55 protein-coding genes, 2 pseudogenes and 1 riboswitch (2 of these 58 running past the window's edge) are annotated in these 55809 nt (G+C 68.4%); of the genes and pseudogenes, 20 read left to right on the top strand and 37 right to left on the bottom strand.

The window, feature by feature from the left end; translation table 11 throughout:
* The 12 genes from ACZ5U5_RS17180 to ACZ5U5_RS17125 form a co-directional block, all read right to left on the bottom strand.
* On the bottom strand, window positions 1-642 hold the 5' portion of the coding sequence (locus ACZ5U5_RS17180; RefSeq protein WP_469022039.1) for an ATP-grasp domain-containing protein. The gene continues 702 nt to the left of window position 1, outside the view; 642 of the gene's 1344 nt are visible here — the first part of the coding sequence; its start codon is at window positions 640-642; its stop codon lies beyond the left edge, outside the window.
* Between the two features lie 3 nt (window positions 643-645).
* Window positions 646-2154: a PqqD family protein gene (locus tag ACZ5U5_RS17175; RefSeq protein ID WP_469022035.1), complete on the bottom strand. Its 1509-nt coding sequence runs from the start codon at window positions 2152-2154 to the stop codon at window positions 646-648.
* Window positions 2155-2199: 45 nt separating this feature from the next.
* Window positions 2200-4758 (bottom strand): lantibiotic dehydratase, encoded by a 2559-nt coding sequence (locus ACZ5U5_RS17170; RefSeq protein WP_469022034.1) that lies wholly within the window; start codon window positions 4756-4758, stop codon window positions 2200-2202.
* 39 nt (window positions 4759-4797) lie between these two features.
* Window positions 4798-6030 carry an MFS transporter gene (locus ACZ5U5_RS17165; protein WP_469022031.1) on the bottom strand — a complete coding sequence of 411 codons (1233 nt, stop codon included), beginning with the start codon at window positions 6028-6030 and terminating at the stop codon, window positions 4798-4800.
* 29 nt (window positions 6031-6059) lie between these two features.
* Window positions 6060-7292 (bottom strand): hypothetical protein, encoded by a 1233-nt coding sequence (locus ACZ5U5_RS17160; protein ID WP_469022028.1) that lies wholly within the window; start codon window positions 7290-7292, stop codon window positions 6060-6062.
* Window positions 7293-7416: 124 nt separating this feature from the next.
* Window positions 7417-8244: a class I SAM-dependent methyltransferase gene (locus tag ACZ5U5_RS17155; protein ID WP_469022025.1), complete on the bottom strand. Its 828-nt coding sequence runs from the start codon at window positions 8242-8244 to the stop codon at window positions 7417-7419.
* Window positions 8241-9362 (bottom strand): hypothetical protein, encoded by a 1122-nt coding sequence (locus ACZ5U5_RS17150; RefSeq protein WP_469022023.1) that lies wholly within the window; start codon window positions 9360-9362, stop codon window positions 8241-8243. The genes ACZ5U5_RS17155 and ACZ5U5_RS17150 overlap by 4 nt, the downstream gene beginning before the upstream one ends.
* Window positions 9359-10573, bottom strand: a complete 1215-nt coding sequence (locus ACZ5U5_RS17145) for a hypothetical protein (RefSeq protein WP_469022020.1) — start codon at window positions 10571-10573, stop codon at window positions 9359-9361. The genes ACZ5U5_RS17150 and ACZ5U5_RS17145 overlap by 4 nt, the downstream gene beginning before the upstream one ends.
* Window positions 10574-10605: 32 nt before the next feature.
* Window positions 10606-11979, bottom strand: a complete 1374-nt coding sequence (locus ACZ5U5_RS17140; protein WP_469022017.1) for a DUF6002 family protein — start codon at window positions 11977-11979, stop codon at window positions 10606-10608.
* A complete protein-coding gene (gene panD / locus ACZ5U5_RS17135; RefSeq protein WP_469022015.1) occupies window positions 11976-12398 on the bottom strand; it encodes an aspartate 1-decarboxylase in 423 nt (140 codons plus the stop codon). The genes ACZ5U5_RS17140 and panD overlap by 4 nt, the downstream gene beginning before the upstream one ends.
* A gap of 17 nt (window positions 12399-12415) precedes the next feature.
* Window positions 12416-13156: a TauD/TfdA dioxygenase family protein gene (locus tag ACZ5U5_RS17130; protein ID WP_469022013.1), complete on the bottom strand. Its 741-nt coding sequence runs from the start codon at window positions 13154-13156 to the stop codon at window positions 12416-12418.
* A gap of 1514 nt (window positions 13157-14670) precedes the next feature.
* On the bottom strand, window positions 14671-15915 hold the full coding sequence (locus tag ACZ5U5_RS17125) for an aspartate aminotransferase family protein (protein ID WP_469022010.1): 1245 nt from the start codon (window positions 15913-15915) through the stop codon (window positions 14671-14673).
* A 255-nt stretch (window positions 15916-16170) separates the two neighbouring features.
* On the opposite strand from ACZ5U5_RS17125, the gene ACZ5U5_RS17120 reads away from it, so the two are divergent.
* Window positions 16171-17418, top strand: coding sequence for an MFS transporter (locus ACZ5U5_RS17120; protein WP_469022008.1), 1248 nt, complete (start codon window positions 16171-16173; stop codon window positions 17416-17418).
* A 365-nt stretch (window positions 17419-17783) separates the two neighbouring features.
* Here the strand turns inward: ACZ5U5_RS17120 and ACZ5U5_RS17115 are convergent, their stop codons facing one another.
* Window positions 17784-18314 (bottom strand): hypothetical protein, encoded by a 531-nt coding sequence (locus tag ACZ5U5_RS17115; protein WP_469022006.1) that lies wholly within the window; start codon window positions 18312-18314, stop codon window positions 17784-17786.
* Window positions 18315-18751: 437 nt separating this feature from the next.
* Window positions 18752-19129, bottom strand: a complete 378-nt coding sequence (locus ACZ5U5_RS17110) for an ArsR/SmtB family transcription factor (protein ID WP_469022003.1) — start codon at window positions 19127-19129, stop codon at window positions 18752-18754.
* A 112-nt stretch (window positions 19130-19241) separates the two neighbouring features.
* On the opposite strand from ACZ5U5_RS17110, the gene ACZ5U5_RS17105 reads away from it, so the two are divergent.
* Together ACZ5U5_RS17105 and ACZ5U5_RS17100 are read left to right on the top strand one after the other, a co-directional pair.
* Window positions 19242-20504: an MFS transporter gene (locus ACZ5U5_RS17105; RefSeq protein ID WP_469022000.1), complete on the top strand. Its 1263-nt coding sequence runs from the start codon at window positions 19242-19244 to the stop codon at window positions 20502-20504.
* A gap of 54 nt (window positions 20505-20558) precedes the next feature.
* Window positions 20559-20990: pseudogene (locus tag ACZ5U5_RS17100) on the top strand (alkene reductase); the annotation flags it as partial.
* 195 nt (window positions 20991-21185) lie between these two features.
* On the opposite strand, the gene ACZ5U5_RS17095 reads toward ACZ5U5_RS17100, so the two are convergent.
* Entirely contained in the window at window positions 21186-21761 is a 576-nt protein-coding gene (locus ACZ5U5_RS17095) for a TetR/AcrR family transcriptional regulator (RefSeq protein WP_469021997.1), read from the bottom strand.
* A 66-nt stretch (window positions 21762-21827) separates the two neighbouring features.
* Between ACZ5U5_RS17095 and ACZ5U5_RS17090 the strand changes: the two genes are divergently transcribed.
* On the top strand, window positions 21828-22415 hold the full coding sequence (locus ACZ5U5_RS17090) for a dihydrofolate reductase family protein (protein WP_469021994.1): 588 nt from the start codon (window positions 21828-21830) through the stop codon (window positions 22413-22415).
* 133 nt (window positions 22416-22548) lie between these two features.
* On the opposite strand, the gene ACZ5U5_RS17085 is transcribed toward ACZ5U5_RS17090, so the two are convergent.
* Entirely contained in the window at window positions 22549-22995 is a 447-nt protein-coding gene (locus ACZ5U5_RS17085) for a hypothetical protein (RefSeq protein ID WP_469021991.1), read from the bottom strand.
* Between the two features lie 298 nt (window positions 22996-23293).
* Here ACZ5U5_RS17085 and ACZ5U5_RS17080 point away from each other — a divergent pair, with 298 nt between their 5' ends.
* Window positions 23294-23482: a hypothetical protein gene (locus ACZ5U5_RS17080; RefSeq protein ID WP_469021989.1), complete on the top strand. Its 189-nt coding sequence runs from the start codon at window positions 23294-23296 to the stop codon at window positions 23480-23482.
* A 437-nt stretch (window positions 23483-23919) separates the two neighbouring features.
* On the opposite strand, the gene ACZ5U5_RS17075 is transcribed toward ACZ5U5_RS17080, so the two are convergent.
* The 4 genes from ACZ5U5_RS17075 to ACZ5U5_RS17060 all read right to left on the bottom strand — a co-directional run bounded on the left by ACZ5U5_RS17075 (window position 23920) and on the right by ACZ5U5_RS17060 (window position 26911).
* Window positions 23920-24198, bottom strand: coding sequence for a hypothetical protein (locus ACZ5U5_RS17075; RefSeq protein ID WP_469021986.1), 279 nt, complete (start codon window positions 24196-24198; stop codon window positions 23920-23922).
* Between the two features lie 391 nt (window positions 24199-24589).
* Window positions 24590-24916, bottom strand: coding sequence for a hypothetical protein (locus ACZ5U5_RS17070; RefSeq protein ID WP_469021984.1), 327 nt, complete (start codon window positions 24914-24916; stop codon window positions 24590-24592).
* Window positions 24917-25267: 351 nt separating this feature from the next.
* A complete protein-coding gene (locus ACZ5U5_RS17065) occupies window positions 25268-26428 on the bottom strand; it encodes an alkaline phosphatase PhoX (RefSeq protein WP_469021982.1) in 1161 nt (386 codons plus the stop codon).
* A gap of 288 nt (window positions 26429-26716) precedes the next feature.
* Window positions 26717-26911: a hypothetical protein gene (locus ACZ5U5_RS17060; RefSeq protein ID WP_469021980.1), complete on the bottom strand. Its 195-nt coding sequence runs from the start codon at window positions 26909-26911 to the stop codon at window positions 26717-26719.
* 161 nt (window positions 26912-27072) lie between these two features.
* On the opposite strand from ACZ5U5_RS17060, the gene ACZ5U5_RS17055 reads away from it, so the two are divergent.
* On the top strand, window positions 27073-27912 hold the full coding sequence (locus ACZ5U5_RS17055; RefSeq protein ID WP_469022467.1) for a glycoside hydrolase family 19 protein: 840 nt from the start codon (window positions 27073-27075) through the stop codon (window positions 27910-27912).
* 603 nt (window positions 27913-28515) lie between these two features.
* Complete coding sequence (locus ACZ5U5_RS17050; protein ID WP_469021978.1) at window positions 28516-29373, top strand: choice-of-anchor K domain-containing protein; 858 nt, start codon at window positions 28516-28518, stop codon at window positions 29371-29373.
* Between the two features lie 253 nt (window positions 29374-29626).
* Here ACZ5U5_RS17050 and ACZ5U5_RS17045 read toward each other — a convergent pair whose 3' ends face one another.
* The 6 genes from ACZ5U5_RS17045 to ACZ5U5_RS17020 all read right to left on the bottom strand — a co-directional run bounded on the left by ACZ5U5_RS17045 (window position 29627) and on the right by ACZ5U5_RS17020 (window position 33141).
* Window positions 29627-30226, bottom strand: a complete 600-nt coding sequence (locus ACZ5U5_RS17045) for a GOLPH3/VPS74 family protein (RefSeq protein ID WP_469021975.1) — start codon at window positions 30224-30226, stop codon at window positions 29627-29629.
* 413 nt (window positions 30227-30639) lie between these two features.
* Window positions 30640-31179 (bottom strand): GNAT family N-acetyltransferase, encoded by a 540-nt coding sequence (locus tag ACZ5U5_RS17040; RefSeq protein ID WP_469021973.1) that lies wholly within the window; start codon window positions 31177-31179, stop codon window positions 30640-30642.
* Between the two features lie 20 nt (window positions 31180-31199).
* Entirely contained in the window at window positions 31200-31625 is a 426-nt protein-coding gene (locus tag ACZ5U5_RS17035) for a transposase (protein ID WP_469021970.1), read from the bottom strand.
* 15 nt (window positions 31626-31640) lie between these two features.
* The gene (locus ACZ5U5_RS17030) at window positions 31641-31925 is read right to left on the bottom strand and encodes a hypothetical protein (protein WP_469021968.1); all 285 of its coding nucleotides are present in this window, start codon (window positions 31923-31925) and stop codon (window positions 31641-31643) included.
* Window positions 31926-32033: 108 nt separating this feature from the next.
* Complete coding sequence (locus ACZ5U5_RS17025) at window positions 32034-32297, bottom strand: helix-turn-helix domain-containing protein (RefSeq protein WP_469021966.1); 264 nt, start codon at window positions 32295-32297, stop codon at window positions 32034-32036.
* Window positions 32298-32547: 250 nt separating this feature from the next.
* Complete coding sequence (locus ACZ5U5_RS17020; protein ID WP_469021964.1) at window positions 32548-33141, bottom strand: dihydrofolate reductase family protein; 594 nt, start codon at window positions 33139-33141, stop codon at window positions 32548-32550.
* A 312-nt stretch (window positions 33142-33453) separates the two neighbouring features.
* Here ACZ5U5_RS17020 and ACZ5U5_RS17015 point away from each other — a divergent pair, with 312 nt between their 5' ends.
* A complete protein-coding gene (locus tag ACZ5U5_RS17015) occupies window positions 33454-34050 on the top strand; it encodes a TetR/AcrR family transcriptional regulator (RefSeq protein WP_469021961.1) in 597 nt (198 codons plus the stop codon).
* 185 nt (window positions 34051-34235) lie between these two features.
* On the opposite strand, the gene corA is transcribed toward ACZ5U5_RS17015, so the two are convergent.
* From corA to ACZ5U5_RS16995, 4 genes are all read right to left on the bottom strand, one after another.
* Window positions 34236-35213: a magnesium/cobalt transporter CorA gene (gene corA, locus ACZ5U5_RS17010; protein ID WP_469021959.1), complete on the bottom strand. Its 978-nt coding sequence runs from the start codon at window positions 35211-35213 to the stop codon at window positions 34236-34238.
* A gap of 417 nt (window positions 35214-35630) precedes the next feature.
* Window positions 35631-36041 (bottom strand): VOC family protein, encoded by a 411-nt coding sequence (locus tag ACZ5U5_RS17005; RefSeq protein ID WP_469021956.1) that lies wholly within the window; start codon window positions 36039-36041, stop codon window positions 35631-35633.
* Window positions 36042-36771: 730 nt separating this feature from the next.
* Window positions 36772-37890, bottom strand: coding sequence for a fatty acid desaturase family protein (locus ACZ5U5_RS17000; protein ID WP_469021954.1), 1119 nt, complete (start codon window positions 37888-37890; stop codon window positions 36772-36774).
* 7 nt (window positions 37891-37897) lie between these two features.
* Complete coding sequence (locus tag ACZ5U5_RS16995; protein ID WP_469021951.1) at window positions 37898-38953, bottom strand: ferredoxin reductase; 1056 nt, start codon at window positions 38951-38953, stop codon at window positions 37898-37900.
* Between the two features lie 86 nt (window positions 38954-39039).
* On the opposite strand from ACZ5U5_RS16995, the gene ACZ5U5_RS16990 reads away from it, so the two are divergent.
* The 4 genes from ACZ5U5_RS16990 to ACZ5U5_RS16975 all read left to right on the top strand — a co-directional run bounded on the left by ACZ5U5_RS16990 (window position 39040) and on the right by ACZ5U5_RS16975 (window position 43013).
* On the top strand, window positions 39040-40179 hold the full coding sequence (locus tag ACZ5U5_RS16990) for a PucR family transcriptional regulator (protein ID WP_469021948.1): 1140 nt from the start codon (window positions 39040-39042) through the stop codon (window positions 40177-40179).
* A 288-nt stretch (window positions 40180-40467) separates the two neighbouring features.
* A complete protein-coding gene (locus ACZ5U5_RS16985) occupies window positions 40468-40806 on the top strand; it encodes a thioredoxin family protein (protein WP_469021946.1) in 339 nt (112 codons plus the stop codon).
* Between the two features lie 386 nt (window positions 40807-41192).
* Window positions 41193-41801 carry a hypothetical protein gene (locus tag ACZ5U5_RS16980; protein WP_469021944.1) on the top strand — a complete coding sequence of 203 codons (609 nt, stop codon included), beginning with the start codon at window positions 41193-41195 and terminating at the stop codon, window positions 41799-41801.
* Window positions 41802-42098: 297 nt separating this feature from the next.
* Entirely contained in the window at window positions 42099-43013 is a 915-nt protein-coding gene (locus ACZ5U5_RS16975; RefSeq protein ID WP_469022464.1) for an SDR family NAD(P)-dependent oxidoreductase, read from the top strand.
* 138 nt (window positions 43014-43151) lie between these two features.
* On the opposite strand, the gene ACZ5U5_RS16970 is transcribed toward ACZ5U5_RS16975, so the two are convergent.
* From ACZ5U5_RS16970 to ACZ5U5_RS16955, 4 genes are all read right to left on the bottom strand, one after another.
* The gene (locus tag ACZ5U5_RS16970) at window positions 43152-43799 is read right to left on the bottom strand and encodes a hypothetical protein (RefSeq protein WP_469021941.1); all 648 of its coding nucleotides are present in this window, start codon (window positions 43797-43799) and stop codon (window positions 43152-43154) included.
* 237 nt (window positions 43800-44036) lie between these two features.
* Window positions 44037-44813, bottom strand: a complete 777-nt coding sequence (locus tag ACZ5U5_RS16965) for an SDR family NAD(P)-dependent oxidoreductase (protein ID WP_469021939.1) — start codon at window positions 44811-44813, stop codon at window positions 44037-44039.
* 154 nt (window positions 44814-44967) lie between these two features.
* Complete coding sequence (locus ACZ5U5_RS16960; protein ID WP_469021936.1) at window positions 44968-45726, bottom strand: SDR family NAD(P)-dependent oxidoreductase; 759 nt, start codon at window positions 45724-45726, stop codon at window positions 44968-44970.
* Window positions 45727-45841: 115 nt separating this feature from the next.
* The gene (locus tag ACZ5U5_RS16955; protein ID WP_469021934.1) at window positions 45842-46108 is read right to left on the bottom strand and encodes an Atu4866 domain-containing protein; all 267 of its coding nucleotides are present in this window, start codon (window positions 46106-46108) and stop codon (window positions 45842-45844) included.
* Between the two features lie 138 nt (window positions 46109-46246).
* Between ACZ5U5_RS16955 and ACZ5U5_RS16950 the strand changes: the two genes are divergently transcribed.
* Window positions 46247-47095 (top strand): helix-turn-helix transcriptional regulator, encoded by an 849-nt coding sequence (locus tag ACZ5U5_RS16950; RefSeq protein ID WP_469021932.1) that lies wholly within the window; start codon window positions 46247-46249, stop codon window positions 47093-47095.
* 516 nt (window positions 47096-47611) lie between these two features.
* Here ACZ5U5_RS16950 and ACZ5U5_RS16945 read toward each other — a convergent pair.
* The gene (locus ACZ5U5_RS16945; RefSeq protein ID WP_469021930.1) at window positions 47612-48574 is read right to left on the bottom strand and encodes an alpha/beta hydrolase; all 963 of its coding nucleotides are present in this window, start codon (window positions 48572-48574) and stop codon (window positions 47612-47614) included.
* A 129-nt stretch (window positions 48575-48703) separates the two neighbouring features.
* Here ACZ5U5_RS16945 and ACZ5U5_RS16940 point away from each other — a divergent pair, with 129 nt between their 5' ends.
* A complete protein-coding gene (locus ACZ5U5_RS16940) occupies window positions 48704-49357 on the top strand; it encodes a TetR/AcrR family transcriptional regulator (protein ID WP_469021927.1) in 654 nt (217 codons plus the stop codon).
* 504 nt (window positions 49358-49861) lie between these two features.
* Here the strand turns inward: ACZ5U5_RS16940 and ACZ5U5_RS16935 are convergent.
* Window positions 49862-50494, bottom strand: a complete 633-nt coding sequence (locus tag ACZ5U5_RS16935) for an FMN-dependent NADH-azoreductase (protein WP_469021924.1) — start codon at window positions 50492-50494, stop codon at window positions 49862-49864.
* 158 nt (window positions 50495-50652) lie between these two features.
* Window positions 50653-51240 (bottom strand): ABC transporter permease, encoded by a 588-nt coding sequence (locus tag ACZ5U5_RS16930; RefSeq protein WP_469021921.1) that lies wholly within the window; start codon window positions 51238-51240, stop codon window positions 50653-50655.
* Between ACZ5U5_RS16930 and ACZ5U5_RS16925 the strand changes: the two are divergent.
* The 6 genes and pseudogenes from ACZ5U5_RS16925 to tenA form a co-directional block, all read left to right on the top strand.
* A pseudogene (locus ACZ5U5_RS16925) lies at window positions 51212-51403 on the top strand (hypothetical protein); the annotation flags it as partial. The gene ACZ5U5_RS16930 and the pseudogene ACZ5U5_RS16925 sit on opposite strands and share 29 nt — an antisense overlap.
* Before the next feature lie 184 nt (window positions 51404-51587).
* Window positions 51588-52112, top strand: coding sequence for a TetR/AcrR family transcriptional regulator C-terminal domain-containing protein (locus tag ACZ5U5_RS16920; RefSeq protein ID WP_469021919.1), 525 nt, complete (start codon window positions 51588-51590; stop codon window positions 52110-52112).
* Window positions 52113-52534: 422 nt separating this feature from the next.
* Window positions 52535-52660, top strand: a riboswitch (TPP riboswitch).
* Between the two features lie 47 nt (window positions 52661-52707).
* A complete protein-coding gene (thiM, locus tag ACZ5U5_RS16915; RefSeq protein WP_469021917.1) occupies window positions 52708-53487 on the top strand; it encodes a hydroxyethylthiazole kinase in 780 nt (259 codons plus the stop codon).
* A 232-nt stretch (window positions 53488-53719) separates the two neighbouring features.
* Window positions 53720-54358, top strand: coding sequence for a thiamine phosphate synthase (thiE, locus tag ACZ5U5_RS16910; protein ID WP_469021914.1), 639 nt, complete (start codon window positions 53720-53722; stop codon window positions 54356-54358).
* Window positions 54355-55197, top strand: a complete 843-nt coding sequence (thiD, locus tag ACZ5U5_RS16905; protein ID WP_469021913.1) for a bifunctional hydroxymethylpyrimidine kinase/phosphomethylpyrimidine kinase — start codon at window positions 54355-54357, stop codon at window positions 55195-55197. The genes thiE and thiD overlap by 4 nt, the downstream gene beginning before the upstream one ends.
* Before the next feature lie 5 nt (window positions 55198-55202).
* Window positions 55203-55809 carry the 5' portion of a thiaminase II gene (gene tenA, locus ACZ5U5_RS16900; RefSeq protein ID WP_469021911.1) on the top strand. Its footprint extends 83 nt past the window's final position, so only the first 607 of its 690 coding nucleotides appear in the window; it begins with the start codon at window positions 55203-55205; its stop codon lies off the right edge, out of view.

Here is a 55809-nt window from a genome sequence, read left to right as displayed (position 1 = left end):
GCCGCGTCGAGCGACGCCCTGCAGCGAAAATTCCGTGCCGGCCACATACTCCTCGATCAGCGTGCCGGTGAAGGCGCCGCCGCCGTAGTTGTCGGTCCGCGCCAGGACGCGCCGGGCGCGGCGCTCCTCTTCGGCGTCCTGGACGAGGAAGACGCCGAGTCCGCCTCCGCCGTCCACGGGCTTCACCACCCGCGGGTAGGGGATGGCGGGCTCCGCGTGCTCCTGTCCCGCGAGTGTGTGGCGCGGCTGGCGGACCTGCGGCGCGGATCGCGCCAGCGCCATGCGTTGACGGCCCTTGTCCGGGGCGTGGAAGGCCGGCCGGTGTGCGGAGGCGGGGGGCACGGACAGGGCTGCTGCGGCGTCGAAGGCGGCCGCCGCATAGCGTTCGAAGCCCGCAAGAAGGACCGCGGGGCGCACGCCAGCGGCGTGCAGGGCAGTCAGGAGCCGGCCGGGGTCATGCGGACGTTCGACGGCGATTTCCTTGTCGAAGGGGGCGCGTCCCAGCCTCCTGCGCCAGGCGAGGTAGCCGGGGGTCTCCACGAGCACAGCGGTCATGCCACGGGCGGCGGCGCTGGCCCGGTAGGGGTCCAGGCCGTCCCGGGTGGCGCCTACCTGGACGAGGATCGGTGCGGGGGCGTCCATGTCTCACCGCCCTGACATGAGTTCGTGCACGATCGGCCCGTTCGCGCTGTGCCGGGTGCGTATCTGCTCCTTGTGCGGGTCGTCCTGCAGGACGCGGTCCAGCAGTTCACCGGCGCGCGGCCGGTCGCTGGCGTACAGCTGCCGCATCTGAGGGACCGACAGGCCGCTGATGTCTCGCAGGATGTGGCCCAGTTCGTCTGCGGCTGCGGTGGCCGGCGGGCTCGTGGTGGACAGCAGGGCTCGGATCTCTGCCTCCCGGCCCGCCAGTTCGGGGTGTTCGCGGCGGAGGAAGGCGCTCAGAGTCTGACCGCGGGCCGTGAAGGGAGCATGGACGAGGCAGACCAGATGCGTGGCCGTGAGGCCGTACGCCTGATGGGCGAACCGTTCCACCGCCTGCCGTACGGCGGCCCTGCCCGCTGTGCTCGCGTAGCGTTCGGCCATGTGGTCGATGAGCCGCTGCGGGAAGTCCTTGTGCCGCATCAGGCGCAGAGCGAAGGCCACGTACTCGTCCATGCCGTCGTCATAGGTGCGGCCATAGACGTGCTCACATGTCAGTCCGCGCAGATGGGCCATGAGCGCGGGGTTGGCGCAGTCGGACTCGGTGAAGCTGAAGGCGAGGTCGTCGAACCGGAAGCCGAGGAAGTCGGTGAGCAGCTCCCAGTGGCTGCCGGAGTCGTAGCTGGTGTCGTCGAAGATGGAGAAGAAGGACAGGCTGGCGGGTACGTCGGCGTGCACACCCCGGTCGTCGGTGGGCGTGTCCTCGCCGTGGACGGTGCGGGCGTAGGTGCGGCCGACGGCGTCCAGCGCGCCCAGGACGCGGGGGAAACCCGACCGCTGCTGGTCGCGCGGGTTGTGGCCCACCTGGCGGGCCAGTCGGTTGATCCACACCGCGTAGTCGCGCTGTTCCTCTCGCGAATCACCGGTGACGATGAGGTCGGCTCCACGGCCGTGGGCGGCGGCCAGGCCGAAGGAGTTCACCATGGACAGGTTGCATGCGTTGCAGAAGGTGGGGCGGGCCTGGGCGGCGGTGCGGTGTCCCGTCATCAGGATGTCGGCTCGGTTGCGGGCCGCCACCGCGGGGTCCGGCGGCAGGTCGGGGCGGAAGGGGTGGATGTGGGCGCCGTCGAGCAGGAGCAGTTCGCAGGAGGGGTCGTCGTACATGCCCAGCGCGCGGTAGACGCGGTCGATGTTCTCCATGACGGCGCCTGGCATGCCTGCGTGCCGGTTGGTCGCGCTGCGCAGAGTGAACAGGATTTGGTCCTGTTCGGCCAGGACGAGCTGGACGGCGCGCATGAAGGCGAGCGTGTAACTGCTGTCCTTGCCGCCGCCGTAGCCCACCAGGACGGTGCTGTCGGTCGCCGGGCCGTGCTGTTCCAGCACTGCGCGCAGGCGGTCCGCGGTGGTCTTCGTCGCGGCGCGGTCCTGGTCGGACAGGTGGTCAAGGAGGCGGGCGAGGACGGCTGAGCGGGCGGTTGCTGCAGGGTCGGGCGTGGTCAGGGTGTCGTGGGACATGAGGCCTCGTTCGGGTCGGATTCAGGGATTGCGCCGGAGGATGCGTCACTGGGCGGTGGTGTCCGCGGTACTGGTGAATACGGCGTAGCGCACTTCGCAGGTGCGGCGGCCGGACTCGTCGCCGAACCACAGTTGGTCCGGACCGGGGAGCATTTCGCTGATCTCCAGCAGTTCGTCCGCGGGAACGCCGGCCGCCATCCGGGCGAGTTGCCCCGCGAGCAGCGGACTGTCCAAGTCGCAGTAGACGGGCTTGGGTTCGCCGGGGCAGCGGACGTAGATGTGGCGTGGCAAGCCGAGCCGCTCCCGCTGCGCCTGCAGGCGGACGAAGGCATCGGGCTCCTCGGCTGCGGTGGCCGCGGCCGCGGTGGCCGGGTCCAGGCGCCACAGTTCGCGCTGGAGCACGACGTCGCCGACCTGGATGCGCGGCACGTGCGCACGACCGGAGCCGTGGACGGCGCTGGCGTCGGTGGTGGTGGGAAAACCGAACGGTGCAAAGGGGTTGTGCCGCAGCATCGGCCAGGCCAGCGGCGGGAGCAGGAGACGCAGCCGGGTGCCGTCCGGAGCGATCAGCCGTAGACGGCCGTCGGTCAGCTCCACCGACAGCTCTGCCAGCCGTAGCCGGTTCGGCCGTGCGGCGCCGGATCGATCGTGTGCCTCGATGTCCAGGCCGAGCGGAGTGATGCGGGGGAAGGTCTTGTTCAGATGGCACTGCGTCACGTCGGCGATCACCTCGCCCGGTTCCAGCAGAGCTGCGTAGCGCTGCGCCATCTCGTGGCGGTACTCGGGGAAGGCCTCGTCCACGAAGGGGGCGATGGAGCCGTGGCTCAGGTGGTCATCCATCGCATGCAGGTCGCCGATGACGAGCATGGCCTCTCCGCGGGCCAGGTGCTCCGGGCTCGCCGCGGCGATCATCAGGTCGGGGTTGCACACGGCTGGCTCGTCGAGTCCGTACCGATCGAGCAGGGCTGCGACGCGTGCCCGGTCGACCCGGTGCCCGGGGGCTGTGGAATCGGCAGGAGGCAGCAGGGCATCCTCCAACTCCTCGGCGACAGCGCGCACGTGTGCCTCGCAGTCGCGGTAGTCCTCTTCCAGCGCATCGAGGTCGCAGACGAAGGCGGTGAGGTAGTCGTTGGCCGGCACCCGGGCCCCCGGGCCGAAACGCCGCTCGAACCACCGCGTCAGCAGTGCGCGCTCCAGGCTCAGGCGCCGGCGCGGCCGCAGCAGGAAGAGGTCATAGAGCAGGGACAGGTCGCCGCTCATGCGGCCGACCAGTGGCTGTCCCAGGACCAAGTCGCCTGCGACACCCACGCAGTGCTCGTGGAACACGCTGTTGTCGCTGTAGAAGCCGTGCCGGGGTCGGTGCGGCGCCTCCCCCGTGATCTCGGTGAACAGCTGCTTGAGGGCATCCAGCGCCTGCGGCCGTGCGTCGGTGCCGGCCGCCTGCAGGCCGGTGACGGCCAGGGCGAGGCGGGCGCACTGCCGCGCGGCGGGATGTTCGTCTCCCAACAGCGAGAGCCGCACACGCAGCGCCCTCAGGGCGTCCTCTACTCCGTAGGGCAGGTCCGGCCCCCGGACCAGGGCACCCGCCTCCTGCAAGGCGGTGATGTCCCGTTCGACATCGCGGCCCGGTCGCCGCGTCAGGGCGGCGAGTTGACCGATACTCCGACCCCCGTCACACAGGGCCAGCAGCCGGGCCTGCTCGGGCTGGAGCGCGATCGGCGCCATGGGGCGGACGGCATCGCGCACCGCAGTGCTCATACGCCGCTGGTCGAGGCTCACCAGGTGCACGGTGTCCCCCGTGCTCCGGGCTCCGGGAGCCAGGCGGGGCTGCGCGAGCAGCCGCACGTCCTCGTGCGTCCGGTCGAGGGCCTCGGCGACAGCCTCCACCGCCCAGCGGGACAGCTCCGTGTGGCGCTGCAGCGGCAACGGCTTCCACTGCACCCCCTCCCGGCCGGCGTCCAGGCGGGCCGGAGCCAGGGGCCCGAAGTGGCTTGTGGTGTCGTTCTTGGCGCACACGCGCTGCAGGTAGCGCACCAGGGTCGTCAGGTTGTTGCGGTCATGTTTGCGCCAGGTCGCGGAGCCCGGGTCGGCCCGCCGCAGCCAGCGCACCAGGCGGGAGTGGGCCGCCTCGTTGGAGACCAGGAGCATGTCCTGCAGGGACGGGGTGTCACGGAACAGGTCAAGGACGTGCCTGGCGCCGTCCACGGTCGCGTGGCCATGGGCTTCCCGGTAGGCGCGCTCGGCGTCGTCACGGCGGCGTAGTGCCTGCGCGTAGCGGTGGTGCGCCTCGGCGAACGGCGGGGACAACGGCTCCTCCCGCGGCGGGTAGGGGCGGCCCCGGCGCAGTGCGCGCAGCAAAGAGCGGTCCGCGGCGCTCTCCGCCCGCCGGTGCAGTTCTTGCGCCTCGCGGGCGAAGGCGTCCACCTCGCTCTGTGCGGCAAGGAAGTGACGTGCGAGGTCCACGCAGACCGAGCCGTCCAGCGCGTGCAGCCACGAGAAGGGATAGCCCGCCATCCGCAGGACGGCCACGGTCGCCGGTTGCCAGGCCAGGGCGGAAGGGTCGGTCACGGACCGCACCGTGATGTCGGGAAAGCTGGCAGTCATGGGTCTCCTCACGTGCCGCTGGTGGTTGCGGTACCGGCGTCAGGCCACGGATTTGTGCTCGCCCTCCTGTTCCGCCCACGCGACGCGCCGGGGGTCGCGCCGGGCCCGCCGGGACAGAGGGCCGACCGGTAGCGCGCTGAGCAGGAACAGCACCCCCAGCAGCACCCATCCGGTTTCCCGCAGTCCGCTGACCAGGGAGGTGACCAGAGCGGGCCCCAGGGCGGTGGCGCCGGACTCGGTGGCGGCCGTCAAACCCTGGTACTGCCCCTCTGCTTCCTTGACCATGAGGCCCAGGGACAGCCCCCACCGTGAGGAGACGAAGTACAGCTCGCCGACGACGTGCGCTCCCATGCCCGCCAGGATGATCAAGGTCGCGAGCAGTGGGTGGTGCGCCCAGGCCGCCGCGGCGAACAACAGGCAGCAACCGGCCAGGGCCAGGGCGGAAATGCGGCTGGCGCGCACGGAGCGCGGGATGTTCACCGCCTGCCGGGTGACGCGCACCTGGAACAGGGCGATGGCCAGCGAACTCACCGCAACAGCCAGGCCGGCCGTCCAGAGCGGGGCACTGGTCCCCTCCATGATCCACAGCGGGAGTCCGCTGGACAGCAGTGCCCAGCACAGGGCCAGCAGTGCGGTGGTGCTCATCAGCGCGAGGTAGGGCAGGTCACGCAGCACCTCGGTACCCGAGCGCTGCCGTTCGGCGGGGGCGGGCGCCACCGACGGCAGCGTCAGCGTCACTACGGCGGTGATGAGGAACGTGGCGACGTTGACCAGGATCGACGCAACGAACACCCAGTAGCGGCCGTCCGCCAGTACCAGCATGGCGACGCCGGCGCCTGCGGCGTAGGCGATGTGCTGCACGACGCGCCCCTGTGCGAGCACCCGCAGCCTGTCTTCCTTGTCCAGGAGTTGGTAGATGAGGCTCACCCTCACTCCGACGCCGGAGCTCTGGACCGCGGAGTAGCAGCACGACACGGCGAGCAGCGACCAGAAGTCGCCCGCGAAGATGTAGGCGACCGAGGCCAGCGCGCGCAGCACGATGACGACGACGAGCACTTCGCGCGGGCCGTACCGGTCGGCTGCGGTGCCCACGGGCACGGCCGCGAGGAAGCCCGCCACACCGCCGATACCGATGGCCAGGCCCATGCTCTCGGCGGGGATGTCCTGCACCCGGATGAAGAAGATCGCCCAGATGCTGAACCACAGGCCGTCACCAAAACCGTTGACGCCCTGTCCGGCCAGCAGCCGCAATACGATGCTGCGCTTTTGCATCGGCACTCCCAGTCCCTCGTTCCGGCCCTTCACGCCGCCACGGCGACGTTCTGCGCTGCGCCGTGCCGTTCCACGCTGATCACGCCGTCCTGGCCGTCGTCGAAGTAGCGCGCCAGGCAGCCGGCCGGCGCGTCACCGATGACGAACGGTCCCAGCACGGGCGCTACCCGGGAGGTGTAGACCTCGCCGTTTCGGGCCAGGGTGCTCACCGGGTACCGCAGGGACTCCACCCGCTGCTGCGCGATGCTGTCCTGGCGAAGGACAGCCTCGGCCACGGCCTGCGCCCAAGCGGCGGCGTCGCTGTCGCGGCCCATGATCACTTGCTCCCCCTTCATGCCGGTGGCGCCCTTGAGCAGGAACTCCTCGGGCCGGGCGAGCAGCAGGTCCGCCAGCAGCCAGGTCCGGCCTTCGTAGACCACGTCGCGGTCACCGGTGACGCGAGTCCAGGGAACGTAGTTGTCCATGAGCCGGCGTTCCTCGGCCGTCATGGCGGGGTGGCCCTCGGAGGCAACTCCCATGAGCTTCTTGTTGAACAGCAGGGACGACGTCTCGGAGGCGACCAACTGGCATCCGGCCTTGATGACTTCACCCACCGGCGAGAAGTCCACACCGAGTTCGGTCCACTCCTGCACGGTGAAGTGGCGCAGGCCCACCGGGTAGCGCAGCCGCCCGCCGGGCCCGATCACGCCCTCCACCAGGTCTTCGGGCTCGAAGAACGCCGCCTCGAAACCCCGCTTGCGCAAGTAGTCCACCTCGACGTCGAAGTAGCGGGTATTACTGACCCCGCGCACCAGGTCGGCCACGCTGCCCTGCAGGACGACCGCGCGCGGTACGTCCTCGGCACGGCACATGGCGTCGAACATGTCGGCGCGCGCCGTGAAGGGCCGGTAGGCGAACAGACGCTGGTCGTGGTAGATCGTGTCCACCCACGTGTCGGCCAGCAGCTGGGTCTGCACCGCGGCGCCCACCCCGCCGCCGGCGTTGTACTCGATGAACTTCACGCCATCAGCGGTGACGAAGGCGTCCGGCCGGGCGATGCACGCCGCGTAGCGCCACTCCCACGCCTCGTCGGAGGTGAACAGGGGGCACTCGGCGGGATCCACTCCCAGAGCTGCGAGCCGTTCGGCGCGGTCGCCGCCCAGGTGGTACGCCACTTTGGTCAGGACCCGCAGTACCCGGGCGGCCGCCGTGTGCAGCTCCTCGTAGACCGGCCGGGGCAGCAGCACAGGTTGTAGGGGCACGGCCCGGGGCGGGAAGGGCACGTCGCGCATTCCGTGCAGCAACTGTTCACGGACCCGCTCCGCAGAGGAGGCTACGAGGTGGGTTCCGGCCGGCCGCAACGATGTTTCGGGCATAGGGGTACGTCTTTCTCCTGGGCGCAGGTGGTCAGGCGGCGTTGTTCTGCGGGCGACGGCCCCAGGCCTGGAAGAGCAGCGGATGGACGACCACGGTGCCGGGTTCCGCCAGGTGGCACCGCAATTCGGTGATACAGCGGTCGAGCTCGCCGGATGAGATCAGTCCGCGGTCCACGAGGGAGCTCCGGCACAGCTCGGCCCGATCCACCAACAGCGTCTGGTAGGGGTGGTCGGGTTGGAACACCCGGGCGGAGGCGTCCACCTGTACGTCGACGAGTCCGGCGTCGCGCAGCAGTCGTGGCAGGCGGCGGCCCAGCCGCACGTCCATGCCGTTGAGCCGCCACAGTTCGGAGAGGGCCTCGACCAGTTGGTGCCACGCGGGGTGCGGCGGATCGCATAGGCGGGTGACCCAGTCGACGTCCTGCACGGCGACGATCCCTCCGGGACGTGTCAGCGTGATCATCTCGTTCAGGACGGCGTCGGAGTGGGGCACGTTCATCAGCACCAGCCGGGTGTGCACGAAATCGAAAGCGGCCGGCTGCTCCCCGCTCTTCGCGGCGTCGCCGTGTACCAGCCGGACGTTGCCCAGGCCACGGTCGGCGATCTCCCGCCGGGCACGGTCCACCATCTCCGCCTGCACGTCGAGCCCGACCACCTCGCCGTCTGTTCCGACGCGTTCGGCGAGCAGATCGACGATGCCCAGCGGTCCGCAGCCCACGTCCAGGGCGCGGGCGCCTGGGCCGGGGCCGCATCTCTCCAGCAGTTGCTCGGCCTCCCGGCGGAACAGCTCGCCCTGGAACAGCATGCGGTCCAGCTCGCTGGTGGCGGCACCCATGAGGTACCTGTCTGCCACGGTCACGGGTGGGCTCCTTGAAGTGGGGGGGTGGGGGGCGGCCCGGCCGGCTCGCGAGCGGGCAGCGAACGCAGCTGGTCCCGCAGCTGCAGCAGGCAGGTGCGCAGCCGGGTCAGGTCGTTCGCGGGCCACTGGCTGGGGGCGTCCGGCCAGTGGCGGCGCAGTGCGGCCAGCGCGGGCTCCTCCAGCCGGACGGCACCATCGGAGCCGACGGCTGTGCCGTCGAGCCGGCCGCGTTCGGTATTCCAGGCGATCGCCTGGCTGCGTGACACACCGGGCGGCAGCCGCAGTTCGACGTGCTGGTGGCTCACGGTCACCGGGTAGCCGCCGGGCAGTCCCGCGGGCCCCGGCAGATGGCCGTGGTGGGTGGGCCCGGCGCCCACCAGAGCGACCAGCGGTGCGGCGGCCGCGGCGGCGCCGACCTCGTTGAGGTGAGCGCGGTCGCGTCGCCGGAGCGATGTGAGCGCTCCGGAGAGGTCGGTGGCCTCGTCGTTGAGCCAGGCCCGCACGTCGTCGTCTGGGGACGCCGGCGCGTGCAGGTGGGCGTGATGGGCCAGCAGGTGCAGGGGGCGCTGGCTGGCGAGGTCCAGTCGGGCCGCGAGCGCTGCGGCGAGGGTCGCCACGTTGCCCAGCCCGCAGGCCACCGGGGTGCCAAGGGCGGTGAGCACAGGATTGACGGCGTCCGGGAAACACGCGTTGACCAGCATGGTGTCCGGCGTGACGCGTTGGCAGGCCTGTCCGTAGCGCAGTGCGTGCGTGGCCTGCAGCGGCAGCGTCAGGCCAAACCCGGCCTCCGCCAGGAGGGCGGTCCAGGCGGACGGGGCCCTCGTCCGCTCCGTCGGGCTGTGTTCGGAGGTGGAGACGACCAGGGCGTCGGGCCGTAGCCGGCCCAAGAGCCGTTCGGGCTCGTCAAGATGGCCCACGTCCACCCGGTGAGCCGTACAGGTGGTGGGCGAGCCGACCAGCGCCGCGTGGTCGCGGCCCAGTTCGGCGAGGTCCTCGGCGCGTCGCCCATCCGAGCTCAGGACGTGCACGGCCAGCGGTTCACGCTGCCGCGCCAGCGCCCGCACCAGTGCGCCGGCGAACGCCCCGGTGCCCGCGACGGCTATGCCCGGCCGGCTCACGCCCGCCCCCGGCCCAGGACGTCGAGGTCCACAAGGCGCGGTTCAGGCAGTCCGGGGCAGCGTGCGCTGAGGTCGAGGCGCGGCGGTCGCTGAGCGTCCGTGAAGTACGTGGGCACCAGCTGCCGTCCGCCCGGACCTTTGTCCCAGCACAGCAGCGGATTGGCCACCAGCAGGTCCCGCACCTGGGGTGTGTCGCGGCGGATGTACATGCGGATCTGCTTGTCCGCGAAGTGGTTGGGGGGCAGCACCACGCGGGGGGAGAACTTGCGCTTCCACTGGAAGATGCCCTTGCTGATGAACGCCTCGGTTCCGAAGAAGTCCACCTGAGGGACCCTGCGTTCGCGGGCCCACCGCAGCAGCAGGTGGTAGACGGCCTTGAACGCTCCGTCCGTGTAGTGCCGTTCGTCGCCGTTCAGGACACCGAGCAGCCGGGTGGTCAACGTGCGGCGGTCCGCGGACCAGTGGCACAGCACACCGGCCACCCGTTGCCCGTTGGGGGCGGTGACAAAGAGCAGGGTGCCGTTCGGGAGGATGGCGTGCCGCGCTGCTGCGGCGCTCTCGCTGCGGCTCCGATCGCCGTGCCGCCGTGCCATGGTCGGCCGGTGCATCCGCCAGTAGAAGAAGGCGAGGGCTTGCGGTGACGGGTCCTCCTCCAGATACCACTCGCGCGCACGCTGGTTGCGGTTGAACTCCCAGCGTTCCCGCTTGGAAATCTGCCGCTGCAGCTCTTCGGCGTCGTGGGGAACATCGACGACCAGGTGGACGCGGAAGGGGGCGGTGACTGCCGCAGCACCCGGCAGGCGATGCATGCGACTGCTGTCGGCGCCGACGACGACGAGGTCGGCCTGCGGCCAGCTGCCGGCCGCCAGCCGCTGCCAGGTGACGCGCTCTTGTCTGCGCTCCGGGTCCGGCCCTTCGACAGGTGCGAGCCGCGCCCGCTGGTGCTCCAGGAGTTGCAGGATGTTGGCCTCTCCCTGCGGAAGGCCGAGGTAGGCAATGACCGGTCCCCCCGACGGCCCGTGGGAGATGGTCGCAGTGACCGTTCGACCGGTGGTGTCGGCCAGTCGGCGCGCGGTGCGCCAGCCGGTGTGCGGACTGTTGTTCCAGGTGTACGCCAGCCGCGAGCGGAGCACCGCGAAAGGGCGGGCCTGTTCGTCGGGGAGCGGCGGAGCGGTCGCGGTGGCGTGCCGTTCCGAGGAGAGGGCGGTCACGGATGTCCCCCTGAGGAAGGAGCGGACGAGGGTCAGGAGGCGGCAGCGGTCCGCACCAGGGCGCGCAGCTCGTCGACCGAGTCGACGGTCCTGAGGTCGCCGGCCCGGGCGGGCAGGAAGTCCTCGGCGCTGTACGAGCCGGAGGCGTGCACCAGCACCTCGGGGTCGGTGAGCAGACCCCGGTCGATGGCGTTGAGTACGCCGGTGAGCGCCATGACCAGAGACCATTCGCGCAGGTCGCGGGGGTCGACGGGAAGACGCACGTCATGCGGGGCGAGCAGCTCGCGGATCGCCGCATAGCGCTGCAGGCACTCCGCCAGCGACACGACGATGCCACCGCCCCCCTGCCGGCGGATGATCTCGTTCATCCGGGGCGAGGTGGCCGGGGTTCGGGTGTAGAAGGTCGGATCGAGCTGTTCGTCGAGAGAGTAGGCGGCGAACGGGAAATGCGGGTCCTTGTCCTGGACCACCAGTCCTTCCCGGACGGTCCAGCAGGGCCGGTAGTCGAAGCGGTCGTGGTAGAGGCTGGCGACCATGTCCGGCGTACCCAGATGCTGTACGAGGAAATAGCCGGCGCCCTCCTCGGGCCACTCGCGTCCGGTGTGCCACTGCTGCCCGTGGAAGTGGCCGAGCAGCCCGAACGCGCTGGAGACCGAGTGCGCGTGGATGCGCGGCCGGGGCGGCAGGCTATCCCGCTCGAACAGGGCCCGCATCGCGTCGGCGACCATGTAGTTGCCCAGGTCGAGGGTGTGCCACAGCCTCACCCCGTGAGCGTCGAGCAGCTGGCCGGACTCCTCGTCGGCGATCGCCCGTGCGAGTTGCTTGACCTGGCCGGGAGCCCCGGCGCGCAGAACCGCCACCGGGTTGGCACGGCGCAGCTCCTGATCATGCGCCAAGGGCGAGTCCCAGACCTTGGCGACGGAGGCGGCGGGCACCACGGCAACGATGCGCAGCTCCTGCGGGGAGGCCAGCCCCGTCTCGTGTGCCCGCAGCACGGCGTCGCGCAGCGCAGTGGCCTTGTTGGCACTGGACGGCGTGATGATCATGATGGGTTCGCCGGTGCGCCGGATGTGGGCGACGGCGCGGGCGACGATGACAAGGGAAGCGAATGTCTTGGTCGTGCGGGTACGCGGGTTGTGCATCAGGTTCAGCAGGCTGATGCCGGTGGCCTGCTGCTGTCGGAGCTGGTGCACGCTCATGGTGGAGGGCGCGAAGAAGGCCTCGAGCGCCGGGCTGGGCTCGGGCAGTTCCCAGCGGGGAACGAACCCCGCAGCCGTCGAGCCGGCGGCAGCGGCCGAGAGAACCTCCCGCAGCTCCCGGTCGTAGTGGGAGAGCACTGCCGGGCAGAAGGCTTCCTGCCCGGATGAGAGGGCCGATGCCTCGGCGGGACGCGTCGTGGTGGTCATCGGGAGGCTCCCTGCAGCACGTCACCGCGCGTCAGTTCCGCGATCGGGGACTCGGCCGGGTCCTCCCCAACGGTGACGGGTCGGTTGCGCTGGTCCACGAAGACGATGTGCGGACGGAGGGACCGCGCCTCGCGCTCGCTCACCATCTGGTACCCGATGATGATCACTAGGTCGCCGGGAGCGATCAGCCTGGCGGCTGCGCCATTGATTCCGATGACGCCGCTGTCGCTCTCGCCCTCGATGACGTAAGTGGTCAGCCGGTTGCCGTTGTTGATGTCGACGATGTCGACCTGCTGGCCGGGAAGCAGGTCGGAAGCTTCCATCAGTGTCTTGTCGATGGTCACCGACCCCACGTAGTTCAGGTCGGCCTGAGTGACGGTGGCACGGTGGATCTTGCTGTGGAGCATGGTCCGAAACATGGTGGCCTCTGCAGTCGTCAGTCGGCGATTTGGATGCGGCGCAGGTGTCGGCTGCGGTCGCTGAAGGCGTTGCGCGCGTGCAGGAGTCGCCAGTTGTCCCAGACGAGCATGTCCCGCTCCCGGTATGCCACCGCGACGTGATCACGCTCAAAGGTCTTGTGCCAACGGGTCTGCAGCTCTGCGGCCAGGTCCTCGTCGTCACGTATGAGGTTGTTGCAACTGAACCTGACGATGGGGCCCTTGGGGTGTTCCTCAAGGATCGGGTGCTGGGTGTGCAGGTCGAGTCCGAGCCGCTGCACGCCCTCAGTGGTCTTCCACTGGTAGTCCGTCGTCAGGAAGTGCTGCCTCTCCTGGTCGGACAGACCCTCCACCAGAGGACGGGTATCCATGATCGTCGTCTCGCCGCCCTGGCCCTCGGCGGGAGTCACGCACCACAAGGCGATGTAGCGCGGCGGGGTGATCGCGAAGTCGTATCCCTCTGAGTGCGGGGTGAGAGGCCGCGTGTTACCGGCGTGGTACACATCGTCCATGCCCGGCTCGGGACGTACGTCCCCCACCACGGCGCCCGTGTAGTTGGGGACGAAGTCACCAAGGCCCCGGCAGAAGCGCACGGGTTCGAACTCCTCGGTCACGTTGCACAGGAGCACATAGCCGTGCTCGTCCATGAGTTGGTGGAAGGTGCGCTGAAGCAGCTCCTCCTGCAGCGGCTCCCCGTTGAAGTCGAGCTGCGACAGGATACTGATGGGAGAATGAGCCATTGGCTCCTCCGTGCCGTGGGGGTGTGGGTGTCTGTGCCGGAGTTCAGGGGTGGGGGGTGCGGGTGGGGGGACCTACGGCCTGCCGTGAACGCGCCGAGCTTGGCCAGTTGAAGCCTTCTCGGGTGCCGCGGGCCGTGCCGTCGGTGGTTCCGGGTGCCGGGCATCTGGGGTTGCCGCTCGCGCGGCGTCCGTTCGAATCGGCACCGGAAGTACAATCGCCTGCTTCGAGGGAGGGAACACTGCCAGATCCCTCCCGGGGTTGCACAGCCCGTTTCTCCCGCAACTCGCGTCCCTAACGGGGCAGTTCAAGCCGAAACCAATCTTCGCCGCGGTAGCGTGCGGCCATCCCGAAGGGCCAGCTCGAACGCGAGGATTCTTATGGTCCGGCAACTTTTAAGCCCCTCAAGGTCGTCCGAAAACCAGTGCCACCTATTCGCGGCACATGAGCCAGATCCTCCCGCTTTCCCTCCAGCGACGGATTGGGACGGTCGGAAACCAGACCCCCTTGACTTTGCCTGAGGCCGCAGCCCTCAACTCAGCCCGTATGAACGGGAGTAGACGTGATCGGGAGCCGCGTCGGCGGGTGTTTCAGCAGAGGAATCGAGACGGGGCCGAAGCCGAGGAGTCGCACCAGACACGGTGCAGCCAGGCGGCTTCCGGCGAAGACGGGTGCGCCCCCCAACGTGCGAGCGGACTGCTGCAGCAGCGGACCGTAAACAGCTCTGGAGGGAGGCCGTCGTCAGGGGGCAAGATCACCGGCCATCTCGGCAACGTCAGCAGCCCGGCGTGCAGGAACGCGGCGACGCGCAAAGCAGCACCCGGCGGCTTGCACCCGGCGCCGCCGACCCCCGTCCCGCAGCACGGCGCGGCAGTTGTTGACCTGCTCCTCGACATCGTCGCGCACAGCTCGCCCACGCAGTCGGGCACGTATCACCGAGGGTGCTACGCCCCTGCAGCACGTGGTGACAGGCAGCCAGAAGTCTGGGCGCCTGCGCCATGATTCCCTTACGGCAGGCTGAAGCCGGCCTGCCTGCACGGCTGTCTCGCCTCTCGTGGGCTCCGCAGCGGCACAACGGGGCGGGGCGATCGACCGAAGCGCACTGCGGGTCCACCTGCGCGTGGAGGGCGGTGACCTACGGCAGCGTCGCGAGGGGCCGCTACCCCAGCACCCCGCGACGGCGTGCCGGGCCGCAGCGCCCCGCAGCCACGCCCCCCAAGGAGGCGGACATCTCCAGTCGGCTCCGAGGGGAACGCGTGCCCGAACGCAGGTCGAGCGCACGGCCGCTGGCGCGCCACCATGCCGACGCCCCGACGCCCCGACGCAGGGAAGCATCGCTCGGAGGACAGGTGGGGAACACCCGGGAATGATCCGCGTCGGCACGCTGGTCGGCACGGCGGCATGTGCACCGGTTGCAGCCTCTCCCCCGCTGTCTGATCACGGATCCGTCAAGATCGACAGGGGCAGCCGGGAGGGGAGCACTGACTGACGGTCGACACAACCCTGCCTTGCCGACTCAACCGCGGCTCGCCGCGATGTCCGCCGCCCGAAATCCGGCCGCGGTGGCATCGAGAGCGGCCTCGATGTCGTCACGGGTCATCGCTGCACTGATGTACCAGTGGTGGTTGGGGTGGAACAAGATCCCGCAACGTGTGGTTTCGGTGAAGAAGGCATCCTGAATCCGTTGCCGCGTAGCGTCATCGGTGTACCGAAAGCGCATGAAGGGCATCTGCGGAACACCCAACACATGCGCGTCGAGCCCGGATCGCAGAATCTGCTCGGCCAGGCCATGCTGCAAAGCCGCCCCTAATTCCTCGATATGTTTCAGAGCGCTGGAGTCACGGAGTTGGGTGATCGTCGCGACGGCGGCGGCCATCTCTGCTCCGTTTACGTGGAAGGTCGACCCGATGTGCACTTCGCCCACGGCCCGCATGACCTCCTCACGACCCACTACTGCCGAGATGGGGTAGCCGTTAGCAATTGCTTTGCTGAAGGTCACGATGTCCGCCCGCACCTCGTACCGCTCCTGCGCACCGCCCAGCGCGACCCGGAAACCGGAGCGCATCTCGTCGAGCACGAAGAGGGCGCCGTGTTGCCGAGCCATCTCGGCGGCCGCGGCCAAAAAGCCGTCGTCGGGGGGTTCCTCCTCGAACGGCATCATCAGCAGGCAGGCCACCTCGCCGGGATATCGGCGGAACTCCTGCTCCAGACTGGTCAGGTCGTTGTACTTGAACGTGCTGACCGCGCGTTGGGCGGACTGGGGCACACCCGCCGGTCGGTTGGCACACCAGTCATGCCAGCCGTTGTACCCCCACCGAATCACCCGCTCGCGTCCGGTGTGCGCCCGGCTCAACCGCACCGCCGCGCTCGTCGCGTCCGAACCGCTCTTGAGCAGGAACACCCGATCGGCGTGCGGAACCACCGAAATGAGCAATTCGGCGAGTTCCACCTGGGTCTTTTTCCGCAGAGTGATGGCGAACCCGTCCCGGATCTCGCGGATGACCGCCTCGGACACCACCGGATCGGCGTGACCGAGGATGATCGTGCCGTAGGCCAGAATGAAATCCGTATATCGGTTCCCGTCAACATCCCATACGTACGCCCCAGATGCCCGCTCTCCGTACAGCGGGTATTCGCCGTCCACCAGACGATCGCGTTCCAGCACATAACCGGAATAGGCCTGGGTCGCGTCGACGCGCGCCGCCCTCTCCAGCAGCCGTCGGGATTCGTTCAGGTCCAGGGGCAGGTTCCGCTTGACCATCGTGGCTCCTCCGGGAGAAATTGTGCGGACTGACATCTCCTCGTTCTTGTGGAGAGCGTGAGGGGTTGCCGCCTGACGCCGCACCCGCATAACGTGTACCCGCCATTCTTGGCGTGAACCTGCCATACCTGTTGGCGGGGACTTTCGGCAAACCTACGCTCGGCTCCATCGGCGTTATCCACGCAGATCTCCGCAGCTGTGCAGGCGCCGGGCCAACTTGGGCTCGACCAGAACCGGGCCAGGATGGAGCTGACAATGACCGCTGCCCATCCGCACCGAACCGGCAACAGGGACCCAGGGATCATCGCGGTACTCGGCGCCTTCGTTCTCAACGGCGCGCTGCTTGGCACATGGGCCCCCCGAGTACCGGCGCTGGCCGAACAGATTGGCGCGGACGAAGGCGCACTCGGGCTGTCCCTACTCGGCGCCAGCGTAGGCATGATCGCCGCTTCGATGCTCGCCGGGCGGCTGTGCGCGGCGTTCGGTGCTCGCATCGTGATGACGGTCTCCGGCGTTGCCGGGTCAGCGATGCTTCCGGCGCTGACCTTGGCGAGGTCGCCCGCGACACTCGGCCTTCTGCTGATCGTGCTCGGCGGAATGGTCGGTGCGATGGACGTGGCGATGAACGTGTCCGGCGTCACCGCGACCCGGCGGACGGGCCGGGCAATCATGCCGCTGTTCCACGCAGCCTTCAGTTTCGGCACACTGGCCGGTTCGGTCGGCGCGGCGGCCGCGGCGGCTCAAAGCCTGGAACCGAGCCGTCATTTCGTCATCGTCGCGGTGATCTGCGGCGCCGTCACCGTCGGCATCGCCCGCTGGATCCCTGTCGAGGAACGACTGAAGGTGCCCGCACAGAGCGGGCATGGCGGGCGGGCCCCGTTCAAGCGACCGGCACTGTGGCTGCTCGGCGGCGTGGCACTGTGCGCCTCGATAGCCGAAGGTGCGACCGCCGACTGGTCGGCACTGTTCGGTGTGCAGGAGCGCGGTCTCAGCGAGGCCTCCGGCGCACTGATCTACGCATGCTTCTCGATCACCATGGCCTGCACGCGCTTGTGCGGGGAGACCATTCAACGTCGGTGGGGTGCACCGAGGATGCTCATCGGGGGCGCGGCGATCGGTGGGTTGGGGCTGTCCACCGCGGTCGTGGCGCCGTCGCCGGCGTTCACCTTCGCGGGCTTCGCCGTCGCTGGTATCGGTTTGGCGTACGCGTCACCCGTCGTCATGGAGTTGAGCGCCGCGGCCGGACGGCGGGCCGATGGGGGCGGAGGAGAACGCGAGGTAGCGTTTGCCACCACCGTCGCCTATAGCGGATTTTTGCTCGGTCCACCCATGGTGGGCGGGGCCGCCCACTTGACCAGCCTGCCGGTCGCGCTAGGCGCTGTCGCGGTGCTTGTGTTGTTGATCGCCCCACTGACTCTGGCCGCCCGCGCCTTCCGGCGCAGGGAGTTGTCATCGGCCGAAGAACCTGGGACCGAGGGCAGCCCAGCTCGTTCGACGACGTAGCCCAGCGGGTGCAGGGCGCAGCCATGTGGACCCGGCGGGAAAGCTGCGCCAGAGGCACCACAGGTCATCCAGCGACCATCGGCAAACGCTGAATTCGTGCAGGTACTGTGCTCGCCGTAGGTGGACTCCTCCCCCGCATGTCGCTCCGTGCCCACGTCGATGTTCGGGCAGCAGCGTCAGTTCCACCAGCGTTCTCACCGCCCCACCCCCACGGCCTTCGTCGTGATCACGTGCACCTCGGTCGGAGCACATGATCAGACAAAGGCCGCCCCCACGTCCGGCGAATCCCCATGCGAGCTACGAAACGCCGTTCAAGGCTGGAATGACCTCTCAGCGCGATTACGCGTACTCGTCGAAGGTTGGGATTACGCCTGGCGGCGTCGGTAGTACGCATACGTGAGGAGCAGAAGCAGTGGACCCCACAGGTTCATCAGACCGCTCGTCATCATGGCGAGGACATCCCAGCCGTCGCCGTACGGCCAGGCTGCTGCCCCGACGGTAACGGCCTGGTGCAGCCAGTGGATGCCGAGCGCGGTGAAGAAGAGGCCGCCCAAGGTTGCGGGGACGATCGCGGCGACCGGCGGGATACGTCGCCCGCCCAGCCTTGGCACCCAGTGCGGAACGACCTCACCCCAGCGGCGGACCAACCCGAAACTGAGCAGTGCGAGGGCCTCGGTGAGGACCGTCAGCCCGATGACGTAGGGGGCGTTGAACCAGGCAAGGGGCATGGTCTCCCCGCCCATGCCGTACCCGAAGCCGATCGGCAGTCGCCAGATGCCGACGGGCAGTACAACCAGCGGGATGGCGTGCGCGACGCGCTCTGCCCAGGCGGGCACGCTGTGCTGTGCAAGGCCCGTCGCTTCGGAGTCCAGGTGGGAATGTCTTCTCGCCGTCATGCATTCACCCTGCCGGGACGCATAACCTTACGGATCACCTCGGAGGTTGAACTCGCTCCGCCCCGCGGCGTACAAAGCGTCAGCCTCCGAGATGACAAGGGCCGGGGTTCCGCAATCGGGGCCACGACAAACCGGGTACCGGGCAGTCAAAGGGTGTACGCATATCGGCGCCGCAGTAGCCGAGTTGGCGGGGCGGGGCGACCCTAGATCCAAGGCTTTGCGCGAGCGTTGAGCTGGGTTGGTCGCCGGGGTTGTGGTCTGGTCGATGTCGTGGTGATGGGCGAAGGACTGTCACATCGCCCGCTGCGGACGCTGATACGCCAGACATCCGGCCCGCAACACCCCAGCCACACACCGCAGATGCGCACCTGCCAGCCGGTGCAACGCGCTTGAGGGCGCTCTCGGTCCCGGCGCGCTACGTGGCCGCCTTGGACGCGTCAGGTCTGGGGTGTCCAGTCAGCGACCAGGTTCAGGAGGCCGGGGAAGCGGGCGTTGAGGTCGTCGATGCGGACCTGGCTTCGGCGCTCCAGGCCGTATTGGCGCTGCCGGGTGATTCCGGCCTCGCGTAGTGCTTTGAAGTGGTGGGTCAGCGAGGACTTGGGGCGGTCGAAGCCGAACCAACCGCAGGTGTGGTCGAACGCTTCGGACTTGAGGAGCAGTCTGCGGACGATCGTCAGGCGCAGAGGGTCGCTGAGGGCGCCGAGGACGGTTTCCAGACGGAGTTCTTGCGTGGTCGGTTCGGGGAGGGGTTCGGGCAGGTCGGGCGGTTCAGGAAGCACCTTGAAGGTGTGCGCGGCGCTCGGGTGTGGGGGCATGGCTGGACCTCATCACGTGATCTTCTCTGTACGACTCCAATCGTACTGCATGCTAAGTTCGACTCGACTCGTACTGCCGGTGTTCCGGCAGGAATGACCGGGAGGAACTGTCATGTCCGAGACTCGGACCGCGCCCGTCCACGCCGTTGACGCAAGGGCGCCTGAGGCCGGCGAGCAGGCCGACGGGGGGCCTGTCGCGCCGCTGTGGTGGGTCTGGTTGGCGGCCTGGCCGGTCACGGCCGTCTTCGTGCTCTCCAATGCGGCGACCCCGCTGTACGTGCTGTGGCAGCGGGACATCGGGTTCTCCAAAGGCACATTGACCGTGGTGTTCGCCTTCTACATCGTCGGGCTCATCGGCTCGCTGCTCGTGTGCGGCGTGGTGTCCGACCGCATCGGCCGCAAGCCGGTCCTTGTGCCCGCGCTCACCCTCGCCCTGGCCGCCTGCCTGATCTTCGCCACCGCCGGCAGTGTGATGGCACTGATCGTGGCCCGGCTGTTCACGGGGATCGCGGTCGGTGCTGTCGTCTCCGCGGGTATGGCCGCGGTCACCGATGTCGCCGGGCCCGCACGCAAACCGGTCGCCGCCCTGCTCGCCTCCTGCGCGATGGTCTTCGGGGCCGGTCTCGGCCCGCTGCTCGCCGGCGTGCTCTCCGAGGTGGCGCCCGCACCAACCGCGACCGTGTTCGCCGTGGAGGTCGTGCTCCTGGCCACCGCCCTGCTCGTGGCTCTCAAGATGCCGGTGCACCGCCCCAAGGCGCGGGCCACGGGCGTCTGGCTGCGCGTGCCCGGCGTGCCGGTCGGTAACGGGCGCCAGCTCACGCTGGGCATCGCCGTCTTCGCCCCCGGCATCACCGCTACCTCGTTCGTACTCTCCCTGGGCCCCTCGCTTTTGTCGGGGCTGCTGGGCACCACCAGCCGGATCGTCGCGGGCGCCATGGCGTTTGTGATGTTCCTGGCCGCCACCGGCGTGCAGTTCGCCGTGCAGCGCCACAGCCGCCGCACCATCCTCACGACCGGCGCGGTCAGCACCACGCTGAGCATGATCACCTTGATCGTTGCCGCGCACACTTCGACCGTGGCCGTCCTGATCCTGTCCGCGCTGCTGGCCGGCGCCGGCCAGGGAATGGGCCAACTCGCCGGCCTGTCCCTGCTCAACTCCACCGTGCCACCCCAGCGCCTGGCCGAAGCCAACGCCGCACTCAACGTGGGCGGCTACCTCCTCGCCGGCCTCCTGCCCGTCTCGGCCGGCTACCTCAGCGACACCGTGGGGCTGACCAACGGGGCCACGATCTTCGCCACCATCCTGATGAGTCTTGCGGTCATCGGCGTTCTGGTTGTGCGCGCCACCCGCCCTCAGCTGACCGACCCGGCCTGAAGGAGCAGCCGCAGGAAGAGCCCCGGCCAAATGCTACGCACGCGAGCTCAGTCGGCCTTGGGCGCAGCCCGTACCGGCATCCGCTTGTCACCCGGCGGCGGCATCTGGGGTGTGCGCGAGGACGAGGCGGTCGGGCTGAACACCGCTCCCCTGACGGAACTGGCCCGCCTCAACATCGCCTACGTGCACCTGGAGGCCACCACCGGCCAGGACACTCTCCTCCGCCTGCGCAAGGCCTGGCCGTGCACCCTGATCATCAACCCCACCATGCCCGGGCGCCCGAACCAGACCGGGATGGCAGAAGCCGACCACTGGCTGGGCGGGGGCACCGACCTGATCGCTTTCGGCCGCGACTTCCTCGCCAACCCCGACCTGGTCGAACGCCTGCGCACACGCCTGCCCCTCGCACCCACCGACGAGAACACCTTCTACCAGGGCGGCGACGCCGGCTACATCACCTACCCCACCTACAAGCACGCGGCCTGAAACTTGACCCCCTCACCCACCGCAGATGACCCACACGGCCTCGACGCGACACCCACGATGCGCTGCGCGAACTCTGCCTGAACCCTGCTGGGCCTGGCGGACCAGACAGACCAGGCGGGCCCGACAGACCCCGCAGGCTGACCGCCAATCCGCCGTCCCATCCGCCGCAAGCTATAGGCCATTGCTCGCGAGGGCTTACAACACGACGATGCGCTCGACCGCAGCCGCGACGAGCTCCTCCCGTTCGGCTGTGGAGAAGACCTCCGGCAGGGTGTGCTGTTCCACGATGAGCCAGTTGCAGGCCAGGTAGAGCAGGCGGACGGCGGTCGCGTCGCCGGGCAGGCCGGAGGCCAAGTGGTGGGCCACGTTGGCGTCGATGTCATCGCGGACCTTTTCGGTCAGCACCGCGCGCAGCTCGGGGCGACGGGTCGCTTCCAGCCGGAGTTCGAGCAGGGCCAGATAGCCGGCCCGGAACGCGCCGATACGGCTGATGAGTTCGCGCATCAGCATCACGTAGGTGTCCCGGTCCGGTGCGGCCGCCCGGTGCCGCGCAACCATCAGGTCATCCGGTTGGAGGCGCTCGTAGACGCGGGAGCCCGCTTGGGTGAGGAGTTCATCTCGGTTGGCGAAGTAATTGGACGCCGTCCCTGCCGGTACCGCGGCCTCGACGTCCACCGAACGGAACGTCAGGCCACGGGCGCCTTCCCTGGCCAAGACCTCGATGGCGGCATCTACGAGGGTCGCCCTGCGCTCGGCGTTCTTGCGCACCATTGACACCACTCCAACCGTAGTACTACGTTGCGACCACTACAGCCAGAGTACAACGAATGGAGTTCCATGCGGAAACTCGTCTACTACATCGGAGTTTCTCTCGATGGCTACATCGCGGGCCCCGAGGGGCAATTCGACTTCTATCCCGTGGGCGACGAACAGCAGGCCGGCGACTATGCCGCGTGGGTCAACGCGCGCTACCCGGAAACCGTGCCCACCGTCATGCGTGATTCTGCAGGCCTCGCGCACACCCCCAACCTCCGCTTCGACACGGTGCTGATGGGCCACGGCACCTATCACCCCGCGCTCAAGCACGGCATGAGCAGCCCATACGCACATCTGCGCCAGTACGTGGTGTCGAGCACGCTCGGCTCCATCCCTGATCCTGCTGTCACCCTGATCGACGGCGACCCGCGTGCACTGATCCACGACCTCAAGAACCAAGAGGGACAGGACATCTGGCTCTGCGGCGGGGGCCGCCTCGCCGCCTCACTACTTCCAGAGATCGATGAACTGATCATCAAGAGCTACCCCGTCGTGGCGGGATCCGGCATCGCGCTCTTCAACGGAGACTTCAACCCCACCCCCTTCACAGTGACCGACCGCAAATCATTCGCGAACGACGTCACCATGACGTGGTTCACCCGGCGCTGACCCCTCCCGCGCCACCCCATGGTCCACCGCCGACGGGCACGAACCGGTCCCCGGACACGAAAACCTCCTGGACCCTCCCAAACACTCTGCGCGAGCCCCGCGCTACTCACCCCTTGCACACAACCACGCCAACTCAGCGTCTCTTACGGGCCCTTGCAACCAGCAGTACGACCACCGGGCCCACCACAAGTCCGATTACCGCACCGATCAGAGCGACAGAAAGCACGCTCATCTTCAGGCCTCCACTCCATCTCCCTGGCCTGGTGCCCGCGGGTGAGTTATCCGCGACACGGCAGGCCATCTCGTGCAGACGGTGCCAGTACTGCGGATCGTCCCCGTCACCCAGGACAGGAATGACCCGCTCCAGACGAGCGAGGCAGCGCAACAGACCGCTACGGCCCCGCGCTTCGAGCTCGCCGCCGTTCTCGATCCACAGGAAAACCCAGCCCGCAGTGTCCGAGTCCAGCATCACCAGATCGCAGCCCGCCCGTTCCGCTCCGGCCAACCGGGAAGGAAACGGCAACGTCATGAACTCCTGATACAGGAGCGATACAGCCTGCACCACTGATTCTCTGCTCACACCCGCCATCATCGCGCAGCCCTCCCCACGCAGGGAGTAGCCCTACATCCGCGGCGACGACCAGGGGGCACGCAAGGCGGGCGACGGCTCGACCAAAGTTTCCGGCGCGGGCGAGCAGGCCTTCACCGAGGACCGCTCCGTATCCGCCTCCCACGACGGGGTCGGACACTGGGCCACAGCCGAACTGACCGTTGTTCTCGGCAAGGACGTCCTCCACATCGAATACGTGGCCCAGCCCAGCACCCCCCAGCGCCCGCGAGGTCGCCATAGCCCTGTCGGCAACCATGCTGGAGGAACTGTGAGCACCCGCACCCGCACGGCCCTGCTCACTGCACTGTCGATCGTGCTGATCGTCCCAGCCAGCGGCGCGGTGAGCATCTGGTTCCACCGTGACCGGGAATCCGACCGCCGCGCCCGCCTCGACCAGCGGCGCCCCTCCCCCGCAACCCTCCTCCCCAACCCATTCATCACCAGCCCACCGCAGTGAGGCCCGGCCCGTCTCACTACGGACCGTGGTCGGGCCGACCACGGCCTTTGTGTCCCCATCGTGACCATGGTTGGGGCTTCGGGGTCGGTGGTCTGGTCGGAGCAGGGAGTTTTCCTCGATGTTGAGCAACAGCCCGTTTGCTCCCGATGAGGGGCACGCACCCCGTGGTGACGACCATCTCACCAACCAGGAGCCCGCCCTGAACCGCTGACGCAGGCCTGCCCCGCTTCATAAACGGGCCCGGGGGGGCCGTCCCGGCGCGGGAGGCCGAGTATGGCAGGGCGGCGAATCAACGAGGCACCCATGCTGATGAGTTGAGAATCCGAATCTCTCTCAACAGTGCGGGTGCCTCGTGTGTTGCGCCCTCGCTGCCGTGACCCCATCGGTAGACCAGAGCGTTCGGCCCACTGCCAGCCGCGCCCCCTGGCCGGAAGGCATTATCCAGCGGGTTCGATGCGAAGGGCGGCGGAGGCGTCGAGCACCTCGGCAACCTTCAGCTTCATCGCGTCGTTGATGATGGCGGCGGGGCCCTCACTGCAGCTGAGCCTGACGCCGCCGCCACCCTGCGAGGACACGCCGCCGCCTCCGGAACAGCCAGAGACGCTGTAGCCCGTTCCCGTCAGGGGCGCGGTCATCTCGACTTTGCCTCCGGTGATCGCCACCACCTTGATGGGTCCGAGTCCGTACTTGGGCGGCACGGTCACGGTGTCGCCCACAGAAACCTTGATCTCACACGTGCCGTCAGCACAGGGGCCAGTGGGTGAAGGTGCCGGTCGGGACGGCTTCGCGGAGCTTGCCCTGGCGGTGGACTCGCTGGGCCGTGCCTTGTCGGAAGACCCGTCCGCAGAGGGCGAGGAACACGACGTGAGAGCAGAGAACATGAGCGCGACGGCAACGGCGAGCAACGGAGGATGGCTTTTGCGCATGACGGGCATCGAAGCCTCTCGAGCGAAGGGCGCCTGTGATTTTGGCTCTGCTTCTCCGCCCGCGCCTCTGACGCTTGACGAACAAGCTGCTTCAGACCAAAGCGGTCTCACCCCGGTCCGCGAGCGGGGCGGTAAGCGGAAGATACGGTTCCGGAAAGCGCGTACGAGCAAATCGTTGACCTCAAGACCTATCTGCGATGTCGGTCGCCTCGCCGTCGAGGCTATCCAGGTCATCGAGGTCATCCAGGTCGGCCGGGTAGAGGTCTGGGTTGAACCATGCACGGGCGGAGCTGGGCACGCCGAGCAGCAACAGGCCAGGCAGTACGCCGAAGAACAGAATTGCCACGACCCGGGCTCCGCGGTTGCCCTGCCACAGCCCGAGGGCTGTGGCGCCCGGCAGCAGGCCGACGAGGGCGAGCAAGGAGGCGGCCGGCTCGCCACTGGCGATCGCGAGCCCGATTCCGAACGCGACGAAAAGGACGGCCAAGAGGCCGACATAGACGATCACGACGAGGACCGGGGCCGGAAGGACACGTTTCCCACCGGGAGCACCAGTTGCGTCAGAGGACGGCATGGTGAGCAATATGGGGGTCCCCCCTATCCCGGTCCAGGGCCTCGCGGTCTTCTTCACCCGATCTGCACCGCGGGTACTCCCCCGCCTGTGCAACAGCGTTCGGCTGGGAACCCTGGAACTCACAGCCGAGCCGCTGCTTGCACTGCTCGCGGCTTGATCAACTCACCGCGTGTTGCAACCGTCCCTCGAATCCACCTGCCCAATAGTCCGCCCTCCCCGCGCAACGTCAGCAGGCTCCCGTCGGCAGCAGCACACGGCGGGCCCGCCACCGTGACGGTGGGTCGGTCAGCTGCGGAAGGGACCTGTGACTTCGTAGGTGATGCCGCCGGACGAGCTGCCGCTCGTACCGCGCTGGCTGGAAAAGTACAGGCGCTTGCCGTCCGGCGAGAAGGCCGGGCCGCAGATCTCCGATGAGGACTGGCCGTTGATCCGCAGGAACGTCGCGACCACGTCGTCCGGTGTGATGATGCAGATCTCCATGTTCCCGCCGTCCTCCGCGACGTACAGGTCGCCGGAGGACGAGCCGGTGACGTTGTCGACGCCGGTCAGCGGGGCTGCGCCACCGACGACCAGGGAGTCGTCGTAGGCCAGCTCATAGGTGCCGGCTGCCACGTCGAGCTGCCAGACGCGGCCATCGCCCTTGGTGGTGAACCAGACGGTGTCGTTGGCGTAGTGGCAGCCCTCTCCGCCGTTGAACAGCTTGGCGCCGGAGACCTGGTCCCGGGTGGGGGTGGGCGAGCCGTCCGGGTCGGGCACGGTCGCCCAGGTGAAGCTGCCGGAGGTGGCCGTTCCGGCCTTGAGGACTTGGAGCGTACCCGCCGACAGGTTGCCCCATGTGGACGGAACGAACCGGTAGAAGCAGCCGTCCGACGCGTCCTCCGTCAGGTAGATCACCTTGCGGACCGGGTCGGCGGCCGCTGCCTCGTGGTTGAAGCGGCCCATGGCATCGCGGCGTACGGCCGCCTTCACGCCCCACGGGTCGGTCTCGTAGACGTAGCCGGTGCTGATCTCCTCGCAGGACAGCCAGGTGTTCCAGGGGGTCGCCCCGCCGGCGCAGTTGCGGTTGGTGTTGGACAGGATCCGGTACGAGGCGGTGATGGAGCCTGTCGAGTTGAACCTGATCGCGCCCGCGCCGCCGGTGGCGGAGATCTCCGAGTTGGAGACGTAGATCCAGCCCGTGCCGTCGGCGAAACAGGCCCCGCCGTCGGGGGCGTTGTGCCAGGTGTAAGTGGTGGAGCCGACCTTCTGGCCGGACCGGGCGATCCCCCGGCTGGTGAAGCCGCTGGGCAGCTGGATGCCGTTGGAGTCTGCCGCGCCGAGCGCGCCGTAGGGGCCGGGGCCCTTCTGTGCCGGCGCCGCGTAGGCCGCGCCCTGCATGAGCGTGTATCCGAATGCCGCTGCCGTGCCGCCGACGACTGCTCCACGCAGGAAACTACGACGTTCCACTTGATCACTCCAGGGTTCGTGACCGTCCCTGCCGCACCGGTCGGGCGGCGGGGTTGCGAGGGGTGCTTGCGGAACCTAGAAGTCGCGGATTGACGGGGCGTCAACAACCGGTGAAGTGCGGGCGTCTGCTGTCGGCCTGTTGCACCGCGCCCTTTGCCAGAGCCTGCCGCCTCGCCGGTGGGCGACGACCGGCCTGATCGACCTTACCGGCGGCGCGGCTGCTTTCGGTGCCCCGCGGTTCCTCGACGTGGCCGCACGTACCCTCCCAGGCGACGGTGGGATCGCCGCCTACAGGGACGACGAACCCGTCTTGGACCCGGCCGACCCGGCTGGTTGCGCGCCCGGGAGGCGATCACGGACGCGTCCCGGCCACCGCAGCACCCGAGCGCGCCACGTGCCGGTCCAGGACGCGAGAGAGGTTTCCTCGTTGACCGCGATCTGTTCTGTGCAGTCGGCGGTGCGCGGCGAATTCAGGTCAGCCATACACCAATATTGGTCCAGACCTTGACAGGTCCAGACCATTTCGCTTGAGTCACCGGCACTCCCCTGGCGGCGTGGAGCCCGCCTCTAGCCCGCCCGAAAGGAGATGCCGCGTGATCAAACGTCTCATCAGTTTCGCAGCAGCGTTGGCTGCGCTCTGCGCGATGATCGTCCTTGGCCCGGCCGCCGCCACGGCGTCCGCCGCCGCGTGCGCAACCCCCTGGAACTCCTCCTCCGTCTACACGGGCGGCAACACCGCCTCGTACAACGGGCACAACTGGACCGCCAAGTGGTGGACCCAGAACGAAACGCCGGGCCGCAGCGACGTCTGGACGGACGCGGGCACCTGCGGCGGCGGCACCGACCCGGGCAACCCCGACCCGTCAGGATTCGTGGTCAGCCAAACGCAGTTCAACCAGATGTTCCCGAGCCGGAACTCGTTCTACACATACAAGGGCCTGACCGACGCACTCAAGGCGTACCCGGCCTTCGCCAACACCGGCAGCGAGACCATCAAGCGCCAGGAAGCAGCAGCGTTCCTCGCCAACGTCCACCACGAGACCGGCGGTCTGGTGCACATCGTCGAGCAGAACCAGGCCAATTACCCGCACTACTGCGACGCCAACCAGCCTTACGGCTGCCCCGCGGGACAGGCCGCGTACTACGGCCGCGGTCCGATCCAGCTCAGCTGGAACTTCAACTACAAGGCGGCGGGCGACGCGCTCGGCATTGATCTCCTGCGCAACCCCTACCTGGTGGAGCGTGACCCGGCGGTCGCCTGGAAGACCGGTCTTTGGTACTGGAACACGCAGTCAGGTCCGGGCACCATGACGCCGCACAACGCCATGGTCAACAGCCGCGGTTTCGGTGAGACCATCCGCGCCATCAACGGCAGCCTGGAGTGCAACGGCGGCAACCCCGGCCAGGTCCAGAGCCGGGTCGACCGCTACAAGCAGTTCACCCAGATCCTCGGCACCACGCCGGGCTCCAACCTGAGCTGCTGACCTTCCTCCCCCGCGCCCGGCGGTCGGGCGGCCCTGATCCCGTATCAGGTCCGCCCGGCTCTGTGCGTCGCGCCCTGCTCCGGTGGCAGCAGCCGAAAGGAACACCGAATGCCGGGCTCACTCGGCCGCGAACTCGGTGCCGGATGAGCCACCGGCCACCTCAACGCCGCAGGGGTCGCCCAGGTATTGACGCTCGGCGGCTCCCACGCCACGTCCGCGCCACCATGCCGCCCAACTTCCCCGAACTCGTCGCCAACTTCCCCGGTCTGCTGACACAGATCGCGGAGGAGTACATCGGGGCGCAACGCGGAGGCGTTCCAGTGCCATCACCATGCGGTCACCATGCGAAGCGACGCTCGAAGCCGGGTTGTGTCGGACCGACTCGGCTGGCCCCAGTTGCTCTTTCCAGCGTCGTGGTCGGCGGGTGACCAAACGTGAACGTTGGAGCATCCGGTTCACATCCGCGAGAAACCGGCCAATCATGGTAACTACCGGCATAGTGGCGTTATTTGCCTTCCGAGTGGACAGTGCGCACAGCTACGTTCAGCTCGCTCGGCCACCCGGCCGGGCCGACTCTCGATCGGCAGAAGAGGAGACCGGCGCATGTCCAAAGTCGACACGTCAGGCACCTGGACCGCCATCACCATCAACCCGCCCAACCTTGAGGGGCTGAACAGCGACAACGTCAAGTGGGGCGTCCCGGCAGGCGGGGGCAAGAGCGGATATCTCTTCGCAGGCGGCAGCGTCGAGGTGCTACTCGATGGCACGGAGTTCACGCTGGGAACGTTCACCCACCAGAACTTCCCCATCCAGGGGATGCCGCAGAACCAGTTCGAGGTCGACCTTGCCGCACGGGTCCTGTTCGAAGACCAGGTACCGCACGACTTCAGCTTCCGCTTCCAGCACAACGAGACGCCCAACGTCGGCCCGAGCCCGGAAGACATCGTCGACCTGCCCACCAGGGTGTCTCCGGAGACGGTGACCATCGACAACACCGAATACGCCGTGGTGATCACGGGGTTCAAACAAGGCGGCCAGATCGTCAACCGGTTCATCAGCCCGGAGAACGGTTCCAACAGCGCCGACCTCGTCGCCGTGCTCGCTCGCACCGGACAGCCGGACGTACACATCACCACCGTGTCCTTCAAGGGACAGGTCAAGCGCACCCAGGCCGACGAGTTCGTGGAGGTCGTCAACCGGGGCACCGCGCCCGCCGACATCTCGGGCTGGGTCCTCGGCGCCGACGACGCGGGGCAGAACTTCACCTTCCCGCCCGGCACCGTCCTCCTGCCCGGTCAACGCGTCCGCATCTACACCAACGAGATACACACCCAGTGGGGCGGCTACACCTACGCAAGCGGGCGGCCCATCTGGAACGATCGGGGTGACGCCGCCAAGCTGCGTGATACGGACGGCAACCTCGTGTCCGAGCACGCCTACGGCTCCGCCGCCACGCCGTAATCCGCCGACTCAGCCGACTCAGTGACCGTCGGCAGGAGGAAGCCGACGGTCACTGGGGGGCTGGGCAATACCGCGCGCGGGGCGGTTTGTGGGGTGCAGGGACGGGCGGTCAGATTCCCTACAGGGGGCTGGCCGTGGGCCGCGAGGCGTAACCGGAGTCGAGGAAGTGCTCGCGGTGGGCAGGCAACCGCCCGGCGTGCGACCGCGTCGCCGTCACTGTCGCACTCGACCGCATCCCGAAGGCGGGTTCGGCTCACGGTCCGCGCCAGAGGTTGGCGAAGGCCGCGTTCTCGATGGTCCGCCTCTGGCGTACGGCCTCCAGCTCCATCACCGCGTCGTGGACGGCGGCCAGCACGGTTGTCACCGCCTCGTCATCGAGGCCGGGATCATCGTCGGATCGTCCGGCGTCGATGCCCACGACCGAGGCGAGGGCGGCCAGGACGGGCTCCTTCTCGTTCCAGCGGTCGCTTGCACGACGGCGCGCGGGCGTATCGACCGGTTCTACGCGTTTCGAGCCGAAAGGCAGTCGGCCGCTCCGCTGCGGCTTCAGCTCCTCGTTCTCCTCCAAAGCGGCCTGGTACGCGGCCGCGAGGTCGCGGCCCCGGCGCCACAGCCAGTCCTCGATCCGCTCGTAGGGCGCCCGCCGAGTGAGACCTGCCGCGGCCTCGTTCATGAACCGATCGTCCAACGTCGGCTGTCCACTCGGCACGATGCACTCGCCGTCCACGGCGACCGCCCCCGCACCGATGAGATCGATCAGCTCGGCTCCCGCCAGTACGAGGGACAGGTCGCCCTGTCCCACGGAATGCTTCAGATCCATGACGATGATGAACAGGTCTTTCGCCGTGGTCATCAACGGCTCCCCTCGAAGACATCGGCAAAGGCGCCTCCCCTCCAACGGTCCCGCGTCCCAGGCGGGCCCGGCGGCGGGGCGACTGTCACGATCAGTATCGCCCGCCCGCGCGACCGAAGCCTTTCGCAAGGCGGCGGGAGCTTCTGCCGACGACGTCCACACCGCAGATCTTCGCTGCCCTGCACCCCGATCCGCTACGTCTGCCTGCCTGTCGAGCGGCTGCGAACGGTCAACGAGAACAGGAACATCCGAAGCGTGGCGTCTGCGCACGAGTCCCGCCGCATGGAGGGAGGAGACTATTGAAGCGTCTGGAGGGCCATCCAGCTTCTGCTGCCAGATCTAGTGGCTCATCTCAGAACGTTGAACGGCCGTGGACGCGGCGTTCGGCGAGGTCTGTCCGTGTCCGGAGCTACTCAGTTCGGCAGCCTTGCCCCATAGATCCAGTCGTGGCCGTCGTATCCGGCTTCGTCGAGGTGCTCTGCTCGGGTCAGGCCAGCGCGCACTGCCACGCGTTGCGAGGCGATGTTGGCCGGCCGGACGCGGGCGATCAGTGGGAGGTCGGGAACTTGGCGGGATGTCCAGGTAGTCACCTTCGCGGCGGCCTCGCTCGCGAAGCCCTGACCCCAGGCCGAGGTGGCGAAGCGGTAGAAGAGGTTGAGGACTTTCATGCCGTGCAGTTCCATGGGCTTGATCCCGCAGAATCCCAGTTGCAGGGCGGAGCCGTCGCGCCGGACGACCCAGTACCCGTATCCGCATCGCTGCCACTGGTCGTTCCAGCGGCGGTACAGTTCCCTGGCCTCGTCGAGCCGGGTGAGAGCGTCGGAGGGGTTGTGCAGGCAGGTTTCGGGATCACGGTGAATCGCGAAGATCGCGTCGATGTCGGCTTCAGTCGGACGCCGCAGCGACAGTCGGGCGGTCTGAAGTTGTTCGTCTGCCGGGCTCAGGTCACTCATGTGAAGATCGTAGAAGTGCGTCAGGTGGCCCTGGCAAGGTAGTCGGTCCAGGTGCGGACCGGTGAGTCCGGCGCGGAGTTCGTCTTCGGCTTGGCTCGGGCGTTGCGCCAGCGGACGTATGAGGCGATGCCGGCGTTCTGCTCGTCGTGGCTGCGGTGGTCGGTGCCGTTGAAGGCGAAGTAGCGCAGGGCCGCGAACTCCGATTCGATCCAGTTCAGCCAGGAGCCGTAGGTGGGCAGGAAGACCAGCTCGACGTCTTTGTCGGCCGCCCAGGCACGGACCTTGACGTGCTTGTGCGGGGAGAAGTTGTCCAGCACCACATACAGATTCTCCCCGGGCCTCCGGGTGCGCAGGGCCTTGAGGAGACCGAGGAACTCGCGCCACCGCTTGCGCGGACGGATGCGGTAGTACAGCTTGCCGGTGGCCAGATCGAGGGCGGCGAGCATGTGCCGCACGCCGCCCTAGCGGTTGTAGGTAGCCCGCAGCCTGCCCGGACGCCGCACCGGCCCCCATGCCTTGCCCTTGCGGGGCATCAGGTTCAGCGGCCCAAACTCGTCGACACATATCACCCGCCCGTCGGCCGGCAGGGTGTCGTACAGCGCCAGGACCCGCTGCATCTTGGCGATGGACTCTGGGTTGGTGGACGCCTTCCACGTAGTGGTCGTCCTCCAGGAGACCTTTCCGGGCCGCAAGATCCGGCGCAGGGTCTCCCGGCTGATGGCCGGGATCACTTTCTGCTTGACCAACTGCTCAGCGAGCTTTGCTCAGGCTCCAGGTGGAGGACGCGGTGATCTTCCAGTCGGCGGGGGACGTTCGGGCGATGAGGCAGATGTGCTCACGCACCTCTTCACTGATCATCCTGGGGCGTCCCCCGCTCCATTTTGGGCCCAGCGCGTCGAACCCCGCTCGTTGAAGGCGTGGATGACATCGCGGACGTAGTCCTCCCCGACCTGCATCAGTGCGGTGATGTCCTTGACCGTCTGGCCCTGGGCGGACATCAGCACCACGACCGTCCGGCGGAGTCTGACCGGGCCCTTCGCACTCCGGCTTATCCGCTGCAGCTTCCGGCCCTCGTCCATCGTGACCGGCCGGACGAACACACTCGGTCGACGTCCCACGACCACCTCCAAGATCAGGTCTTGGAGACAGTCTGCTGATCGACGAGCAGCAGGTCGATTACCCGGCCGACGATGCGTGACGTGCCACTAGAAGGCCGCAACGGCCGCCCTTCGCCCGCCACTTGCCGAAGGATCACTCGGATGGAGGGTCGTCGCACCGGAGCGTGCCCTCCCTCAAGGCGTCGGACTTCCTCGCCGCTTCGTGAACACTTCCTGTTTCCAGTGAGCGCCCGCCGTTGCGCGCGGGTCCCTACTTCTTGTCGTAGGTGAGGAAGATCGTGCCGCTGTCCATGACCTTGCTGTCGGTCAGGGTGAAGAACGTCGGATCGAAGGGCCGTTGGTGCCCGAACAGGGGTACCCCCGAGCCGATCGCCATCGGTGCCAGCTTGACGATGAGCTGGTCGATCTCCGCGAAGAGCACCCCGGCCAGCTCGCCGCCGCCGCACAGCCAGATGTCCTTGCCGTCCCCCTCTTTGAGCTCACGCACCCTGGCCACAGGATCGCCACCGACGAGCTCGACGCCCGGGTCAGGGGACTCGGTGAGAGTGCGGGAGAAAACGAGGTGCCTCAAGTGCGGCCAGGCGTTGGCGATTCCGGCGTCCACGCCGTTCTGATACGTCCTGCGCCCCTCGATGACGGTGTCGAAGCGCGTGCCGTCGCCGCTGACCCCCATGGCGTCGCGCGCCGGGCCCGGCAGCGTCTCGGGGTACTGGGCGATGAGGTGCTCGACGTAGTCCTGCCCGATCGGCCAGAAGGCGCTGGGCCCCGAGGAGGGGTCGGAACCGTCGGGGGCCGCAATGTATCCGTCGAGGCTGACAGCGATGAAGTAGATGAGCTTTCGCATGGTGGTCTCCTCGTGGTCAGATCCAGGCCCGCGGTCGGCTGCGACGCGGTGTTCTTCGGTGAAATGCGCAATGGCGTCTGTCATTTGGCCTTTCAGCGGCGGGAACCCGGCTTGGGGAGCGGGCGGGGGCGGGGCAGCGAGCGAGGCTTGGTCGGCACCGGGAACCGGGCGCTCTGCTGGGGCTTCAGCTGGTTTCGCATCTCGCTCCTTGGAAGCGTTGTCGTCACGTCAGGTGCTGTACTCTGATCGAAGTGGTTAGAACATATTACTGCGCCCGCAGTGGTGTCAACAGACTTCCGGAAGGAACATGCCATGCGTCAAAACCCCGCACGCCGGACCGCCCTACTCGACGGCGCGATCGAGGTCCTGGCCCGCGAGGGCTCGCGTGGTCTCACCCTGCGCGCGGTCGACACCCAGGCCGAGGTCCCCAAGGGCACCACCACCAACTACTTCGCGAACCGCGCCGAGTTGCTGGCCCAGGTCATGACGCGCATCCAGGAGCGCCTTACGCCCGACGAGTCCCAACTCGCCGACACCATGAGCGAGGCGCCCTCCGTCGAGCTGGTCGCCACCCTCCTCAAGCAGCTCCTGGGGCGCATGCGCGCGGACCGCAGCAGCTGGCTCGCGCTGATGGAGCTGCGCCTGGAAGCCACCCGCCGCCCCGAACTGCACACCGAGCTCACCCGGTTCTTCACCGCCCAGCTCGACGCCAACATCCATTTCCACCTCGAGGGTGGCCTGCCCGGCGACCAAACCGGCGTCGTCCTGATGTATCTCGCCATGGTCGGCCTCATCGTGGACGACCTGACCGTGCCGGACCTGCTCGCCCCGCACCGCGTCGACGAACTGATCGACGAACTGGCGCGGCGCGCCGTAGGCGCGGGCGCGGGAACGGGCGCCGACGGCTGAAGGTCAGCACCGGGGCCCTCACGCACAAGAGGCCGTCCGCGGCCATAGATGGCCCCATCCGCCACGCACTATTCGCCTCCCCTACTGGCCCGCCCTGGGCCACCGATGCGCTGAACACCTTCCGGTCCGGGGTTTGGGGGTCCCGCGCATGTACCCGGGCCAGGGATCCATCTGAGGGCTCGCAGTCACAGCCATCCGTTGCGGCGGAAGACCCGGTGGAGCAGGGTGCACGCGCCGACCATCACGGCGATGGCAAGCGGATAGCCGTAGACCCATTGCAGTTCGGGCATGTGCGTGAAGTTCATTCCGTATACGCCGGCGATAAGGGTGGGCAGGGCAAAGATGGCCGCCCAGGCGGAGATTGTGCGCATGTCGTCGTTCTGCCGGGCGCCCACCTGGGCCAGGTGGGCATCGAGGACGGAGTTCAGCAGGTCGTCCAAGGACCGGACCTCGGTATCAGTGCGGTGTACGTGATCGGCGACGTCCCGAAAGTACGGCAACGCCTCCTCAGGCCAGCCGGAGAGCGGGCTCACGAAGTCCTGCACCACGGGCACCAGCGGCTGCACAGCGTCCCGGAACTCCAGCACCTCCCGTTTGAGGGAGTACACCTCTTCGATCACGTCCTCGCGTTCCGGGGAGAACACCCTGCGCTCCAAGTCGGTCAGCTCGCCGCGCACTTCCTCAGCGATGGCGGTGTAGGTGTCCACCGTCACGTCCAGGACGGCATGCAGCACCGCCACCGGGCCCAGTGCCAGCATGGCAGGGGCGCGTTCGAGTCGGCGAGCGGCCTCCGCCGCGGGGTCTGCCTGCCCGTGGCAGACAGTGAGGACAAAGTCCGGGCCGAGGAAAATCATGGCCTCGCCCGATTCGACCTGCGACGTCTCCTTGACGTACCGCAACGTCTTCAGCGCGACGGACAGCACCCCGTCATAGCGCTCACGCTTGGGCCGCTGGTGCGCCTGGACGGCGTCTTCGACCGCCAAGGGGTGCAGGCCCAGTTCCTCGGCCAGCGTCTCCACCTCCTGGGCGGAAGGATCAACCAGCCGAATCCACGCGAACGTTTCCTCGGGCGCATCCCGCAGCCGCTTCAACGCGCTTGCGCCGCTTTCCACCACATGCGGTGTCTGTCGGGCTCCGTCGCTTCCATAGATCGCACATTCCATGCCTAGCCACCTGCACACCACACGCCGATCTATGCTTGGCCATCTGCGGGAGAGCCTCAAAACTCCAGGTAGCCCGGCATGGCGGGTGGCAAATCGGCGGTCGCGCCCCTCCCAGCCGATGCGCAGGCGCCGATACATGTCGTGGTCGCAGCCTCGGTCGGCCAGCAGCGCAGCAGGCCGGTGTCAGTGGCGCTTGCTGCCCGTCCGTGTGCGATCGACCGGGCTGGGGCCCGCCCTTGAGCCCCGCCGAGCGGCCCGCGCGCGAGGAGTCGATCACGGCCCGCGACCAGTCCAGCTGGTTCTTCGAGCGCAGCTTTTCCAGCAGGACGACGTACTGCTGGCCCCAGACGCCCGCCTCGTTCCAGGCGGGCAGCCGCCGCCAACAGTCACGCGATCAACCGCTTTGCTGAGAAGCAGTTAGGCGCGCTTGGGCCAGATCGGGCCCTCGTCGGTCCAGGTGACGCCCTTGTTGTGGCACAGACAGAAAGGGTGGCCCACCGGGTCGGTGTAGACCCGCCAGCCGTATCCTTCGGGGCCGATGAAGTCCTGCACCCGCGTCGCGCCGGGTGCGAGGATGCGGCGCTCCTCGGACTCGATGTCATCCACTTCGAAGTCCAGGTGGAACTGCTTGGGATGCTCGCGCTCGCCCCACTGCGGGGGGCGGTAGTCGTCCACCCGTTGGAAGGCGAGCTCGATCTCGCCGAACTTGATGCCGGCCCAGTTCTCGTCGCTGTCCTCCTTGATGGCGCGGCCCGTCACCTCGGAGTAGAAGGCCGCCAGCTTCATCGGGTCCGGGCAGTCGATGATGAAATCAGTGAGTCGCAACATCCCACGATCTTGACACAAGATCGAAAACGCCCGGCGGCCGCACGTTCGCACCAAGGCCCGCTCCAGGGCGGCAGTTGCCAGCCTCAGAGACTGGCACGAGCCGCAGCGGGTTTGGTCGGGCGCGACGGTGGGCTGCTTCCTTCTGGGATGAGGGACAGCCGTCCAGCCTTGCGCCTACGCCACGGCAGCAGCGGGCCCGTTGATGGGGATGCGAAGTTGAGTCTGGGCGTCGTGACGGTCACGATCGCGCACCCAGGAGGAGCGAGGACGTGCGGCGCGGTTACCGCTCCCGTCGGTCGTTCAGCGCGCGAGCACGGGAGCCAGGCCAGACACCGGCACCAGGCCAGGGGACTCGCTGACGAACTTTCAGAACTTAGGCGTTCACGTCAGAGTGAAGCTGAAGCTGAGGTCGAGACATTAACGACACGATCACTCGATGTGCCCCTCACCCCACACCCCCAGGGCTGACACCCCACGGCCAGATGGCCGCCACCGGCAGCACCACACGCCATCATGTGCCACACGCAACGGCGGCGAGCGTACCGGCCGCCTCGCGGCGGGTATGCCCGAACACGGTCGAGCACTGGCAGCAAACATTGTCTGGACACTGAGCTGCCCCGGACCCCGTGTCGTACGGTCCGACGTCGCCGTCGCCTACCGTCCGCTACGGATCTCACCGAACCCTGCGATGCCGCCACTACGGCCGAAAGATTCGAACCCACACGGGGGATCAGGCCGCCACGAGCTCCCGCTCGCGGTTCGGCGTTTTGACCTTGGGCTTCTTGTTCGGCAGCGAGAGCCGGAAGACCTTGTGCCAGGCCGAGAACACCTGCTTGGGCAGCGGCCCGGTCACGTACTCCAGCTCGTACTTCTCGAACAGCGCGCGCACCTTCACCGCTACCTCGGCGTACCGGTTGCTCGGCAGGTCCGGGAACAGGTGGTGCTCGATCTGGTGGGACAGGTTGCCGGTCATGAAGTGCATGGCCTTGCTGCCGCTGATGTTCGCCGAGCCCATCATCTGGCGCAGGTACCACTGGCCGCGCGTCTCACCCTTGATCGAGCGGCGTTCGAAGACCTGCACGCCCTCGGGGAAGTGCCCGCACATGATCACCGAGTGGGTCCAGAGGTTGCGGACCAGGTTCGCGGTGAACGTGGCGCCGAGCGTGGTGAGGAACGACGGGCCCGAAAGGAGCGGGTGGATCACGTAGTCCTTGAGCACCTGCTTGCGGATCTTGCGGCCCACGGCCTTGGCCTGCGCGCGGAACTCCGGGCTCTTGCGGCGGCGCTTGTTCAGGTTCTTGCCGAGCTCCAGGTCGTACGCTGCGATGCCGTACTCGAAGAAGCAGGCGTTGAGGAAGTTCCACAGCGGCTGGCCGAGGTGGAACGGGTGCCACTTCTGGTCCTCGTCGACGCGCATGATGCCGTAGCCGAGGTCGTTGTCCTTGCCGATCACGTTGGTGTACGTGTGGTGCAGCTCGTTGTGCGAGTGCTTCCACTGGTCGGCCGGCGAGACGTGATCCCAATCCCAGGTGGTGGAGTGGATCTTGGGGTCCCGCATCCAGTCCCACTGCCCGTGCAGGATGTTGTGGCCGATCTCCATGTTGTCCATGATCTTCGCCACGGACAGCCCGGCGGTGCCGATCAGCCACGCGGGCGGGAAGATCGAGAACAGCAGCACTCCCCTGCTGGCCAGCTCGAGCTTGCGCTGCGCCGAGATGACCTTACGGATGTAGGCGGCGTCCTTCTCGCCGCGGCCGGCGATCACCTCGTCGCGGATCGCGTCCAGCTCGCGGCCCAGCTCTTCGATCTGTTCCGCGGTCAGGTGGGCGGTGGGGTCGATGGCGGTCAAGGTGCTCCTACCGTTCGATGTCGCAGGGGCCCGCCGCGGCGGACACGCAGGTCTGGATGAGGACGCCCGGCTCGGCCTCGGTGATCTCGCCGGTGCGCAAGTCGCGGACGGCGCCGGCCTTGAGCGGCGTGACGCAGCCGAAGCAGATGCCCATGCGGCACCCGGAGGGCATGAGCACGCCGGACTCCTCGCCGATGTCCAGCAACGGCGTGGCGCCGTCCGCGTCGACGGTCTTGCCGGTGGCGCTGAACGTGACCTCGCCGCCGTCACCCGCGACGACGACGCTGGGGCGGAAGCGTTCGGTGTGCAGACGCTCTTGTACGGCGTGCTCGGTCCAGTGCTCTTCGGCGGCGTCGAGCAGGCCTGCGGGCCCGCAAGCCCAGGTCTCACGCTCGGCCCAGTCGGGCACGAGTTCGTCGAGACGGGCGATGTCGAGCATGCCGTCCGTGTCGGTGTGCACCTCGGTGAGCCGCAGCTTCTTGTCCGCGACCAGGTCGTGCAGTTCGTTGCGGAAGATCACGTCTTGCGGCTGTGGCGCGCAGTGGACCATGACGACGTCGTCGAACTCGGTGTCGCGCAGCATGCCCATCACGGGCGTGATGCCGCTGCCGGCCGTCAGGTAGAGGACCTTGGCGGGCTTGGCCTGCGGCAGCACGAAGTCACCGGTCGGCTGGTCGAGTTCGATCAGCGTGCCCGGTTTCGCCCTGCGGACCAGGTGGTTGCTGACCTTGCCGTCCGGGATCGCCTTCACGGTGATCGTGATGCGGCCGTCCTGGCGGTTGGTCGGCGAGGTGATGGAGTAGGCACGCCACAGGCGCACTCCGTCGACATCGATGCCGATCCGCACGTACTGACCGGCCGTGTGGCCGCGCCAGCCCCGCCCCGGCCGGATCACGATGGTCGCGGCGTCGCCGGTCTCGGGGTGCACGGCCTCGATGCGCCCACGCAGGTCCGCGCCCGCCCGCAGCGGGCTGACCAGGTCGAGGTAGTCCGACGGCAGCAGCGGCGTCGTGACCATCTCCAGTAGTTTCCACGCCCTGCTGCGGAGGGCTGTACTCGTCATGACTCCAGCTTGCTGCGCCTCAGGGCGTAAAGTCCTGACCACAGGACGTAAATCTGGTCAGCTAAATTGTTCTCAGGGAACAAAACATGAACCATGCAATCCGGAAGGCCAGCGAGCTGGCCCTCGATGAGACGACGGTCACCGCACTTCGGGCCACGCTGAAGACCACCGCCGACGAGATCGTCCAAGCGATCATCGACGAGGTCCCTCCCTACGCCAACGCCCTTTCGGGCCGCATGGGCGCCACCATCCGCCGAGCCGTCCGCACCGCCCTGGGGCACTACCTGGACCTCGCGAGCGGGAAGCCCACGGGCGGCGACGCCGGTGACGCCGCCTACGAGCTGGGCCGCGGCGAGGTGCGCGACGGCCGTTCGATGGACGCCCTGCTGAGCGCCTACCGCGTCGGCGCCCGCGTGGCCTGGCGATACCTGGCAGCGGGTGCCGTACCCGCAGGTCTGCCCGCCGCCGAGGTCGCCAAGTTCGCCGAGCTGACCTTCGCCTACATCGACGAGCTCTCCGCCGCGAGCGCCGCGGGCCACGCTGACGAACTGGCCGCCCGGGGCCGGGCCCACGAGCTTCACCTCGAACACCTGGCCCGCGACCTCCTCGGCGGCGCGAGCCCGGACGTGCTGCTGACCTCTGCGCAACGGGCCGGCTGGCAGCCTCCGGATTCGCTGACCGCAGTCCTGCTGCCCGCTGCCCAGGCCCGGCCTGCCTACCGCGTGCTCGACCCGAGCACCCTCGTCCTGGACGATCTGCCGGATGCCGCCGGTGTGCTGCTCGTCCCCGATGCCGACCGCTCACATCTCTTGCGGCAGCTGACCGACCGCACCGCCGTGGTCGGCCCGGCCCGGCCATGGACTCGTGCGTCCGCCTCCTACGCACGAGCCGTACGCGCGCGCTCCCTCTCCTCTGATATCCGCGACACCGAGGACCACCTGCCGGAGTTGGTGCTGAGCGCCGACGTGGACGCGTTCGCGGACCTGCGCGCCCGCGCCCTCGCACCGTTGCGGGTCTTGCCTGCCGCGACCGCGCGGCGGCTGGAGGAGACGTTGCGGGCGTGGCTGCTGCACCAGGGCAGGCGGGAGGAGGTGGCGGCGGCGTTGTTCGTCCATCCCCAGACCGTCCGGTACCGGATGTCGCAGGTGCGGGAGCTGTTTCCGGATCTCGCATCGCCGAACCGGGTCCTTGAACTGACGCTGGCGGTCGGTCTTCGGGACAGCTGACGCGTTCTTCGACGGCGCACGACCGCGTCCGCGAGCGATCCAGGAACCGGGCCTCGCTCTCGGTGTTGTCGGCTGGCTCATGGGCTGTTCTGAGAAGCGCCGTGGCGGATACGGCCCGACTGGACCGGTGCACTGTGGGCACCGGCCCGATGGTCGCGCTCAGCGAGCGTCTGGTCAGCAACCTGGGCGGTTATGGCACATAAGGCGGCTTTCATCTCATCGTCGGCCTGGCGCACCGCACGAGGGATGATGGGGCTGGAACGACGGAACGCGAGGTCAGGAGCTTGAATGGCGAAGCGGGTTCACCAACCCCGTGAGGACGCGGAGTTCGATTTCATCCTCGGGATGAGCAAAGTTCCGGTCCTCGCATACTTCACCGGTACATGGCCCAAGGCGATCGAGTCCTGCCGGGTGATGGACCTCGTCGTGGGTGGCATCGCCGAGGACTACGCGGGCCGCCTGGTGGCCGTCCGCACCGACATCACGCGTTGCCCGGCCGCTACCGAGCGATACGGGATCACCGGAGCCCCGTCCTACGTCCTGCTGAAGGAGGGAGAGGCGGTGGCGCACAGCACGGGGTCTATGACCGGCGCAGAGGTACGGAAGCTCCTGGACGGCCACCTCTGAGCGGCCCCTGCGGCACGTGGCCGCGACGCCCGGCACGTCTCGTCTCGTCTCGTCTCGTCTCGTCCATGGGAGGCGCGCCGCCTGAGACACCTCGGGGCTGAGACACCTCGGGGCTGAACACCTCGGGGCTGAACACCTCGGGGCTGAGACACTCACACAGGCCACATAACGACCCGCGGGGCTTTCCTGCATCGCACGGCGGCATTTGGGCGGCGGAGAAGGGGCCGCTTTTGACCCCAAGGCTCGGCGCGCACCTGCCCAAGCGGGCTACCGTACATGTGATCTTCTGCTTGGCACCGCCAGTCAAGGGCTCCTCGTTCGCCGTCCAAGGCCACGTGGCCGCAGGGCGCCGCCGAGCGTGTCGACACCAGTACCAGGGAGGCACGATGACAGAGCTCGGCGCATCGCTGCACCGTACATGGGGTGCCTTTGTCGGACCCGAGGCCACTCGGGCCAACCACGCATTGACCGCACTGACGACGGCAGCCGGCGCCCTCGCAGCGCCGATCACGGCCATGGCGCGCGGGGCCGGCGCGGGGCGCGCGGTCCTCGCAGGGCTCATGGCGGTAGACCTCGTCGGCGGGGCCTACGTCAACAACACACGGGCGTGCGCCCGCTGGTACGAGCGCCCCGGGCAAGGCAGCACCCAGCACTACGCCTTCGCCGCATGCCATGTGCACCCCGCAGCAGTCGCCTGGCTCGACGCGGCGCCCCCGCGCAGGGATGCACGGAGGCGTGTTCACCCCGGCGCCTGGGCCGCGGCCCACTACGCGTACATGGCCGCCGCAACCGTAGTGATCCGTCGCTACCCGGCACGGCGACGGATCCTCGCAGCCGCCCTCACCGCGGGCGGGCTCGCGCTGGACGAACTCCTGGGCCCCTCGCATACCGCGCCCTGGTTCGCCTGGACCTATTACCCCAAGCTGTTGCTGGGCCACGCCGGTGCGGCGCTCTGGTCGGACAACGAACTGGGTTCACCCCCGGAGCAGGCGTAGGCCAAACACGCCGTGATCCGACACAGCCCACATGGCACCGGCCCGAGTGGTACCAGCCGACGGCGCACCCAAATCCCGTTGCAATAACTCCCACCTGCCGAAAACCTCCTGGGCCCGCTACGAGCTGAAAACCCCCGCCCTGGCCTCAAGCCGCCTCGACCTCAAGGCCGCCCTGGCCGGAGCACTCCGACGCCGCCACACAACCTGGCCCGACAACTGCCCCACGCCCTCACCCGCACAAACCTGCAAGGAGCCCTTGTGGCCTGGAACGTTCAACAGCCCCCGCACGCCGACGGGATGACCGTTCTGGTCACCGGCGGCAACGCCGGCATCGGCTACTTCATCGCCGAGCAACTCGCCCTCGCGGGCGCCACCGTCATCATCGGCAGCCGCAGCCAGGCGAAGGCTTCGGCCGCCGCGGACGCCATCACCGCCCGCGCCCCCGGTGCCCAGGTGCAGTACATGCCACTAAACCTGAGCGACCTCCCCTCACTGAAGACATCGGTCAGCCACTTGGACACCCAAGCCCTCGACGCCGTCGTCCTCAATGCCGGCATCGCCCTTGACGCCCCGCCCCGCAAGACGAATTCCAGCGGCCACGAACTGATGCTCGCCACCAACCACTTGGGCCACTTCGCCCTCGTCCACCATCTCGAGCCCTGGCTGACGGCGGCGCCCGTCGCCCGGATCATCACCATGGGCAGCTTCGCCGCCCGCTCCGAACGCCTCGACCTCAACGACCTTCAGTCCGAACACGACTACGACCCCAAACGCACCTACGGACGCTCCAAACTCGCCCAGATGACCTTCGCCTTCGAACTCGACCGTCGACTGCGCGCTGCACACAGCACGTGCACGAGCGTCATCGCCCACCCCGGCGGCGCCCTGGACGCGCTCACCCCTCCCCGCCCCGGTATCCACCAGCGCACCACGGCCCAGTACGCGCGCACTCTCCCGGCCAAACTCCTCGTCCAGGGCAAGGAAGCCGGCGCCCAGCCCGCCGTCCGAGCCACCCTCGACCCTGACGTTCAGGGCGGCCAACTATGGGGCCCCAGAAGGTTCGGCCTCCGCGGCACCCCCCACCTCGAACGCCCTCGCCCGCACATGACAGACCGGCCCACCGGCGCAGCCCTCTGGACCGCGAGCACGCACCTCACGCGCACGGACCCGTTCGGTAGTGGTCTCCCGGCCGGAGCCGAGCTCACAGACTGACTGTTGCGTCGACCTTGCACACAGCCAACATGCCGGCCTTGCTGCGCCACGCCGTGATCGGCTGTTCGACTCGCGTGAGGGAAGCTGGGACGGCCAGGGCTGGTGGCGGGCGCTGATGGTTCGTCCGCCCAGTGCACATCAATGGCAGTTGAGGCTGTGCAGACCGCCCATCACGGGGTTCACCTCGCTGCCACTGACCGTCAGAGTGCCGTCGCTTCGACCCCAGCGCAGTTCGTATGTGCCCTGAGTGATGGGGCGATAGCCGTCGTCAGCAGTCCAGGAACCAGAGGGCCACCCGATAATGCCCACCGGTCCGGCGGTGCTCACCGTGTACACCTCGCCGCGCCCGGCGGACAGGAACGATGATTCGCGCACAACAGCCAGGCAGCCGTTTGGGCCCTCAGGCTGCAGCACGTGGTACTCCGATGAGACGTCGCCCGCCGCCCCCAACGCACTGCCAATGGCAGCCGCTGCCGCCAACAGGCCACGCAGCACCCGCAGCCACGCTGGACGGAGCGGCGCAGCACCCGCACCCGCACCCGCACCCGCACCCGCACCCGCACGCTGTCGTACGGCAGCGACACGCATCAAAACCAGCGCGACACATAGCAGCGCGGTACTCACGGCCCAGGCGGCGACCACATACCCGAAAACGACGAGCACCACGTTGATCCAGCCCACGACAGCCGAGAGCGCCAGGCACCCCACTGTGATCCCGGCGTTCCAGCCCGACCACGTCATGCGGCGAGCGGAGCGTGGCTGCGCCGTCATCGGTACATCAATCATCAATGCACCTTATGGCCGCGCAATCCCGGTTTGCCGCGGAGCGTGGACAAGGTCACAGTACGGCTGACCAGCTCGGTCGGTGCGAGACCGGTCCTGTCCACTGACCGGCCTATCACCACCGATTGCCAGGGCCCGTCAACTCCTCACCGGCCCAGGCATCTCGGACAAGCGTCTACCGGTGAACTGCTCTTCCCATCGCCTCAATCGTCAACTCGGCGTACCTATGCGGTCCCAGCACTAGATCGCGGTGAATCCGCCGTCAGCGGCGACCACGGCTCCCGTGACGAAACTGGAGCGGGGTGAGACGAGGAAGCACAGGACCTCGGCGATCTCCTCGGGCTGCGCCACGCGTCCGAGTGGTTGCGCGGTGGCGAAGGACGCCAGGTAGGCGCGGCTGTCGGGGCGGATGGTGTCGAGGAAGTCCGTCTCGATGACGCCCGCGGCCACGAGGTTGGCGCGGATGCCCAGCGGGCCGCCCTCGACGGCGAGCACCTTGGTCAGTTGGGCCAGAGCGCCCTTCGACGCGCTGTAGGCGATGCCGTCGGGCAGGGCGACCGTGGAGGCGTACGAGCCGGTGCTGACAATGGCGCCGCCGCCACGGCTCTTCATGGCCCGGAATGCCTCGCGGGCGCAGAAGAAGGAGCCCCGGGCGTTGACCGCCATCACGGCGTCCCAGTCCTCGGCCGTGGTTTCGGTGACGGCCTTGTTCTGGGTACGTCCAGCATTGTTCACGAGGATGTCCAGTCCGCCGAAGGCGTCCAGGGCCGTTGCCACTGCGCGGTGGGCGGTCTGCTCCTGGGTGATGTCACCGCTGGTCGCGACGACGCCGGGAAATTCCTCCGCCAGCCTCGTGACGTCGGGACGGAGGTCGAGGGCGACGACTCGGGCGCCGCGGGTGTGGAGGAGCGCCACGGTCTCCCGGCCCACCCCTCGCGCGGCTCCAGTGACGAGGGCGATCTTCCCGGCGAACTCAGTGGCTTCTGGTGATGCGGCGGATGCGGTGGCAGGTGTCATGGTGCGGTTCCTGGAGAAGGTTTGTGTGCGTGCAGGCGCCGGTGCAGGGCACGCACCTGAAGTGCTGTGCAGTGGTGCGGTACCGGGCCGGGTGGGCCGCGCTGTTGCCGTATGCGCGGCAAACCCACGTGGAGTTTGTACGGCTGGGGTTGGTTCAGTGCGCAGTGAGCCCGCCGTCGACCACCAGCTCCGCGCCGGTGACGAACGAGGAGTCGTCGCAGGCCAGGAAGAGGATCGCGGGGGCGACCTCGTCGGCGCGGCCGGCTCGGTGCATGGGGGTGCGTTGGATGTCCGGCTGCTGGTCCCCTTGGTCGTCCAGGAGGTCCTGGATCATCGGCGTGGCGATCACCCCGGGGTGTATCGAGTTGATCCGTACTCCCTGCTGGGCGTACTCGACCGCGGCCGTCTTGCTCAACAGGCGCACGGCACCCTTGGACGCCTGGTAGGCCGCAGCCGCACCGCTTCCCACCAGGCCGAGTACGGATGACGTATTGATCACCGACGCGTTGCCGCTCGCACGCAGGAGCGGCATCGCCGCCTGCATGCCGAGCCATGTGCCTTTCTGGTTCACGTCAATGACGCGGTCCCACGCCTCTTCCCGCGTGTCCTCGATACCTGGCCAGTCCACGATGCCGGCAAGGTTCACGAGTACGTCCAGCGTTCCGAAGCGGTCGCCTACGACGGTGATCACTTCGTCCCACTCTCGTGCGGAGGAGACATCTAGGCGGGCAGCGATGACCTCCGCGCCCCGTGCCTCGATCCGGTGGGACAGCTCCCGTAGGGGGCCTTCGGCAACATCGGTGATCACCAGCCGGGCCCCTTCGCCGGCGAAGAGCTCGACGGTCGCTGCGCCGAGGCCGCCGGTCGCGCCCGTGATCAGCGCGACCTTGCCGTCAAGTCGTTGTTCTGTCATGGATGTGTTCCTTGATTCTTGTTGGTGTTGACTGATTGATTGACGGGACTTCCTGGACCGCCGACGACGGAGTCGCCCCCCCCCGATACCAGGGCGGTCCCGGGCCCGGCCCTCTCTACGGCCGCTTCTGTTCCCGGTAGAGCACGAGGTGCTCGTGGTAGAGCACTCCGTTCCGGATGTCGCCCGTGGCGCTGAAGCCGGTGTCGTCGACGTAGTCCAGGTGGCTGCCGGCCACCGTGTACCGGCCGGTGTACGCGCTGGCCCGCTCACCGCGGGCTTCGTCGTACCGGCCATCCGGCAGCAGCGCCTGCCTGATGTGACCATCCGCGGTCACCCACACCCCGACTACGTCGACCTGGTCTCCCTCAATGGCCTGGGCCATGGCGGACTCCTCTCCTCGAACGATGTGTCCTTCCCGCTCCACCGAGTCTGGGCAGGCCACCGGCCATCAACCAGGACGTGTGCTGCCTGGGCATGGCACACCCAGGCAGCACACCGAGCCCTCGCCTAGCCTGAACACATGGACGACAACCACCTGGGAGACTTCCTGCGCACACGCCGCGCCGACCTGCGGCCGGAGGCCGTCGGCATGGCGAGTTACGGGCACCGCAGAGTCGCCGGACTGCGCCGCGAGGAGGTCGCCGTCCTGGCCGGAGTCAACGCCGACTACTACACCCGCCTGGAACAAGGCCGCGAGCGCAACCCCTCACCCCAGGTGATCGACGCACTCAGCCGCGCACTGCACCTCGACACGGACGCCCGCGCGCACTTGTACCGGCTGGCCGGGGCCACGCCGAGCGGCCGGCCCTTCGCCCATACCACCGAGCAAGTGAGCCCGGCGCTGCGACAGTTGATGGACGGCTACCCGAATACGCCGGCGTTCGTCATGAACCGGACCCTGGATCTCCTCGCCGCCAACGCCCAGGCCGATGCCCTCTACGCCCCGTTCGATCCGGCGGACAACTTGGCCCGCATGACCTTCCTCGACCCCGCAGGCCGCAACTTCTACATGGACTGGGTCCGGGCAGCGCAGGCCACCGTCGCCAACCTCCGCGAGGCAACCGGGTTCGACCCGGACAACCCACGACTGCGCGAACTCGTCCGCACCCTCAGCGAAGACAACACAGAATTCAACCGCCTCTGGAACGCCCACACCGTGCGTGGCAAGACCCAGGACGCCAAACAGATCCTCCACCCGGACGTCGGCCCTCTCACCCTCACCTACCAGGCTTTCGACGTACGCGACGCCCCCGGCCAGCAGCTCGTCATCTACCACGCCGAACCAGGCAGCCCCAGTGCCCAGTCCCTCAATCTGCTCGGTTCCGTCCACGCCACCCGCCGCGGGCCCGCCCCTCGGCCCCAGCGCTGATCAACCGCTTGGAGACAGGCCGGCAATAGCTGTGATTCCTCCCCCGGCTGAAGCCGGGGGATTCTCGTTACGCCGGGTTGGCGTTGCGACGGACCGCGCGGCCCCTGGAACGTTGACGGCTTGCGTCTCGTGCGGCCGCGCCGCACACGCCGACACCGTGGTTGCGGAGGACCTCGGCGAACACTTCCCGCCCGGCGCCCTCAGCCTTGGCGTGGTTGTGTGCGTGGTCAAGCCGCCGGCGCTGCACGGTGGCGTGCAGCTGGGCGACCTTGCCCACCGCGCGCTGGTGGTTGGCGGTTCGGTCCTTGGCCTTGCATTGCGGGAACCAGGACAGGACCTGCTCCGCCGCCTCCAGTTACACGGCGGCATGGCGAGCTTGACGTACACAAGGCCACCCCGAACTCCTCGACGGCTGTCTCATCGGAACCCGGACTCCAACCGGCCGATCCCGCCCACTCCGATGGTGCCGATGCGCTGGACCGTGTCTTCCTCCCATGGTTCGACGGGAACTATCCGTCACTTTGCGAGGGCCGCGCGGAGGAACTGGAGGATCTCCGCCTGGGCGGCCTGGGCCTGGGGTTCCACGCCAGGCAAGGTGAGGAACGCATGCTTCGCGCCCGGGTATTCGGAGAGCCACACGGACGTCCCTGCCGCGCGCAGCCGCTCGGCGTAGCGGCGTCCGTGGTCGGCGACCGCGTCCTGGGTGGGCACCACCACGAGCGCCGGGGCGAGCCCGCTCAGGTCGTCCGCGTACAGCGGCGAGACTGCCTCAGCGTCGGTTCCCGGCGGGACAGCGAGCTGTTGGAAGAGCCGAAGTAGTGGCAGGGCCCGGGTCGGGGTGTACGCGTACGTCGCGATCGAGGCGTAGTCGAACATCGTCTTGGTCACGTCGAGTGCAGGGTTGACCAGTACCTGCGCCTTGAGTTCCCGCCCGGCTTCCCGGGCCCTGATGGCCGTCAGGGCACTGATCAGCGCGCCGCAGCTCTCGCCGAACACAGCTGTGCGTGCCGGGTCGATGCCCCACTGCGCGGCGTGCCGAACCACGTGGTCGAGCACGTCCCAGCCGTCGTCGGCGGCGTGCGCGAGCGGGCTGCCGGGGGCGAGGAGGCGGTGCTCGACCGAGACGACCAGGGCGGGCAGTCGGGCGGCGAGGTGGCTGTTGGCCCAGTCGCACTGCACTGCCGTGCCCACAAAGCCGCCTCCGTGGACATGGACCACCAGTGGCAGGTCGGTTCGGGTTGCGTCTTCGTTGTCTTCCGTCCGCGCCGGCCGGTAGACCCGGACCCGTAGTTCACGGCCGGGCAGCGCGATCTCCTGCCAGTCGATCGCGGCCCCGAGGTCCGGCTTCCCGAGGATCTCGCGCGCCGCGCTGGAGGCCCGGAAACGGTTCTCCGCGTCGCGGTAGGCGAGCAGTTCCTCGGTCGTGATCGCCGAGAAGTCCGGCTCCGGCGGCCGCGTCGCGGCTATGGCCCCGCTCATGAATCCTTCCCCCCTCCCGGCCAAGTGCCGGGTGTGTCCGCGTAGTTGAAGTGCGTTGCCCTCAGTATGCACGCACCGCGTGCATCAGCAAGTGCATGGGTTAGACTCCGGCTGAACGAGAGGGGCGAGATGACTGGCCGAAGGCGTTGGTCGACCGAGGAGATCCTGGACACGGCGACGGAACTGCTGCGCACGACCGACGCGGAGTCGTTCAGCGTGCGCAAACTCGCCGCAGCGCTCGGAACCGACTCCTCCAGCCTCTACCGGCACTTCCGCAACAAGACCGAACTACTACGCGCCATTGCCGACCGGATCCTGCTGGCCGCCATGGACGACTACCGACCGCAAGGCGACTGGAAGCAGCGCGTCACCACCCTGGCCCTGCGCCTGCGCGAGGCCTTCGGCGAGCAACAGCAGCTCGCCGGGGTGTGGGGACGCTTTGGCTCCGGCGGCACCGGATCACGTCTGGTCATGGAGGAACTGCTGCAGGCCCTACGCGCTTCCGGCCTGCCCGACGAGGAGATTCCGGAGCGCTACCACCGCCTCGTGATCCTCATCGCCGCGCTGATCACCTCCGAGGCCGGGATCAGTTCCCTCGCTCCCAAGGAGTACGAACAGGGCATGGAGCAGTTCCGTGTCGCGGTCCTCGGAGCCGACCCCGAGCGCTTCCCATCCCTGTCACACTTCGCCCGCGACATCCGCCCCCTCGGAGCAGACCGCCGCGCCGCATTCGAAGAGATCCTCGCCGCGCAACTCGCCGACGTCGAGGCGCAGATCCCCTGACGTGTCGGATCGCCAACGGGCAGCGGCCCGCTTGAACTGCGTCGCGGCTTGCGCATCAACCCCCGACACCATCGTCCTCCCCGAGATGGACGATCGCCGGGTCTCGCAGGGACACAACCCTTGCGCGGCGCCGGCGGCCGACGGGTCCCAGGCCATGGCGACCGCCAGCGAAGGTTGCGGCGAACTACTTACTCGGAAACCCGCCCGTCTGGTTCGGGTCGGCGCGCGGATTCGGAGGGCGGAGCCTCGACCAGACCCCGAACTGATCGCAACCTCAGGACGGTTGACCTCCGCGGTGACGGAGATCAACCGTAGTTGGCTCGGTCCATGTCAGTCGAGCGGCAACTCACCGACGTACTTCTCGACCTGGTGTACTCGACGGAGCGTCAGCGGACGCCAGGCCGATGGCCACGGTCGCCGGCGACCGACGTGCTTTCTATACACCTCAGCGATCACTACGCGTCGGGCGGAAGCAAAACGTGCCGTGCTCCGGTAGGGGCAGAGTCACCTGGATGCGGCTTCACGGCCGGCGTCACGGGCCGCGTCCATGGATTTGGCATGCAGGCCGGCCGCGAGCTCCCGGAGGTGTTCCATGCTGGGGGAAGCGGTGGCCAGGGTGAGCTCGCGTTCGATGACGACGAGATCGGCCTGCCACACGTCGGCCAGGATGCGCCTGAGGTACGGCGTGGAGTGGTCCCAGCCTTCGCGCGGAGTGCCCGGGGCGTAGCCGCCGCCTCGCACGGTGACCAGAACGGTCGGCCTGTCCTTGAGTACCGGACTGCCCAGGGGTGCCCCGGCGATGATCAGGTCGACCCAGGTCTTGAAGTGCTGGGAGACACCGAAGTTGTACAGCGGAACGGCCAGCACCACCGCCTCAGCGGCCTCGAGTTCCGAGGTGAGCACTTTGGCGAGGGTGAGCGCGCTGCGCTGGGCGGGAGTGCGGTCGGGTTCGAGCGTCAAGTTGCCGGTGTGGGCGTGCGCCCAGGCGTCGGCCGGCAGCGGATTGGTGCCCAGATGGCGGCGTACCACCGGCACGTCCTGGTGGACTGCGATCCACTCCGATTCCACGAGGTCGGCGAGTTCTGCGCTGGCTGAGGTGCCGGGAAGGATGCTGGCGTCGAGTCGGAACAAGCTCATGACGTCTCCGTGGTGTTGGTGTCGCTAGCAGCGCGATTCCAGTGGTTCGTGTCTTCCACCCGGTGCGAGGTGCGCGGTCTGTCGTCAACCAGGGTGTCGGTGCAGTCGCGCGCCGCGCTGGCGCGCCGAGCGGCCTTGGGGGCCGATGCCCGCCGCATTCAGCGCCCTCGGCGCGTGTAGGCGCGCAGCGACAGCGGGACGAAGATCACCAGCAGCGCGGCCGACCAGAGCAGGACCGTGGTCACCGGATGCTCCAGTGGCCAGGCCACGTCTCCAGAGGGGGTGCCCGGATTGCCGAACAGCTCCCGTGAGGCGGCGGTGAGCGCGCTCACCGGGTTCCAGTCGGCCAGTAGGCGCAGCCAGCCGGGCATGCCGTCGGTCGGGACGAAGGCGTTCGACAGCATCGTGAACGGCAGGCCCAGCGGGACCAGCGCGTCGGCGACCTGGTCGTTCTTCACCGCCAGGCCCACATAGACGCCCACCCAGCTCAGCGCGTAGCGCAGCACGACCATCAGCAGGAACGCCTGGGCGGTGGGGATCAGGCCCCGGTGCGGCTGCCAGCCCACGAGCAGGCCCGTGCTCACCATCACGGCCAGCATCATCAGGCCGGTCAGCAAGTCGGCACCGGTCTGCCCGAACGGCACCGCCAACCGCGCCATCGGCATCGAGCGGAACCGGTCCATCACACCGCGGGAGGCATCGGCGGCCATCCGCGTCATGACCCCCAGCCACGCGGAGAAGGTCACAACGGTGACCGACGCCGAGTACGTGAACATATGGATGCGGCCCGAGCGCTCCGCCTACGGGCCGACGCCCGTCTACAGCCGCGCGAAGATCACCGAGGCGGCCGTCCGGATCGCCGACGCCGAAGGGCTGGAAGCCGCCACCATGCGGCGAGTCGCGGCCGAGATCGGCACCGGCGCAATGACCCTCTACCGGTACGTCCCGAGCCGCGAGGACCTGATCGAGCTCATGGCCGACCAGGTCATGGGCGACCTGGGCGAGGCCGACCAACTGGCCGACGACATCGCCGTCGTCGACCACGGGCGAGTGATCGCCACGGGAGCCCCCGACGAGCTGAAAGCCACCATCGGTGACCGCCTCGACATCGAAGATCGACGTCACGGGCATGCCCTCAGGCGACTGGCGCGCCGACCTGACCCGCTACGCCGACGGACAGCGCGCCATGTGGCTGCGGCACCCGTGGATCGCCACCGTGCAGCGCTCCCTGCCCAGCTTCGGCCCCAACCAACTGCGCTCGGTCGAACGACTGATGGGAGTGCTCGACGCCTTCGTCTCCATCGACGAGAACCTCGGCCTGGTGGCCCTTTTGAGCAGCTTCGTCGAAGGCACCGTCCGCGAAGAGATCAGCTCGACCCAAGAACTTGGCCGCAGCGGACTCAGCGAGGCGCAGTGGATGGCACGCAGCCACCCCTACATCGACCGGCTGGTGAAGAGCGGGGAGTACCCGATCATCACCAAGATCGTGATGGAGGCGCGTCGGCTACACCTGAGCCGCGACGACCAGTTCCGGCAGGGCCTGCGACGCATCCTGGACTTCATCGCCGCGGCCCTCCCATCTACGGCCGAGTCTCCGACGCCCACTCAGCGCGAATAAAGGGAGGCGCAGGACGAGAGAGGAAAGGCTCGTAGCCGACCGTCCGAGAGGGCGTTGACAGCGGCCGGTTCGGCGAGCTCCGGCACGTCGCGGAACCTATCGCGAGGGGAGTTGGGCGAACGCTATTCTGCGAGACGTTACGACGAAGATCAGGGGCAGCCCGGACGCCCGGCGGGGGGCCGTGACCTCAGAGCTACTCATTCACGCCGCCTGCCTGGCAACCCTTGGCGTACGTGTGGAGCCTGCTCTCTCATCAAGTGAAGACCGTCCGGTGCTCGCCCCGAGCTGCGGCATCAACCAATGCGGACAAACCGGCCCTGGTCACCCAAAGAGGTCTCCCGTTCTGTTCTTCCAACAGAACCGCGCCCTGCCGTGAGGCGCCCCGAGTACGCACTCCCGTTCCCGAGGGAGGTACATTGCGTGGTGACCACCGCGGGAGCTCGGGAGTAGCCGGGCTGAGAGGGCGGACGGGACTTGCTCCCCTTTCCGCCGACCGCATGAACCTGGACCGGGTAATGCCGGCGTAGGAAGAGTGTTGACGATGGATGCTGCCTCCGTACCTGCACAGAACCACCCCGCCGTTTCCCGTGCTGCCGTGGCGGACGTGATCGCGTCGCTGCGGGCCTCCGCACCCCTTGTGCACTGCCTGACCAACGTCGTGGTGTCGCAATTCACCGCGAACGTGCTGCTCGCAGCGGGAGCCGCCCCCGCGATGGTGCACAACGCGGAGGAGGCCGGAGCACTGGCCCGAGTGGCCGGGGGCGTCCTGGTCAACCTGGGGACGGTGACGTCCGTGACGGCGCAGGCGATGCGCGTCGCGGTCAAGGAAGCGGCCGCGGCCGGGCGCCCGTGGGTGCTCGACCCGGTGGCGGTCGGTCCGCTGCCCTGGCGCACCGACCTCGCCCACGAACTCCTGGAAAGCGCACCTCCAGCGGTCGTTCGCGGCAATCCTTCCGAGATCCTGGCACTGGACGGCGGCGGCACGGGCGGGCGCGGCGTGGACAGCACGGACGCCCCCGAGACGGCGCTGGCCGCGGCCAGCGCGCTGGCCCGGCGCTACGGCTGCGCGGTCGCCGTGAGCGGTCCGGAGGACGTCCTCACCGACGGGACCCGAGTGGTGCGGGTGACCAATGGGCACCCGCTGCTTCCCCTGGTGACGGGAACCGGCTGCTCACTCGGCGCCTTGGTGGCCGCCTGCGCAGCCGTCACCGGCGACCCGCTGCTGGCCGCCACTGCCGCGACAGGCTTGCTCACCGTGGCCGCGGAGAGCGCCGCCACCCGCTCTGCGGGACCCGGCACGTTCGCGGTCGCACTGATCGACGCGCTGTACGAGCTCAGCCCGGACCAGCTCGGCGAGGCTCTCAACCTGCGCTGAGCGTACGGGTGTTGCGGGGTTCCGCAATGAGCGGTCGGCCTGGCCACCAGCCGTTGAACAGCGCCCGCCCGATCTGGGGCGGCCCCAGCACCACCAGGTCTGCCAGTCCTCGCGGACACACACCTTGCCCCCGTGGACACTTCAACGTTCCTACACATTAGCCCCCTTCCCCTGCACCTCCCGATGTGTTTCCCACGCCCTTCCCCGGCCGGGAGACCCCAAGGAGCAACCCATGCGACCACCACTTGACCTGTCCCTCTACCTCGTCACCGACAGCCGACTCTGCCGCGACCGCGGTGTTGCCGCTACCGTGGCAGCCGCCGTCAAGGGCGGTGTCACCGCTGTCCAGTTGCGCGATCCGGACGCGGATGCCCGCACGCTGTTCACGCTCGGCCGGGCGATCCAGGCCGAACTCGCGGGCACCGGTGTCCCCTTGATCGTCAATGATCGCCTGGATGTGGCGGTGTGGTTGGACGCGGACGGCGTCCACCTGGGGCAGCGGGACGTCTCCCCCACGACCGCCCGGCGTCAGCTCGGCCCCCATGCCTACGTCGGCCTGTCCGTCAGCCGTCCCGAGCAACTGGCACACGTACCGGATGCCGTCGACCACCTCGGTGTCGGTCCGGTGTTCGAGCAGTCCACCAAACCGGACGCGGATACCCCACTGGGTCTGGGCGGCCTTGCCCGGATCGTCCGAAAGAGCCCGCTGCCGTGCGTGGCCATCGGCGGGATCGGCATGTCCGAGGCCGCCGCGGTCAGAGCAAGCGGCGCGGCCGGGATCGCTGTCGTCAGCGCGGTCTGCGGACAGCCCGACCCCGAGGCCGCAGCGCGTTCCCTTGCCCACACCCTGCGACCGGAGGTCCCCGCATGACCAGCCCGCCCATCGCCCTCACCATCGCCGCCAGCGACCCCTCCGGCGGCGCCGGGATCCAAGCCGACCTGAAGGCGTTCTCCGCCAACGGCGCCTACGGAACAGCAGTTCTGACCGCCCTGACCGCACAGAACACCCAAGGCGTCACCGGCATCCATGCCGTCCCTCCTGCGTTCGTCACCCAGCAGCTCGACACGCTGTTCGCCGACGTCAGGGTGGACGCCGTCAAGATCGGAATGCTGGCCGACGCCGCCATCGCCACAGCCGTCGCGGACGCATTGGAACGGCACCGCCCCCCGTACGTCGTCCTCGACCCCGTCATGGTCTCGACCAGCGGTCACCGCCTCCTCGAGGCAGATGCGGTGACGGTTCTGCGCGACCGTCTCCTGCCGCTCGCCGATCTCATCACCCCCAACCTTCCCGAGGCCGGCGACCTCCTCGGCGTCGCCGTCGCGCAGCAGCGGACCGACGCCGTCGAGCAGGCCCGCGCGCTCCTCCAAGCCGGCGCCAAGCGCGTCCTCCTCAAGGGCGGCCACCACACGCACGACGCCGAATCCGTCGACATCCTCGTCGACGCCACCGACGCTCCTGACACCACAGGCGTCTGTGGCGCGGGCGTCACCGAACTGTCCGCGCCGCGCGTGAACACGCGCAACACGCATGGCACCGGCTGCACACTCTCCGCCGCGATCGCCGCCCTCCGCCCGCAGCACGAAGACTGGCAGACCGCCGTCCGCGCCGCGAAGGAGTACCTGACCGGGGCCCTGCGTGCGGCCGACACCCTGCGCGTCGGCCACGGCCACGGCCCCGTCCACCACTTCCACCAGTACTGGAGCTGAGCACCATGACCACAACGTTCTGCGACGAGCTGTGGACGGCCACGGCCGAGATACGTGCGGCCATCGACAAGCTGCCGTTCGTCACCGGCCTCGGCGACGGCACCCTGGACCGGGAGAAGTTCGTCTACTACCTGGCCCAGGACGCCCACTACCTGCGCGGCTACGCCCGCGCACTGGCCAGCGCCGCCGCGAAGGCGGACCGGCCGCAGGACATCGCGTTCTTCGCGAAGTCCGCCCACGACGCCGTCGTCGTCGAAAGCTCCCTGCACGAGAGCAACGTCGTCGACGTCGATGCCTGGACCCCCTCCCCCACCTGCACCGCATACACCTCCTACCTGCACTCCGTGGCCCACACCCAGGGCTACCCGGAGCTGGCCGCCGCGGTCCTGCCTTGCTTCTGGATCTACGCCGAGGTGGGCCGCGCGCTCCTGGAGCAGGCCGGCGACCTCGCCGCCCACCCGTACGGCGACTGGATCGGCACGTACGCCGACGAGGAGTTCGAGGCTGCCACCGAACACGCCCGGCAGATCGTCAACCGGCTCGCGGACCAGGCCGACCCGGCCACCCGCGCACGGATGCGAACGGCCTTCACCACCGCATCAACCTGGGAGT

Source organism: Streptomyces sp. NPDC033177 (assembly GCF_055577715.1).
This window is presented reverse-complemented; position numbering and strand designations above follow the sequence as displayed.

Bases quoted from the DNA above. Each gene is read 5' to 3' on its own strand.
- ACZ5U5_RS17015 (WP_469021961.1), top strand. From the start codon at position 33,454: ATGCGTCAAAACCCCGCACGCCGGACCGCCCTACTCGACGGCGCGATC.
- ACZ5U5_RS16965 (WP_469021939.1), bottom strand. From the start codon at position 44,813: ATGACACCTGCCACCGCATCCGCCGCATCACCAGAAGCCACTGAGTTC.
- ACZ5U5_RS16945 (WP_469021930.1), bottom strand. From the start codon at position 48,574: ATGAGCGGGGCCATAGCCGCGACGCGGCCGCCGGAGCCGGACTTCTCG.
- ACZ5U5_RS17175 (WP_469022035.1), bottom strand. From the start codon at position 2,154: ATGTCCCACGACACCCTGACCACGCCCGACCCTGCAGCAACCGCCCGC.
- ACZ5U5_RS16940 (WP_469021927.1), top strand. From the start codon at position 48,704: ATGACTGGCCGAAGGCGTTGGTCGACCGAGGAGATCCTGGACACGGCG.
- thiD (WP_469021913.1), top strand. From the start codon at position 54,355: ATGACCAGCCCGCCCATCGCCCTCACCATCGCCGCCAGCGACCCCTCC.
- ACZ5U5_RS17120 (WP_469022008.1), top strand. From the start codon at position 16,171: ATGACCGCTGCCCATCCGCACCGAACCGGCAACAGGGACCCAGGGATC.
- ACZ5U5_RS17020 (WP_469021964.1), bottom strand. From the start codon at position 33,141: ATGCGAAAGCTCATCTACTTCATCGCTGTCAGCCTCGACGGATACATT.
- ACZ5U5_RS17125 (WP_469022010.1), bottom strand. From the start codon at position 15,915: ATGGTCAAGCGGAACCTGCCCCTGGACCTGAACGAATCCCGACGGCTG.
- ACZ5U5_RS17005 (WP_469021956.1), bottom strand. From the start codon at position 36,041: ATGTTGCGACTCACTGATTTCATCATCGACTGCCCGGACCCGATGAAG.
- ACZ5U5_RS17095 (WP_469021997.1), bottom strand. From the start codon at position 21,761: ATGGTGCGCAAGAACGCCGAGCGCAGGGCGACCCTCGTAGATGCCGCC.
- ACZ5U5_RS17165 (WP_469022031.1), bottom strand. From the start codon at position 6,030: ATGCAAAAGCGCAGCATCGTATTGCGGCTGCTGGCCGGACAGGGCGTC.
- ACZ5U5_RS16995 (WP_469021951.1), bottom strand. From the start codon at position 38,953: ATGACGAGTACAGCCCTCCGCAGCAGGGCGTGGAAACTACTGGAGATG.
- ACZ5U5_RS16970 (WP_469021941.1), bottom strand. From the start codon at position 43,799: ATGATTGATGTACCGATGACGGCGCAGCCACGCTCCGCTCGCCGCATG.
- panD (WP_469022015.1), bottom strand. From the start codon at position 12,398: ATGTTTCGGACCATGCTCCACAGCAAGATCCACCGTGCCACCGTCACT.
- ACZ5U5_RS17045 (WP_469021975.1), bottom strand. From the start codon at position 30,226: ATGACCACGGCGAAAGACCTGTTCATCATCGTCATGGATCTGAAGCAT.
- ACZ5U5_RS16960 (WP_469021936.1), bottom strand. From the start codon at position 45,726: ATGACAGAACAACGACTTGACGGCAAGGTCGCGCTGATCACGGGCGCG.
- ACZ5U5_RS16980 (WP_469021944.1), top strand. From the start codon at position 41,193: ATGACAGAGCTCGGCGCATCGCTGCACCGTACATGGGGTGCCTTTGTC.
- ACZ5U5_RS17055 (WP_469022467.1), top strand. From the start codon at position 27,073: ATGATCGTCCTTGGCCCGGCCGCCGCCACGGCGTCCGCCGCCGCGTGC.
- ACZ5U5_RS17090 (WP_469021994.1), top strand. From the start codon at position 21,828: ATGCGGAAACTCGTCTACTACATCGGAGTTTCTCTCGATGGCTACATC.
- ACZ5U5_RS16935 (WP_469021924.1), bottom strand. From the start codon at position 50,494: ATGAGCTTGTTCCGACTCGACGCCAGCATCCTTCCCGGCACCTCAGCC.
- ACZ5U5_RS16990 (WP_469021948.1), top strand. From the start codon at position 39,040: ATGAACCATGCAATCCGGAAGGCCAGCGAGCTGGCCCTCGATGAGACG.
- ACZ5U5_RS17035 (WP_469021970.1), bottom strand. From the start codon at position 31,625: ATGCTCGCCGCCCTCGATCTGGCCACCGGCAAGCTGTACTACCGCATC.
- ACZ5U5_RS16955 (WP_469021934.1), bottom strand. From the start codon at position 46,108: ATGGCCCAGGCCATTGAGGGAGACCAGGTCGACGTAGTCGGGGTGTGG.
- ACZ5U5_RS16950 (WP_469021932.1), top strand. From the start codon at position 46,247: ATGGACGACAACCACCTGGGAGACTTCCTGCGCACACGCCGCGCCGAC.
- ACZ5U5_RS17110 (WP_469022003.1), bottom strand. From the start codon at position 19,129: ATGCCCCCACACCCGAGCGCCGCGCACACCTTCAAGGTGCTTCCTGAA.
- ACZ5U5_RS17130 (WP_469022013.1), bottom strand. From the start codon at position 13,156: ATGGCTCATTCTCCCATCAGTATCCTGTCGCAGCTCGACTTCAACGGG.
- ACZ5U5_RS17050 (WP_469021978.1), top strand. From the start codon at position 28,516: ATGTCCAAAGTCGACACGTCAGGCACCTGGACCGCCATCACCATCAAC.
- ACZ5U5_RS16975 (WP_469022464.1), top strand. From the start codon at position 42,099: ATGACCGTTCTGGTCACCGGCGGCAACGCCGGCATCGGCTACTTCATC.
- ACZ5U5_RS17060 (WP_469021980.1), bottom strand. From the start codon at position 26,911: ATGGCTGACCTGAATTCGCCGCGCACCGCCGACTGCACAGAACAGATC.
- corA (WP_469021959.1), bottom strand. From the start codon at position 35,213: ATGGAATGTGCGATCTATGGAAGCGACGGAGCCCGACAGACACCGCAT.
- thiE (WP_469021914.1), top strand. From the start codon at position 53,720: ATGCGACCACCACTTGACCTGTCCCTCTACCTCGTCACCGACAGCCGA.
- ACZ5U5_RS16985 (WP_469021946.1), top strand. From the start codon at position 40,468: ATGGCGAAGCGGGTTCACCAACCCCGTGAGGACGCGGAGTTCGATTTC.
- ACZ5U5_RS17140 (WP_469022017.1), bottom strand. From the start codon at position 11,979: ATGACCACCACGACGCGTCCCGCCGAGGCATCGGCCCTCTCATCCGGG.
- ACZ5U5_RS17040 (WP_469021973.1), bottom strand. From the start codon at position 31,179: ATGAGTGACCTGAGCCCGGCAGACGAACAACTTCAGACCGCCCGACTG.
- ACZ5U5_RS17105 (WP_469022000.1), top strand. From the start codon at position 19,242: ATGTCCGAGACTCGGACCGCGCCCGTCCACGCCGTTGACGCAAGGGCG.
- ACZ5U5_RS17170 (WP_469022034.1), bottom strand. From the start codon at position 4,758: ATGACTGCCAGCTTTCCCGACATCACGGTGCGGTCCGTGACCGACCCT.
- ACZ5U5_RS17115 (WP_469022006.1), bottom strand. From the start codon at position 18,314: ATGACGGCGAGAAGACATTCCCACCTGGACTCCGAAGCGACGGGCCTT.